The organism is Lysinibacillus sp. NPDC093712 (assembly GCF_050280025.1).
Taxonomy (GTDB): Bacteria; Bacillota; Bacilli; order Bacillales_A; family Planococcaceae; genus Lysinibacillus.
Map to the genome: position 1 here is coordinate 509,223 of NZ_JBNNUU010000003.1, position 57,671 is coordinate 566,893.

General features: G+C 36.0%; 58 protein-coding genes and 1 pseudogene (2 of these 59 cut by a window edge). 15 read left to right on the plus strand and 44 right to left on the minus strand.

Annotation, left to right across the window (positions count from 1 at the left end):
* Positions 1 to 135: the beginning of an acyl-CoA dehydrogenase family protein gene (locus ACQKNX_RS15045; protein WP_427429571.1), read on the minus strand. It extends 921 nt beyond the left edge of the window; the window shows 135 of its 1,056 coding nt (coding positions 1–135); it begins with the start codon at positions 133 to 135; its stop codon lies off the left edge, out of view.
* 18 nt (positions 136 to 153) lie between these two features.
* Complete coding sequence (locus ACQKNX_RS15050) at positions 154 to 672, minus strand: DUF4242 domain-containing protein (RefSeq protein WP_427429572.1); 519 nt, start codon at positions 670 to 672, stop codon at positions 154 to 156.
* A 125-nt stretch (positions 673 to 797) separates the two neighbouring features.
* Between ACQKNX_RS15050 and ACQKNX_RS15055 the strand changes: the two genes are divergently transcribed.
* Positions 798 to 1,238, plus strand: coding sequence for a winged helix-turn-helix transcriptional regulator (locus ACQKNX_RS15055; protein WP_427429573.1), 441 nt, complete (start codon positions 798 to 800; stop codon positions 1,236 to 1,238).
* A gap of 29 nt (positions 1,239 to 1,267) precedes the next feature.
* Here ACQKNX_RS15055 and ACQKNX_RS15060 read toward each other — a convergent pair whose 3' ends face one another.
* From ACQKNX_RS15060 to ACQKNX_RS15140, 17 genes are all read right to left on the minus strand, one after another.
* Positions 1,268 to 2,023 carry an ABC transporter permease gene (locus ACQKNX_RS15060; protein WP_427429574.1) on the minus strand — a complete coding sequence of 252 codons (756 nt, stop codon included), beginning with the start codon at positions 2,021 to 2,023 and terminating at the stop codon, positions 1,268 to 1,270.
* Between the two features lie 14 nt (positions 2,024 to 2,037).
* Positions 2,038 to 2,991 (minus strand): ABC transporter substrate-binding protein, encoded by a 954-nt coding sequence (locus ACQKNX_RS15065; RefSeq protein ID WP_427429575.1) that lies wholly within the window; start codon positions 2,989 to 2,991, stop codon positions 2,038 to 2,040.
* Positions 2,992 to 3,006: 15 nt separating this feature from the next.
* Positions 3,007 to 3,777, minus strand: coding sequence for an ABC transporter ATP-binding protein (locus ACQKNX_RS15070; RefSeq protein ID WP_427429576.1), 771 nt, complete (start codon positions 3,775 to 3,777; stop codon positions 3,007 to 3,009).
* Positions 3,778 to 4,022: 245 nt separating this feature from the next.
* Positions 4,023 to 4,598 carry an RloB family protein gene (locus ACQKNX_RS15075; RefSeq protein WP_401009717.1) on the minus strand — a complete coding sequence of 192 codons (576 nt, stop codon included), beginning with the start codon at positions 4,596 to 4,598 and terminating at the stop codon, positions 4,023 to 4,025.
* A 226-nt stretch (positions 4,599 to 4,824) separates the two neighbouring features.
* Positions 4,825 to 5,121, minus strand: coding sequence for a putative quinol monooxygenase (locus ACQKNX_RS15080; protein WP_340826206.1), 297 nt, complete (start codon positions 5,119 to 5,121; stop codon positions 4,825 to 4,827).
* 77 nt (positions 5,122 to 5,198) lie between these two features.
* Positions 5,199 to 5,627: a MarR family winged helix-turn-helix transcriptional regulator gene (locus ACQKNX_RS15085; RefSeq protein WP_427429577.1), complete on the minus strand. Its 429-nt coding sequence runs from the start codon at positions 5,625 to 5,627 to the stop codon at positions 5,199 to 5,201.
* A gap of 235 nt (positions 5,628 to 5,862) precedes the next feature.
* A complete protein-coding gene (locus tag ACQKNX_RS15090; RefSeq protein ID WP_427429578.1) occupies positions 5,863 to 6,789 on the minus strand; it encodes an NAD-dependent epimerase/dehydratase family protein in 927 nt (308 codons plus the stop codon).
* Between the two features lie 282 nt (positions 6,790 to 7,071).
* Positions 7,072 to 7,599 carry a YceI family protein gene (locus ACQKNX_RS15095; protein ID WP_427429579.1) on the minus strand — a complete coding sequence of 176 codons (528 nt, stop codon included), beginning with the start codon at positions 7,597 to 7,599 and terminating at the stop codon, positions 7,072 to 7,074.
* 436 nt (positions 7,600 to 8,035) lie between these two features.
* The gene (srtB, locus tag ACQKNX_RS15100) at positions 8,036 to 8,812 is read right to left on the minus strand and encodes a class B sortase (RefSeq protein ID WP_427429580.1); all 777 of its coding nucleotides are present in this window, start codon (positions 8,810 to 8,812) and stop codon (positions 8,036 to 8,038) included.
* A 12-nt stretch (positions 8,813 to 8,824) separates the two neighbouring features.
* Complete coding sequence (locus tag ACQKNX_RS15105) at positions 8,825 to 9,595, minus strand: ABC transporter ATP-binding protein (protein WP_427429581.1); 771 nt, start codon at positions 9,593 to 9,595, stop codon at positions 8,825 to 8,827.
* A gap of 5 nt (positions 9,596 to 9,600) precedes the next feature.
* Positions 9,601 to 10,566 carry a FecCD family ABC transporter permease gene (locus tag ACQKNX_RS15110; RefSeq protein ID WP_427429582.1) on the minus strand — a complete coding sequence of 322 codons (966 nt, stop codon included), beginning with the start codon at positions 10,564 to 10,566 and terminating at the stop codon, positions 9,601 to 9,603.
* Between the two features lie 224 nt (positions 10,567 to 10,790).
* Positions 10,791 to 11,708, minus strand: a complete 918-nt coding sequence (gene isdE / locus ACQKNX_RS15115) for a heme ABC transporter substrate-binding protein IsdE (RefSeq protein ID WP_427429583.1) — start codon at positions 11,706 to 11,708, stop codon at positions 10,791 to 10,793.
* 20 nt (positions 11,709 to 11,728) lie between these two features.
* Entirely contained in the window at positions 11,729 to 12,982 is a 1,254-nt protein-coding gene (locus ACQKNX_RS15120) for an NEAT domain-containing protein (protein ID WP_427429584.1), read from the minus strand.
* Between the two features lie 84 nt (positions 12,983 to 13,066).
* Positions 13,067 to 14,581, minus strand: coding sequence for an NEAT domain-containing protein (locus tag ACQKNX_RS15125; RefSeq protein WP_427429585.1), 1,515 nt, complete (start codon positions 14,579 to 14,581; stop codon positions 13,067 to 13,069).
* Positions 14,581 to 15,183: a heme uptake protein IsdC gene (gene isdC, locus ACQKNX_RS15130; RefSeq protein ID WP_427429586.1), complete on the minus strand. Its 603-nt coding sequence runs from the start codon at positions 15,181 to 15,183 to the stop codon at positions 14,581 to 14,583. The genes ACQKNX_RS15125 and isdC overlap by 1 nt, the downstream gene beginning before the upstream one ends.
* A gap of 273 nt (positions 15,184 to 15,456) precedes the next feature.
* Positions 15,457 to 16,029, minus strand: coding sequence for a manganese efflux pump (locus ACQKNX_RS15135; RefSeq protein ID WP_427429587.1), 573 nt, complete (start codon positions 16,027 to 16,029; stop codon positions 15,457 to 15,459).
* Positions 16,030 to 16,509: 480 nt separating this feature from the next.
* Positions 16,510 to 17,490 (minus strand): ABC transporter substrate-binding protein, encoded by a 981-nt coding sequence (locus tag ACQKNX_RS15140; RefSeq protein WP_427429588.1) that lies wholly within the window; start codon positions 17,488 to 17,490, stop codon positions 16,510 to 16,512.
* Positions 17,491 to 17,646: 156 nt separating this feature from the next.
* Here ACQKNX_RS15140 and ACQKNX_RS15145 point away from each other — a divergent pair, with 156 nt between their 5' ends.
* Genes ACQKNX_RS15145 through ACQKNX_RS15155 form a run of 3 tightly spaced genes read left to right on the plus strand, consistent with a single transcriptional unit; the run spans position 17,647 to position 20,512 of the window.
* Positions 17,647 to 18,648 (plus strand): FecCD family ABC transporter permease, encoded by a 1,002-nt coding sequence (locus ACQKNX_RS15145; RefSeq protein WP_427429589.1) that lies wholly within the window; start codon positions 17,647 to 17,649, stop codon positions 18,646 to 18,648.
* Positions 18,648 to 19,703 (plus strand): FecCD family ABC transporter permease, encoded by a 1,056-nt coding sequence (locus ACQKNX_RS15150; RefSeq protein ID WP_427429590.1) that lies wholly within the window; start codon positions 18,648 to 18,650, stop codon positions 19,701 to 19,703. The genes ACQKNX_RS15145 and ACQKNX_RS15150 overlap by 1 nt, the downstream gene beginning before the upstream one ends.
* Positions 19,704 to 19,717: 14 nt before the next feature.
* The gene (locus ACQKNX_RS15155) at positions 19,718 to 20,512 is read left to right on the plus strand and encodes an ABC transporter ATP-binding protein (protein ID WP_427429591.1); all 795 of its coding nucleotides are present in this window, start codon (positions 19,718 to 19,720) and stop codon (positions 20,510 to 20,512) included.
* A 353-nt stretch (positions 20,513 to 20,865) separates the two neighbouring features.
* Here ACQKNX_RS15155 and cntE read toward each other — a convergent pair whose 3' ends face one another.
* The 6 genes from cntE to nikA are packed head-to-tail and all read right to left on the minus strand — an operon-like array spanning position 20,866 to position 27,170.
* On the minus strand, positions 20,866 to 22,083 hold the full coding sequence (gene cntE, locus ACQKNX_RS15160; RefSeq protein ID WP_427429592.1) for a staphylopine family metallophore export MFS transporter CntE: 1,218 nt from the start codon (positions 22,081 to 22,083) through the stop codon (positions 20,866 to 20,868).
* A complete protein-coding gene (locus ACQKNX_RS15165) occupies positions 22,076 to 22,927 on the minus strand; it encodes an ATP-binding cassette domain-containing protein (protein ID WP_427429593.1) in 852 nt (283 codons plus the stop codon). Before ACQKNX_RS15165 ends, cntE begins: the two co-directional genes overlap by 8 nt.
* Positions 22,927 to 23,748 (minus strand): ABC transporter ATP-binding protein, encoded by an 822-nt coding sequence (locus tag ACQKNX_RS15170; RefSeq protein WP_427429594.1) that lies wholly within the window; start codon positions 23,746 to 23,748, stop codon positions 22,927 to 22,929. The genes ACQKNX_RS15165 and ACQKNX_RS15170 overlap by 1 nt, the downstream gene beginning before the upstream one ends.
* A gap of 10 nt (positions 23,749 to 23,758) precedes the next feature.
* Entirely contained in the window at positions 23,759 to 24,595 is an 837-nt protein-coding gene (gene nikC, locus ACQKNX_RS15175; RefSeq protein WP_427429595.1) for a nickel transporter permease, read from the minus strand.
* Complete coding sequence (locus ACQKNX_RS15180) at positions 24,592 to 25,536, minus strand: ABC transporter permease (protein WP_427429596.1); 945 nt, start codon at positions 25,534 to 25,536, stop codon at positions 24,592 to 24,594. The genes nikC and ACQKNX_RS15180 overlap by 4 nt, the downstream gene beginning before the upstream one ends.
* 17 nt (positions 25,537 to 25,553) lie before the next feature.
* On the minus strand, positions 25,554 to 27,170 hold the full coding sequence (nikA, locus tag ACQKNX_RS15185) for a nickel ABC transporter substrate-binding protein (protein ID WP_427429673.1): 1,617 nt from the start codon (positions 27,168 to 27,170) through the stop codon (positions 25,554 to 25,556).
* A gap of 163 nt (positions 27,171 to 27,333) precedes the next feature.
* Between nikA and ACQKNX_RS15190 the strand changes: the two genes are divergently transcribed.
* The gene (locus tag ACQKNX_RS15190) at positions 27,334 to 29,034 is read left to right on the plus strand and encodes a helix-turn-helix domain-containing protein (protein WP_427429597.1); all 1,701 of its coding nucleotides are present in this window, start codon (positions 27,334 to 27,336) and stop codon (positions 29,032 to 29,034) included.
* A 377-nt stretch (positions 29,035 to 29,411) separates the two neighbouring features.
* Here ACQKNX_RS15190 and ACQKNX_RS15195 read toward each other — a convergent pair whose 3' ends face one another.
* The 5 genes from ACQKNX_RS15195 to ACQKNX_RS15215 form a co-directional block, all read right to left on the minus strand.
* Complete coding sequence (locus ACQKNX_RS15195) at positions 29,412 to 30,164, minus strand: ABC transporter ATP-binding protein (RefSeq protein WP_427429598.1); 753 nt, start codon at positions 30,162 to 30,164, stop codon at positions 29,412 to 29,414.
* Entirely contained in the window at positions 30,161 to 31,225 is a 1,065-nt protein-coding gene (locus ACQKNX_RS15200) for an iron chelate uptake ABC transporter family permease subunit (RefSeq protein WP_427429599.1), read from the minus strand. The genes ACQKNX_RS15195 and ACQKNX_RS15200 overlap by 4 nt, the downstream gene beginning before the upstream one ends.
* Entirely contained in the window at positions 31,222 to 32,238 is a 1,017-nt protein-coding gene (locus ACQKNX_RS15205) for an ABC transporter permease (RefSeq protein ID WP_427429674.1), read from the minus strand. The genes ACQKNX_RS15200 and ACQKNX_RS15205 overlap by 4 nt, the downstream gene beginning before the upstream one ends.
* 19 nt (positions 32,239 to 32,257) lie before the next feature.
* Positions 32,258 to 33,298 (minus strand): siderophore ABC transporter substrate-binding protein, encoded by a 1,041-nt coding sequence (locus ACQKNX_RS15210; RefSeq protein WP_427429600.1) that lies wholly within the window; start codon positions 33,296 to 33,298, stop codon positions 32,258 to 32,260.
* A 350-nt stretch (positions 33,299 to 33,648) separates the two neighbouring features.
* Positions 33,649 to 34,326 carry a response regulator transcription factor gene (locus tag ACQKNX_RS15215; protein ID WP_427429601.1) on the minus strand — a complete coding sequence of 226 codons (678 nt, stop codon included), beginning with the start codon at positions 34,324 to 34,326 and terminating at the stop codon, positions 33,649 to 33,651.
* A gap of 1,005 nt (positions 34,327 to 35,331) precedes the next feature.
* Here ACQKNX_RS15215 and ACQKNX_RS15220 point away from each other — a divergent pair.
* Positions 35,332 to 35,550 carry a DUF3951 domain-containing protein gene (locus ACQKNX_RS15220; RefSeq protein ID WP_427429602.1) on the plus strand — a complete coding sequence of 73 codons (219 nt, stop codon included), beginning with the start codon at positions 35,332 to 35,334 and terminating at the stop codon, positions 35,548 to 35,550.
* A gap of 309 nt (positions 35,551 to 35,859) precedes the next feature.
* On the opposite strand, the gene ACQKNX_RS15225 is transcribed toward ACQKNX_RS15220, so the two are convergent.
* Positions 35,860 to 37,062, minus strand: coding sequence for a macrolide family glycosyltransferase (locus ACQKNX_RS15225; RefSeq protein ID WP_427429603.1), 1,203 nt, complete (start codon positions 37,060 to 37,062; stop codon positions 35,860 to 35,862).
* A gap of 640 nt (positions 37,063 to 37,702) precedes the next feature.
* Between ACQKNX_RS15225 and ACQKNX_RS15230 the strand changes: the two genes are divergently transcribed.
* Complete coding sequence (locus tag ACQKNX_RS15230; protein ID WP_427429604.1) at positions 37,703 to 39,661, plus strand: ATP-binding cassette domain-containing protein; 1,959 nt, start codon at positions 37,703 to 37,705, stop codon at positions 39,659 to 39,661.
* Positions 39,662 to 39,764: 103 nt separating this feature from the next.
* A complete protein-coding gene (locus ACQKNX_RS15235; protein ID WP_427429605.1) occupies positions 39,765 to 40,337 on the plus strand; it encodes a TetR/AcrR family transcriptional regulator in 573 nt (190 codons plus the stop codon).
* Positions 40,338 to 40,576: 239 nt separating this feature from the next.
* On the opposite strand, the gene ACQKNX_RS15240 is transcribed toward ACQKNX_RS15235, so the two are convergent.
* From ACQKNX_RS15240 to ACQKNX_RS15270, 7 genes and pseudogenes are all read right to left on the minus strand, one after another.
* Positions 40,577 to 40,957, minus strand: coding sequence for a hypothetical protein (locus ACQKNX_RS15240; RefSeq protein WP_427429606.1), 381 nt, complete (start codon positions 40,955 to 40,957; stop codon positions 40,577 to 40,579).
* 186 nt (positions 40,958 to 41,143) lie between these two features.
* The gene (locus ACQKNX_RS15245) at positions 41,144 to 41,959 is read right to left on the minus strand and encodes a thermonuclease family protein (protein ID WP_427429607.1); all 816 of its coding nucleotides are present in this window, start codon (positions 41,957 to 41,959) and stop codon (positions 41,144 to 41,146) included.
* 450 nt (positions 41,960 to 42,409) lie between these two features.
* Complete coding sequence (locus tag ACQKNX_RS15250) at positions 42,410 to 43,840, minus strand: DHA2 family efflux MFS transporter permease subunit (protein WP_427429608.1); 1,431 nt, start codon at positions 43,838 to 43,840, stop codon at positions 42,410 to 42,412.
* Positions 43,841 to 43,962: 122 nt separating this feature from the next.
* A pseudogene (locus ACQKNX_RS15255) lies at positions 43,963 to 44,085 on the minus strand (iron chelate uptake ABC transporter family permease subunit); the annotation flags it as partial.
* 91 nt (positions 44,086 to 44,176) lie between these two features.
* Entirely contained in the window at positions 44,177 to 45,493 is a 1,317-nt protein-coding gene (locus ACQKNX_RS15260) for an NtaA/DmoA family FMN-dependent monooxygenase (protein ID WP_427429609.1), read from the minus strand.
* 308 nt (positions 45,494 to 45,801) lie between these two features.
* Positions 45,802 to 46,632 carry a helix-turn-helix domain-containing protein gene (locus tag ACQKNX_RS15265; protein ID WP_427429610.1) on the minus strand — a complete coding sequence of 277 codons (831 nt, stop codon included), beginning with the start codon at positions 46,630 to 46,632 and terminating at the stop codon, positions 45,802 to 45,804.
* Positions 46,633 to 47,445: 813 nt separating this feature from the next.
* Positions 47,446 to 48,093 (minus strand): TetR/AcrR family transcriptional regulator, encoded by a 648-nt coding sequence (locus tag ACQKNX_RS15270; RefSeq protein ID WP_427429611.1) that lies wholly within the window; start codon positions 48,091 to 48,093, stop codon positions 47,446 to 47,448.
* 132 nt (positions 48,094 to 48,225) lie between these two features.
* Here ACQKNX_RS15270 and ACQKNX_RS15275 point away from each other — a divergent pair, with 132 nt between their 5' ends.
* From ACQKNX_RS15275 to ACQKNX_RS15290, 4 genes are all read left to right on the plus strand, one after another.
* Positions 48,226 to 49,242 (plus strand): ABC transporter substrate-binding protein, encoded by a 1,017-nt coding sequence (locus ACQKNX_RS15275; protein WP_427429612.1) that lies wholly within the window; start codon positions 48,226 to 48,228, stop codon positions 49,240 to 49,242.
* The gene (locus ACQKNX_RS15280) at positions 49,229 to 50,293 is read left to right on the plus strand and encodes a FecCD family ABC transporter permease (RefSeq protein WP_427429613.1); all 1,065 of its coding nucleotides are present in this window, start codon (positions 49,229 to 49,231) and stop codon (positions 50,291 to 50,293) included. The genes ACQKNX_RS15275 and ACQKNX_RS15280 overlap by 14 nt, the downstream gene beginning before the upstream one ends.
* Position 50,294: 1 nt before the next feature.
* Positions 50,295 to 51,068, plus strand: a complete 774-nt coding sequence (locus tag ACQKNX_RS15285; protein WP_427429614.1) for an ABC transporter ATP-binding protein — start codon at positions 50,295 to 50,297, stop codon at positions 51,066 to 51,068.
* Between the two features lie 65 nt (positions 51,069 to 51,133).
* On the plus strand, positions 51,134 to 52,558 hold the full coding sequence (locus ACQKNX_RS15290; protein WP_427429615.1) for an MFS transporter: 1,425 nt from the start codon (positions 51,134 to 51,136) through the stop codon (positions 52,556 to 52,558).
* A gap of 158 nt (positions 52,559 to 52,716) precedes the next feature.
* On the opposite strand, the gene ACQKNX_RS15295 is transcribed toward ACQKNX_RS15290, so the two are convergent.
* Positions 52,717 to 53,298: a phosphatidylglycerophosphatase A family protein gene (locus ACQKNX_RS15295; protein WP_340826254.1), complete on the minus strand. Its 582-nt coding sequence runs from the start codon at positions 53,296 to 53,298 to the stop codon at positions 52,717 to 52,719.
* Between the two features lie 112 nt (positions 53,299 to 53,410).
* On the opposite strand from ACQKNX_RS15295, the gene ACQKNX_RS15300 reads away from it, so the two are divergent.
* The 3 genes from ACQKNX_RS15300 (at position 53,411) to ACQKNX_RS15310 (ending at position 55,161) form a co-directional block, all read left to right on the plus strand.
* Positions 53,411 to 54,130 (plus strand): alpha/beta hydrolase, encoded by a 720-nt coding sequence (locus ACQKNX_RS15300; protein WP_427429616.1) that lies wholly within the window; start codon positions 53,411 to 53,413, stop codon positions 54,128 to 54,130.
* Positions 54,131 to 54,213: 83 nt separating this feature from the next.
* Entirely contained in the window at positions 54,214 to 54,729 is a 516-nt protein-coding gene (locus tag ACQKNX_RS15305) for a YjcG family protein (RefSeq protein ID WP_427429617.1), read from the plus strand.
* A gap of 3 nt (positions 54,730 to 54,732) precedes the next feature.
* On the plus strand, positions 54,733 to 55,161 hold the full coding sequence (locus ACQKNX_RS15310; RefSeq protein ID WP_427429618.1) for a GNAT family N-acetyltransferase: 429 nt from the start codon (positions 54,733 to 54,735) through the stop codon (positions 55,159 to 55,161).
* Positions 55,162 to 55,278: 117 nt separating this feature from the next.
* Here ACQKNX_RS15310 and ACQKNX_RS15315 read toward each other — a convergent pair whose 3' ends face one another.
* The 5 genes from ACQKNX_RS15315 to spoVAC form a co-directional block, all read right to left on the minus strand.
* Complete coding sequence (locus ACQKNX_RS15315) at positions 55,279 to 55,527, minus strand: stage VI sporulation protein F (protein WP_340826260.1); 249 nt, start codon at positions 55,525 to 55,527, stop codon at positions 55,279 to 55,281.
* 190 nt (positions 55,528 to 55,717) lie between these two features.
* Positions 55,718 to 55,879 carry a YjcZ family sporulation protein gene (locus ACQKNX_RS15320; protein WP_401009779.1) on the minus strand — a complete coding sequence of 54 codons (162 nt, stop codon included), beginning with the start codon at positions 55,877 to 55,879 and terminating at the stop codon, positions 55,718 to 55,720.
* A gap of 64 nt (positions 55,880 to 55,943) precedes the next feature.
* On the minus strand, positions 55,944 to 56,309 hold the full coding sequence (gene spoVAE / locus ACQKNX_RS15325) for a stage V sporulation protein AE (protein WP_427429619.1): 366 nt from the start codon (positions 56,307 to 56,309) through the stop codon (positions 55,944 to 55,946).
* Positions 56,310 to 56,318: 9 nt separating this feature from the next.
* Positions 56,319 to 57,314, minus strand: coding sequence for a stage V sporulation protein AD (locus ACQKNX_RS15330; protein WP_427429620.1), 996 nt, complete (start codon positions 57,312 to 57,314; stop codon positions 56,319 to 56,321).
* Positions 57,308 to 57,671: the 3' portion of a stage V sporulation protein AC gene (spoVAC, locus tag ACQKNX_RS15335; protein ID WP_340826265.1), read on the minus strand. The gene runs 92 nt beyond the window's last position; 364 of the gene's 456 nt are visible here — the last part of the coding sequence; the start codon falls outside the window, past its right edge; the stop codon is at positions 57,308 to 57,310. Before spoVAC ends, ACQKNX_RS15330 begins: the two co-directional genes overlap by 7 nt.

Genomic DNA, 57,671 nt, shown 5'->3' on the forward strand with positions numbered 1-57,671 from the left:
TGAAGCAAAAAACCCAGCCTTACCGAGCTCCACTAAAAATTCCTCCGCATAATAAGCTTCCTCATCAATTTTTTTTACGAACGGTTTCAATTTTTCTTCTATTAACGTTTGTAAAGCTACTGCATCTACTGCCATGGTTTTCACTCCTATCCTTTACTTATCCGCTAATTCAGTTAAAGACGTAATTGGTGTTTGCACTGCCTCACGAGCACGTTTTACAGCTGCTTCGTCTGGTGCGTCATAGAAGCACAGGCACTTTGTCATATCTTCACATACATAGGTGCGAGAAAAATGTACTTCTGGTACTTCTTCATAGTGAACTGAGTTTTTCTTTTTACGTGCTAAATATTGATCCATTGTAATTTCAGCTGGAATTTCCCACTCTACTAAATAGTTCACAACTTCTTGCTTTGTTTTAACTTCATCCAGCTCTTTCCCAACTAGGCGTACTTCTTTTACTAAATCTGTTTGAATGTTTTGAGCTGCTAGTGCAGTTGTTGCTTGAGATTCTTCATTTGCCTCCACGATAAAGTACGCACGACTAAAATCCTTTGCTACTTGTACTTCGATAACATTTACATCCTGCTCTTGTCCTACACGCTCCACTAATGCTGCAAATTGCTCTTTGTTCGTTACTTCACTAACTGTTGATTCTACTAAAAATAAACTCATAGTAAATACCTCCGAATAGTTTGTTTTATCTTTATGTGAGTTATTTTATTATACTTACTTAATAAAAACAACTGAATTTACTAAAAATTATGATTTGTGCTACACTACTGCATGGAGGGAACACTATGAAAACACGATATGACTTACCATGCAATATTGCACAAACATTGAACATTATCGGTGATCGTTGGACATTGCTCATCTTACATGAACTATTAATCGGTCAATCGAACTTTAATGACATTAAATTAAATTTGCCAGGTCTTTCAGCAAATTTATTGTCTGCACGATTAAAATCTTTAGAAGAAGCAGGTTTAGTTGCTTCCACACTTTATTCTGTACATCCACCGCGTTATGCCTATTCATTAACTCAATCAGGAAAGGCATTAGAATCTGTATTTAATGCAATGATTTTATGGGGCAGCGAATATTTGGACCCTTGCTATAAAGAAATTGTTGATGCGCAATCAGGTGACCGAGTAGAAATTGGTTACTATTCAAAAAACACCGGTGAGCGTAGCGAAACGATTCAAATACGTGCCATTCAAAACGGAGCTAACCAATAATTTATTGGGCTAGCTCTTTTTTGCCCACTCTAAGCTCCTTGTCCGCCCCAAATTTTCGCCACCCAGCCTTCAAAATAACGAATGACCTTGTCCAGCAACAAACCGAGTACGCCAATAACAATAATGGCCGCCATAACTAAATCTAAACTAAGTGAATTTCTAGCATCGACTATTAAAAAGCCTAATCCTGATTGCGCCCCCACCATTTCTCCAGCAACTAAGAATATCCAGGCACTTCCTAATGCCATATGCAACCCGTTTGCAATCATAGGAAAAGCAGCTGGAAAAACAATTTTACGCAATAGGTTAAACTGCGACATTTCAAAGTTGGCTGCAATTCGTAAATAAGTAGCATCAACTTTTTTCACTGCAGTCACTGTGGATAATAACACTGGGAAAAAGGCTGCAATAAATATAATGACGATGGCTGGCATATTGCCAATGCCAAACCATAGTACGATAAAAGGTGACCAGGCAATCGGTGATACAGGACGTAGAATTTGTACAATCGGATCTAGCACAGCCCATACTTTCACCAATCTGCCCACAACTAATCCGACAATTACAGCGACAACAACTGCTAACAAATAACCGCTAAAAAAGCGAAACAAACTAATTTGTATATGCTCGAATATAGAGCCATCTTTGATGATACCCAATAATGCTATAAAAACAGCTAATGGTGGAGGAAATAATGCTGCATCATGATCACCAATAATCGTTACTACTTGCCAAAATCCTATTAATAACACGAATCCAAGTAAAATTGGTCCTATTTTTTTCATACATATGCACCCTACTATTCTTCCAATAATGTCGTATCAACAAATTCCTCATATGATGGTGGGTTCTCTGACAAGCCCATCTCTATTAATGAATCTCTTAAAATGGCATACGCACCCGCTTCAATTTTCAAGTTATGATACGAAATCCAATTTAACGATAAATCTAAAACATCCTTATCAACTTTAATATATTTAGCAACAACATCATGTGCATGATCTCCCTCTGCATTCATGAGCTCACCAGCAGCGGCATAATCTTTGACGAATTGTTTTGCAATATTTTTATTTTTTTCGATAAAATCATGACGAAGGACTAGTCCACAGTCAATTGAATCCGGCCAAATTTCCTCTGATTGGAATAACACTTTACCCTTTTTAAGTGCCACAGAAATAGCACCAAATGGTTCTGCTACTACATATCCTGCAATGCGACCTTCGGCAAGCGCAGCTGGCATTTCTGCTGGTGGTAGCTCTACAACATTTACGTCTTCATAATTTAAGCCCGCGTTTTGTAACATGCGATATAGCAAAATATTGTGTGTAGAATATTTATTTGGAATCGCAAAGCTTTGCCCTTTCAAATCCTCCACATTTTCTATCGTAGGGGCTGCAACTAAAACATTGCCATCTCGATGTCCTAAAGCTACTGCCTTTAAGTCAATTCCTTGTTCTTTTGCCTTCATCGCTAATTGAATAAGCACTGATGCACCATCAATTTTCCCAGTATTTAAAGCATCCATTAGTTCGGGCCATGAACCAAATTTCACAAGCTCAATGGCATAACCTTCGTATTCTTTATCTGTTTGCATGTAAAGTGGTGCAGCATGCGTAATTGGTAAATACCCAATTTTCACTACCTTTTTATTGCCTTCAGTTTGTGATACTGACTCTTTTTCATCCGTTCCACATGCCGCAAGTGTCAGCAATAGTATCAACGCTAGTAAAAATATGCCTACCTTCTTGTTCATCGTTTTACCCCCATTTTAAATGTTGTATTCAATCGTATCTTGCGGATGCGTAAACTGAAATTCATTGAAAATAATCTCACGAAAATGCTGGAATTCCGAATCTGAACGATCGCGTGGTTTCGTACTACGAATATGTAATTCACGATGGACGCGTCCGGGATTTGGACTCATAATAAAAATGCGATCAGCTAAATAAATAGCCTCGTCTATATCATGGGTCACCAATAAAATAGTTGTATGCTCCTTTTTTTGAATAGCAAGTAGCTCGTCCTGTAAGTAATAACGTGTAAAGGTATCAAGTGCTGCAAATGGTTCGTCCATTAAAATTACCTCTGGACGAATCGCTAATGCGCGTGCAATGGCAACACGCTGTTGCATACCGCCCGATAATTCACTAGGTAATGCGCTTAATCGATTTTCTAAGCCAACAAGCTTTAAATAATAATGCGCACGTTGCTGTCGTTCACTCTTCGTTAAAGTCTCTCCCTCTAATGCGAGCTCTACATTTTTTTGCACAGAACGCCAAGGAAGTAATCCATAATTTTGCATGAGCATAATACAACGTTTACTTGCGCTATTAACAACTTGGTTTTCTAATAATACCTGTCCACTAGATGGCTGCTCAAAACCACCAACTAAATTTAACAATGTACTTTTGCCACAACCACTCTTTCCTAATATGGCAATAATCTCTCCCTTTTGAATATCCAATGAAATTTCATGAAGCACTGTCTGCTCAGAAAATGCTTTACTTACCTGTTGAATAGAAATTAGCGGTGCTGTCATAATGCAATTGTCACCTCACACTTTAATCTTATAATTTTACTAGGTTTAATATGTTTTAAGTTATTTTATTATACTCAGTTTAAAATTTCAACCTAATTTCAAGAAATATATTTGTATTCCGACAATTCGCACAAAAAAACAGGTTTTCTATTTTTAAATAAAAAACCTGCAAACTATTCATCGCCTGTACTTAAATAATGCTTCACCTTTCTCATTACGTTAGCTCAACAAGACATCCGCCAGATTTAAAATATGTATTGAATCATGTCATGTATATTGCAATAAGGATTATCACGATTTTCTGTCGTTCGTAAGGACATCATTTCCGCGCAATTTTTAATGGCTACCTCATGTAGTAGTGCAATCGGAGCAATAATAGACTCATCTGCCTTATGACGGAAATATCGTGTTACCCCTAAATGCTCCTCCATCTTGTTGTTTAAAACAGCACGTGGATATTTTTCAGATACATCTACTTCTTCAAAATGTAGTAATAGCCATAATTCAAATGCCTCATTCGAGTAGGCGATGTGAATATTTTTTTCCTCACAGAACACATTTACTTCATCTAGCTGTTTATCTGTTAAATCATCCTTATCAAAAACAATCCATACTTCATCAAAATATTGGTAGCTGGAATCACGGAAGGCGTGTTGTGCTAGCTTGATTGCAGAGCGCTTAACGTTTTTTATTTTGACGCTCACTGTTTTCGAGCGTTTTAAAATACGCAATTGCTCAAAGTAAATGCGCTCCGTTTCTCCCTCACAATAAATTAATATTGTTTTACGTATTGTCCGATTGCCATGTTGATGTACGCTCACTGGTCAAATACCTCCACTTCACGTAAATATTGATTGGATAAGTATTCATTTATAACTGGTATTGCAATGAGTACACTAGAAAAAATCGCCTTTCTTTTATTGTATGCAGCTACTATGACTCATGCTAAATGCAACATTTGTACGTGCCTATAAAATCCAATTGATGAAAATGAACATAAATAAACACCCCAAGAATAAATCCTTGTGGTGTTTGCTTTTTTACAAATTATGCTTTTAGAGGTTCTCCACTAAATACTTTAAGATCCATTGGTGCAGCCATAAAAGTTAGTGCTTTTTGAGTAAAAGCAGTAAAATGCTCACTCGTATTATGGATTGCAGTTGCTTCTACGTCTTTCCAAATTTCAACCATTGTATAATGGCAATCATGTTCAGTAGACTTCATCAAATCGTAGCTAATGTTCCCCTCTTCAGCTCTTGTTGCTGAAAGAAGAATCTTTGCTTCTTCCAAGAATGCTTGCTCTTGCTCCGGTTTTACTTGTAAGTGTGCGTGAATAATAATCATAGTTACCCATCCTTTTAATTAAATTCATTTATTGAACTAAATGCTTCATTTTCAAATCAGTATATTGGTCAAAAAATTCAATAATCGATAATGTTGTTTTGCATGCGATTTAGCATGACAGATAAGGATTCTAATTCTTCTTGATTAAAATCATGAAGCATTTGGTTAACGAAACGAACCTTTTCTTTTTTGTAACCGACAATTTGTTTACGACCTTCATCAGTCAGTCGAACAAATATTACACGATTATCGGTGGGGTTTCGTCGTCTTGTCACCATACCGCTTGCCTCAAGTTGTTTTAAATGACGAGTAATGGCACCACTGTCTATATTAACTGCTTTTTGAAGGGTAGATTGATTAATTTCTTCTGTTTCATAAAGCTGGTGTAGCAATTCATAGCGTGATGTGCTAATGCCTGTACATCGTTCAAATTTAGGGCTAATTTGATTATTAAGCCCTTTAAGAAGCTGTAAAATTTGTTCATGATTTGAAAGTGAACATCGCATCAATAACCCTCCTAATAATTTGTGTGGTCAACTTTATAGAAGTGTCAACTAATCATTGAGTGCTCAATCATTGACCCGTCAATTAATATAATACAAAATTATCGATCAAGCAACCAAATGATAAAATCTAAATCAGGAAATCAAAAAAGGTCTGTGCTCGAAAAAATCGAACGCAGACCCAATAAACCGATTAGTAGACTTCATCTTCAGAACAGCTCTTCTGTGTTTACCATCATTAAATTTCTACAATCTTCTCTTTTTTTAGTGCTTGAATAGTTCGCTCGATGCCCTCTGCAAATGAATTCTTTGGCTTCCATCCAATCGCATTGGCAAGCTTTTCATTATTTAAAAATGAATGCTCAATATCCCCTTCTCTTGCAGGGGCATATTGAATCTCTAGTGGATGATTTAAATGTTGTAATAATAATATAACTTGGTGCAGTGACCATGCTTCATTTGTTGAAACATTGTATATACCTTGAAGTCTAGCTTCTACTCCAGCATAAATGGCATCTGCAATATCATCTACGTAGATGAAATCACGCGTCTGTTCACCGTCCCCATAAATAGTAAAAGGTCTACCTTCAAGACTACTTTTCAACATACTAGGGATGACAGCGGCCTCCCCTTGCATACGTTGTCTCGGACCGAAAACATTCGCAAAACGGTAAATTAGCGTCGGCAAATGATAATCACGTTGCCACTTTTCACAATATGTTTCACCAATGCTTTTATTTAGCCCATACATTGAAACAGGCTCACTAACATCCGTTTCCTCAAGCGGTGGATAGTGGCTATTACCATACACCGCTGCTGAGGAGGCGAAAACAAAATGTTTCACCTTGTATTTTGATGAATAAAAGAGCATTTGACTTAGCCCAACAATATTTGTCAATATATCCTTCATTGGCTCCTGTATCGAAAGCTGAACACTCGTTTGCGCCGCACAATGAATTACTACATCAAAAGCAACTTCTTTAAAGAAATGCTCACAAACCTCATCTTCAACATTTAATAAGTAAGATTTATGCTCAAAATCAATGTTTCGTAGATGTCCTGTACTTAAATTATCAATTATATAAATATTGGCGCCTTCCTCGAAAAATCGCCTCGCCACTGCACTGCCAATAAACCCATAGCCACCTGTCACTAATACATTCATCCCATCGCCCCCAAAAACAATATGATGTTTTATATGCATTAATTGCTAAAAATATGCAAGGAACTTACTATTGGATTATTTTAACAGACTATTAACGAAAGGTAAAAGTGAAGTAAACTTTCTATTTTTAATTAAATGATAAAAAAATCCACACAAACTTTCAAGCAAGCGGACGAGTGAATCGCAAGCGATAACTAGCGACCCAACTCAAACGTTGCCACGAAAGCCGAGCGGATTTTAACAAAAATATTATTTATTTTTTTATAACACTGGATAACAATATTAAGCAGGGTTTACTTCTAGTTCAACTGAAATTTTAATATCTTTACCTACAAGTACTCCACCAGTTTCTAAAGCTGCATTCCAAGTTAAACCGAAGTCTTCACGGTTAATTGTCGTTTCTGCCTCGAAACCATATACTTCCTGACCCCAAGGGTTAGTACCTTTACCGTTAAATTCAGTATTAAATATAACTGATTTCGTAACATCTTTAATTGTTAAATCACCAGTTAAAGCATATTCATCGCCTGATTTTTTGGTAATGCTAGTTGATTTAAAAGTAATATTTGGGTAATTTTCTGTATCAAAGAAATCACCTGCTTTTAAGTGATTATCGCGATCTTCGCTACGTGTGTTAATGCTTGCTGCATCAATTGTAATGCTAATGTTTGCTGTTGTTAAATCTGCAAGATCTGCTGCTTCAATATCAGCTGAATAAGAATCAAATACACCTTTTACTTTTGATACCATCATGTGTTTTACTTGAAAGTTAATTGCTGAGTGTCCTAAATCGATATTCCATTTTGCCATTTTAAATTCCTCCAATTTGAATTGTTTTATATCTCGAATTCGAGATATATGTTAAAATATGAAGTAACTACACTAATTATGTTACCCAAAAATAAATGGACTAAACATATGTAGTTACTTCGAGAACTTCTTTTATAATTTTCCGTTACTAAAAGTAATCAATTACTTTATGTAACTTACTATATATTAATAATTAATTTACGTCAAGTAATTTATTTTAAATTATTTCTCGACTTAACTCCTACTAATTTCTATAATTATTTATCATCACGGGCAAAGCTACAGCGGACGTTTTCCAAAGGTTTTCCGGCGATATATCGACTCTTATCGGCGATAGGCGGATTCTTATCGGCGATAGGCGGATTCTTATCGGCGATAGGCGGATTCTTATCGGCGATAGGCGGATTCTTATCGGCGATTCACAAGCTTCTATCTGTTATCGCTTTACTAATTTCCCTTGTACAACAAATCGATGGTCATCACTTATTACGGAATCTTTGCACGTAGAAAGTGTAATAATTTTATCATCTGGTCCTACATCTACATTCATATCAATTGTAGAACGCTTTTGAACTTCTCCTATAAACTGAATAAATTCCTCATCCGTTTTAAATTCTGTTTCAATATAATAAAAATCAATAGTTGTTTCATAAGCTGCAAATACTTCAACATCGTACCCTTCATATAATGTATCCAAATAAATTGTACGATGTGCATTGGCATAATCCTGCTTCAAGTAATTTTTCAAACTACCAAACATCGTCCCATCTTTCATGGCATGACCGTACAAAATGGTATTCCGACTTATATCGAGCGCATCATTACGATAATCCATAAAAACACTGCCTGCACGACTTTCCCGATCTTTATAATTATGGTTCAAATAAAATTCATTATTATCCGCATGTAAAATTGGATTGTTGAGCTTTGTATTATCTACAGAAATCCAGCCAACAATGCGATCATTTACAGCTAGTAAATCATCAAATTGAGGCCTTATCGTATATTTTGATTTTATTTCAGCATTCGACATTCCATCATCAACTACTTCTTTTGGAATCGTTGCCAATGTTTCAGCATATATCGTTTGTACTTCTTTTAATGATTTTGATGACTCATAATACGTGTAGACGTACTTTACAAGCGCAAAGCCAGCATATAAAAATATAGCCAAATATAAAACTGTTAATAGATTAGTTTTCCATTTTTTCATCTCTTCACCAACTTAAATACCAAGAGGCACCATATAAAGACCGAGCTGTTCATCTTCATTGAAGATTGCTTCAACACCATATACTTCTTTAATAACTTCCTTTGTGATGACGTCACGCGGCGCGCCCTCAGCTATTATTTGTCCTGCTTTCATCAAAATAATATGATCACTGTAACGAATGGCTTGGTTAATATCATGGAGTACCATAACAATTGTTAAGCCATGTTCTTCATTCAAGGATTTTACAAGCTCCAATAACTCCATTTGATAATAAATATCTAAATACGTAGTCGGCTCGTCTAAGCATAAAATTTCAGATTGCTGTGCTAATGCCATCGCTATCCAGACTCGTTGTCGTTCCCCGCCTGATAGCGCTTCTAAATCATTTTTTCGCTTTTCTAATAAGTTTGTACATGCTAATGCCCAATTGATCGCTTTTTCATCTTCCTCATGATTACGTTTTAACATTGTATTATGCGGAAGACGCCCAAAACTTACTAACTTTTCAATCGTTAAATCTTTTGGAACTTCATTTTGTTGATAAACAATTGCTAGCTTTTTAGCAAACTCTTTTTGCTTATAATGAACTAAGTCTTTGTTTTCCAAAGAAACATTACCGGATTTCGGCATATTATTTCGAGACATCACACTCAGCAATGTTGATTTCCCACAGCCATTCGGACCAATTATCGTTGTGATTTTGCCCTTTCGTATTCTCGTAGAGACACCATCTAAATGATTACGTGTATTATCATGGGAGACGATAATGTCGTGCATTTCCATTTTCTTCACTCTTTTCGTAAAAGGAATATTAAGAACGGACCACCGATGATTGCCATAATAGTTGAAGCAGGGATTTCAATTGGTGCAACAACCGTTCGACCAATTGTATCTGCCACTAAAATTAATAAGGCTCCTGCTAATGCCGTAAACGGTATTAGTACTCGATGATCGTGTCCAACTAGACGTCGGGCAATATGTGGGACTAATAAGCCGACAAATGAAATAACGCCAGCTACAACAACTGACACGGCTGATAATAATACAGCAACAGCTGCAATAATTAAACGAGCACGTGCTACGTTAAAGCCAAGACTCTTTGCCGTTTTATCTTGTAGAACGAGAAGATTACACCAGCTATATAACGCAAATGCTGCAACCAAGCCTATCGTTCCATACGTTGCAATGGTGGAAACATCTTTCCATGTACGCATCGTTAAATTTGATCCGACGACACTTGAAGCAGATGTATTTAATGAGCCTCCTAAACTTAAAAATGCTTCCGTTAGACCAGTAAACATCGCATTAATCGCAATCCCTACTAAAATTAATTTTAGGGGACTCAATCCAGATTTCCATGACAAGGCAAACACTAGCGCACAAGCAAATGCCCCACCTATAAACGCCAATATCGGTGTCATGAAAAATAATGCTGGAAAAAATGAAATAATAAATAATTGTACAAATGCTGCACCTGATGAAATACCAATCACACCCGCGTCTGCTAGCGGATTACGCATTACTGATTGCAATAATACGCCTGAAACAGAAAGCGCAGCCCCAGCAAATAATGCGACTAGAATACGAGGAAATCGCAAATCACGTATTGCCTCCATCTGGCTATTCCCTTCTTCAAACAACGCCCCTATAAATTCAAAAAAGCCCATTTTAATACTACCAGTCGTTGCTGAGTAAACCATCGAAACAAGCAACAACAATATTACCATTGCAAAACTTATTATTTTTTTAGTCATATCGGATTCCTTTTTCTAATCAAATTCCGCACAATATTTTTGCACAAAGTATGCGCATCCATTGTTGCGATTGCTTCGATTTTACTTCATTTAAAGATTCGCTCACTACGGTTGCTTTGGAACGAAAAGTAATATGTAATATCCTTTGTGCTACAAGAAATATAAGAAAAGCGCTCTATGGCAAGGTTTATCCTGCAATACGAGCGACAATTTCAACTTACTTATTAGCGATAAAAAATTTCCATCAACTGTCCTAAAGCCTGTGGCGCTTGTAAGGAAGCTGTAGTACCAAATAATTCTTCTTCCAAATCATACACTTTACCATTGTTCACTGCGTCAAAGTGCTTCCAAATATCATTTGTTTTAAATTCTTCATCAAACATTTTGACAACCTCAACTGGCATGCCGTGTGATAGACGTAAAATAATATCAGGATTGCTATTATGCAAGTACTCCGTATTTGATGATAAGTACTCTGCTTCTTGCCCCTCCATCACATTAATTCCTCCAGCACGTTTGACAAGGTCCCCTGCGTAAGAATTTTCAGTTGCTACTAAGTAACTGCCTGGAATACCAAGTAAAATTAAAACACGAGGTCCTTCTTGATTAGCAGCAACAGTTTGTATGGCATCAATGTTTTTCTGTAGCCCCGTCAATAATTCTTCTGCTTGAGCATTACGATCATAACGCTCACCTAACATTTTAATTTCAGCTATCATCGCATCAATACTTTGGAAATTTAAAAAATTCACAGGTATTTTTAATTGTTCGAATTTATCTTCTAAATCGTATTGTAATGTTGACACTGATAATACATCCGTAGGAGTTAATGACTTAACAATTTCCATATCAGGCTCCATTGCATTCCCTATTGTAGGTAAACCTTCAAAGCGTTTCGCTAACTCTTTTTCAGTTTCCGGTACTGCGATAGCATCAAGCTCTAGCTTATCTAAAATATCAGCTATAACAACTGTACCTGCAATAATTCGATTTTCACTTGGTGTATTTGCTGTTACTGAAACTTCCTCTTTTTTAGTAGATGCTTCATTCTTTGCTTGATCGCTCCCACCGCTACAACCAGCAATTAATAATACTGTCATAAGCGCTATCAATGCCAGCCAATTTTTTTGTTTTTTGCACATATAGTCACCTCCTAGTTATTTCAGTTATTTTTAGCATTTCTAAAGCGACGAACGAGTAACCAGCCCGATAAAACACAAATCAGCACTAACAATACAATTTTCACTTTATCTAACTGAGCAAGTTGCTGATCTATATTCGTTTTGTTTTCTGCCTGCTCAATGTTTGGTTGCTTTTCCTCTTCAGTTACAGTAGCTTCTTCATCTTCTACTACTTCTTCAGCATTTGCATCAAGTGTACGGTCAAAAGCTAACTGTTCTTCCACTAATGCTGTAAAAGGAGGCTGAACTGTTGGCAATGAAAGCATGTTGGATTTTGTTATAGATTCCTCTGTTTTTTTCTCTAATGGCTTCTCTATTTTGTCACTATTGACGATAGGAGGCTTCACGTTTATGTCTTGCTTAGGAGGCTCCGTTTCTATAGGCTTTTCTAAAATATTCGCCACTTGTTGTTCATTAAATTGTAAATCAACAAAATATTGATGATGATAAGCAATCTCCGGAATATCTACCTGTACCCACATGCGCAGTGGTTTTTCTAAATCAACTACTTCAAATTCAACAATTCTCTCATTTTCCACAACGGATACAAGCTTTGGTTCTACCTGTTGCCCTCGTTGATTTACTGTTAACCCCGTTACCCAAGCAGATTTTAAAATGGTCATCTGAGCATAGTATTTGCCATCTTTTTTTATCATCTTGGCCACTGGATTGACATATGTATTCATAATTGATTGCTCTTTTTTTCCATCAACGTACAATATGTAATCAATCGACCATTCTTTTTCGGGTGTAGTTTCTTCTATTATAGTACCTTGTTCATTTTCTTCGATGGGTGCTTTTAATATGATGCGAAGTTCCTGTGCAAATTGAAAACTATCCTCTTCTGACTCAGAAGCCAAAAGACCTTTTATCATAATAGGCTCTTTTAAATCTTTTACATCAAACTGAACTAAATTTTCAGTCCACTTCACAATAGGAGAAAACGTTTTGTCCGTCTGTTCAATATGTACCTCTTGTAAAATATATGGATAATTGACTGTCATAGACAACGTATATTTGCCATTCTTTACATTGAGTGTTGCTTCTTCATTGAAAAATCGGTTTTGTTCTATTCCATCAAGGGATGAAAAACTTAGTTCAACTTGATAGCTCCCATTTCCTAATGAACTATCTACTTTAGCTTGTGCATGTAACGGCAATTGAGGGATAAACACCAAGATAATAGCGCTAATAAGAGCTAATAAAAAGACTCCTTTTCTATTGTATGTTTTCATCAAATACCCCCAATATCTATAGAAGCAACAGTAACTTCCTTCCTCATCAAAGTGAGAAAGGAAGTTGCTGTTTACTAATTATTGTTATTCTTCAAATTCATAGAAAAATTTTAAAGAGTTATTTAAAATTTTCGCCATTTGCCCACGTGTTAATGGTTTGTTTGCATTGATGTATGTTTTACCATCTTTAGCAACAGAACCTGTCATAATGCCTTCTTTGTTAAGTAATGAGAATGCTTCTTTCGCTTCATCATTCGCAATTGTTGCTACATCAGCATAAGGTAATGAAATTTCAACATTTAAGTCGCCTTCAGTAACAGCTTGGATTGCACGGTAAATCATTAATGCACCTTGTTGACGTGTTAAAATGCCATATGGATTGAATTTTTCACGTGATTCTACGATGCCATATTCAGCAAGAGCGTTAATTGCTTTTTCTGCTTCGATGCCTTTAATATCTTGGAAGCCAGCAACTTCAGTAGGTTCTAACTCTAAAGTACGTGCAACCATTAATGCAAATTGAGCACGTGTTAAATTGTTATTTGGATTGAATTTATCTTGCGCAACAATAATGTCATAAGCAAGTAAGTTTAAGATTGCTTCTTTATTTTCGTTGTTATCGATATCTTTAAATGGATTTTCAACTGTTGTTTCTTCAGTATCTGTAACTGGTTTGCTTAAATCTACATTAAAGCTAAATTGAACAGTATGAACTGAATCATATTTAACTCCTGCTGCAGGCTCATCTACGATAATATGAATCTCTGCATTTGTTAGTGCTTTTAAATCTTTCACTTCAAAAGTATAAATACGTTCATTTGTTTCTTTATCTTCTTCTTCTAAAACAGCGTCTTTACCGTCTACTTTAAATGATTGAACATATTGACCTTTAGGGAATACCATACCTACAACGTAACCGCCATCTACTTTACTAACAGCTATAGCAGGACTAATATAATTTTTCATCATTGATTCTTCTTTAGTACCATCTTTATAAACTGTTACAGTACCTTCATATACAGCTTCATCAGTAACAACTGTTTCCTCTTTTTCAGGTTGTTCTTCTTTTACTTCCTCAGTCGGTTCTGCTACTTCATCTGTAGCAACTGGTTGGAATTCAAAGTCATACCATGTATCCATGTTGTTAGGTTGGGGAACAACTACATGTACTTTTGCCGCAGTTTTCACCTTTGGATCTACTGGGAATGACACGATGCTTGAACCATCTTGTTGCTTTTCAATTGTCGCATCGACATATTTATCGCCTTGTTTTACTTGGAAATCAGGTATCATTGCAGCAACTTGAGCTGTAATCGGTAATTTCACAGTATATGTACCATCTTTTTCAACAAGGAAACCTGTTCCTGTAAACCATTTATCCATGTATCCTGCTTGTTCTGTACCAGGTTTAAACGTTTGGAACTTTACAACTGTCCCTTCTTTTGTTTCAGCTGTAGCTTCCACTTTTACGTCTGTAGATATAGTTGTCGTTGTTGTATCAGCCACCTTTGCTGATGCAAATGTTGGAACTGAAAGTGACGCTGCTAATAATGAAGCGAGTACGATTTTTGTTGCGCGAGATTGACGTTTTTTAGTCATTATTGACCCTCCATTTTTGTTTTGTATTTAGTTCTATAAAGTAAAAATGCTGATCCTGCAAATGCAACTAATAACAAATAAGGCATCGCATCGCTTGTTTGTGGATTAGACACTTGACTTTCAGATGCTGTTGACGTTTTCGTATTATTTGTTGCTGTTGTTGCTGTTACTGCTGAACTTCCTGATACTGCTTCATCAAATACTAGTGAAACGCTATATTCATGGTGATAATTAATATCATCGATATCAATTTTCATAGATGTTACAACTGGTTTTGATAAGTCTTTTACAGTGAATTGTACAACACGTGTATCAGCTGCTTTATCTTCGCTAACAACTGCTGCTCCCCCTGGCGGTTGGAATTTAGTAATCCAAGCACTATTCTTTAATGTAATTTGCACAGTTGCTGTACCATCTTTTACTGTCACCTTAGCTGGCTTTACGAAATAATCATTCGCAATAGACGCAGAGCTGCTATCCGGTTTATTGACCTGATATTTTACAGAATATGTGCCGTCAGCCATTTGAGCAGATGCATGTGGTAACGCTAAATTAAAAATAACCATACTGACTAGCATGACCAACATCATTATTTTCTTCATGTGTTGCACGCCTCCTCCAATAATTATGGAAAATTTTTATTTATTTTCCATTAAACATTATAATTGAAACGAATAATATTCTCAATATTTCCATGAAAGCAATATTATGAAAATGAAAACGAAAATAATTCTCAATTACACTATATAACCAAAGAATAATCTCTGATACCGTAGTATGTCAACTAGCAATCCAAAAACGTCCTCAATATGTCAAAATTTCCTCAATAAAAAAAGAATATTACTGTTAAACATCAGTAATATCCCTCAATTTTATTATTTAGCAAAAACTTCAAACACCCCAATTATGATTAGTAACCATCCTGAAATTGCTGTGGAGTACAAGCCAATATATGTTTTTGAAAGAAGGGCACCAAAATGAATTCCCACTCCCACAGTTATAAAGGAAAAGGTTCCAATCGAGATAACCGTCCATATAGCTGAAATACCGTTCGCCCCAATTGCGATTCCGCCTGCTAAACAGTTCGCCGATAAAACAAATCCAAGTGTCATTGCCTCTCTGATTGAAATAATGTGATTTTTATCTTCATCAAACACTTCAGGATTTTTCACAATGCCATTTTTGGAAAGGCGATTAGAGAATAACGTATATACCCCAATAGCACACAGCAAAAGACTTCCTAAAAGATTGGCAGTGTGTGGAGAAATATACTCTACTACTGTACTACCAGCCGTCACTGCCACGTAAGTGACAATCATTGAAATGATAGCAATGACTGCGTTCGATAGGATAGGAATTTTCACTCGCTTAACACCATAGGCGAGACCAATCCCCAAATTATCTAGATTGGCGGCTATACCAATAAGAATGATGGTTATCCAATGCATGATTTCCCTCCTGTCCATAATGCCTGGGCATAATTGCATCTGGCTTTTTTCAAGCCTGCTCGAAAAGATCCTCTCAAAATTTGTGACATCCGCCGGGGCCGTTAAGTGCATTTATGGCATTCATTCCTCACTTCTAGAAGTGAAGGACTTCTGCAGAAGCAAGTTAAATCATTTACCCATTTTCTATCATATGAGAAGTAAATTTTGTTCAAATGGGCGTTTATCTACGAATGCAATGTAGGCTGAAAAGGATGGGACATTGCCTGTGTTGGCTTGCTTTTTTCTTCGGTAGCTCTTGGTTTTTCCGCGATTCGAGTGCTTTTTCCTGCGGTAGCACCCAGTTTTTCCGCTTTTTGAGCTTTATTCCGCAAAACAAAAAACCACCTACTGTATGAAATGATTTTCAACAGTAGATGGTTCTTTATTTAAAAGCGCTATACAATCAATAATAAATTGAATAGCGCTAAAAATAGTTAATTATTATTTAACAAAATATTCTTCAACTTGATCTAACATAATATTGGCAGCTAATATGCCTCCTGCAGTATTCCAAATGACATCATCCACTTTGTGTGCATTGCCTTTTTGGACAGCCGTTAGGTTTTTCCAAAGTGGATCTTGTGTCCACTCTTGTTCTGTTGCTAATGCTGAATCATCACCTGATGGCATGTATGTGAAGTAAAAAATAACATCCCCATCCATTTGAGGAATTGCTTCTTTTCCTAAATCAATAGCCAATTTCCCTAATTTTGCATTATCTTTAAATAAGTCTGCTTGAGCTGGAACACGTTTAAATCCTAAGTCATCAAAAATAACACCTGAGAATGAATCTGTGTAATAGATGCGAGATTTATCTGCCATAAAACGTACGAACGAAATTTCTTTATTCGTTTGATCACCAAGTTCTTTTTTAAGAGCTTGTAGTTTATCTTCGTAAGCTGTTAATACTTCTTCACCTTTTGTTTCTTGATTTACTGCTTTTGCATATAACTTAAAATTCTCTTTCCAGTCACCACGTAATGTTTCTGAAAAAATTGTTGGAGCAATTTTGCTAAGTTTCGCATAATCTTTTTCTTGTCTAAGTTTATTACCAATAATTAAATCAGGCTTTAAAGAAGCAATTTTTTCAATATTAACTTCATGTTCAATACCAACTACTTCTACACCGTCCATTTGATCTTTAATATGGTCATACCATGGATCACCTGACCAAGATTGAACAGCACCTACTGGTTTAATTCCTAAAGCTAAAAGTGCTTCTGTTCCTTCATTTGTTAATACAACAATACGCTTTGGCGTGTCTTTTACCTCAGTTGTCCCCATTGCATGTTCAATGCTGTACGCATGGCTTTCTTTTGAACTTTCTTCCTTCTCGTTATCTTTAGAATTGCCACACGCTGCAAGAACAAAAATAGCCATAACAGCTAGCAAAACCATTAACTTATGAAATGTTTTTTGCATCTTTTTTTCCTCCAATGTATATGATAGAATGTTCGTTGAGAATGATTATCATTTTTATTAAGAACGAAATCAATGATATGGTAAGAATTTATTACTGTCAATAGATTTTAACAAAATGCAAGTACATTCTATTAAAAGAAAGAGTATGAAATTTATATGATTTTTAATAATAATTCTTCAAAGTCCATAGCATTAATAGTAGGAACGCTACTCTTACTTATTTGTATGGGAATAAGTATTGTATACGGCTATGCAAGTACCTCCATTCAAATGACTATTGAATCTTTTACCCAGTTTAATAATTCTAATGAGCATATTATTATTCAAAATGTTCGTATTCCTAGAGCTTTAATTGCTACATGTGTGGGGGCTTCCTTAGCTATAACAGGGGTACTTATGCAGACATTAACGAAAAATCCATTAGCATCACCAGGAATTTTAGGAATCAATACTGGAGCTGGCTTTGCAGTCGTATTTGCAATGATTTTCTTCCATATTTCGAGTTTACAATCCTTAGCATGGGTAGCATTTTTAGGTGCTGCCATAGCCGCTCTATCTGTTTATGGCATTAGTTCATCTGGACGAGACGCCGTAACGCCTGTCAAAATAACTTTAGCTGGTGCCGCAATCAGTGCACTCTTCGCATCTTTTACACAAGGTTTACTCGCAACAAACGAAGCAGAACTTGAGCAAGTACTGTTTTGGTTAGCTGGATCTGTACAAGGGAGAAAGCTGGAAATTCTATTATCCGTGCTACCATATTTAGTTATTGGATGGATTGCTGCAATGTTCATCTCTTCTAAAATGAATATTCTTGCTCTTGGTGATGATATAGCAAGAGGCCTAGGGTTACCACTTGGATTGATGAAATTAACGGTTGGCATTATTGTCATTTTTTTAGCAGGTAGTTCAGTTGCAATAGCAGGTCCTATAGGTTTTGTTGGAATTGTAGTACCCCATTTTGCGCGAAAGTTTGTTGGTACTGATCATCGTTGGCTCATTCCAATGGCTGCTATATTAGGTGGGATTCTTTTACTGTTAGCAGACGTGACAGCACGATATATTATTATGCCTCAAGAAGTGCCAGTTGGCGTAATGACAGCCATGATTGGAACACCATTCTTTATTTACCTTGCGCGTAAAGGTGGAAAAAAATAATGAAACAATTAAAAACAGTACGTTTACTACAAAATAAAATATCCTTTTTACTAGATGTAGATGCTTCTAAAAAGCTAACTTTTATTAGCATCACAGCACTATTTGTTTTTTTCTTCAGTGCATCATTTGGTGATTCATTTGTAAATCCTTTAAAAGTTATGCAGACCATAATCGGACAAGGTTCTGATTTCGATCAATTAATTATTATTGACTTCCGACTACCGAGAATTTTTATTGCGGCATTTGCAGGTATGGCTTTAGCTGTGGCAGGTGCAATTTTACAGGGACTTATTAAAAATCCTCTAGCTTCACCTGATATAATCGGTATTTCTGCTGGTGGTGGAGCAGCGGTCGTAGGGTTTTTAGCTATTTTCAGTGACTCCAATCATTCATTAACAGTTAGTATTGAATGGCTACCTCTTGCAGGATTTATTGGAGCTACTGTCGTTGCATTTATTGTTTATGTATTTGCTTGGAAAGATGGTGTGACTGCAACCCGTCTCGTATTAATTGGTATCGGGGTTTCTGCTTTTATGCAGGCTATTACAACGATGTTGATGGTTATCGGTCCTATTTATCAAGCTAGTGAAGCCAATAAGTGGATTACAGGTAGCGTCAAAAGTGCCGATTGGAATCAAGTTCAAATTATTGTTCCGATAATTATACTCCTCCTACTTCTAACAGTCTTTATTACTCGACAGTTAAATGTCCAAGAATTGGGTGATGATACTGCTGCAAGTTTAGGTCAAACTGTACAAAAAACTCGTTTTTTCTTATTACTTTTGAGTTCAAGTCTTGTTGCTAGCGCCATTTCATTTGCAGGAGCTATTGGCTTTGTCGGCTTAATGGCTCCACATATCGCAAGACGCATTGTTGGCCCATCATTCGGTATATTACTTCCAACATCCGCTGCTATTGGTGCTTTATTAGTAATGATTGCAGATATTATTGGACGCACTGCATTTAGTCCTTTAGAAGTGCCAGCAGGAGTGTTTACAGCTGCTATTGGAGCCCCTTATTTCATATATTTATTATTGAGAAACCCAAGAAAATAAAGGAGTCAAACTGCATGACTGAAACTTTAGAAACTAAATCACTTACACTAAATTATGGTGATTCAAATATTATTGAAAATCTAAATTTATCTATTCCTATGAATGAAATTACTGTTCTGATTGGTGCCAATGGTTGTGGAAAATCTACACTTTTACGCTCAATTGCTCGATTATTAAAGCCTAAGCAAGGTTCTGTATTATTAGACGGACAAGATCTTTTTAAATTATCCACGAAACAAGTAGCTAAAAAGCTTTCTATACTTCCTCAATCACCAGTAGCACCAGAAGGATTAACAGTATTACAACTTGTTAAACAGGGTCGTTACCCTCATCAAAGCTGGCGAAAACAATGGACCGAGAAAGATGAAGAAATTGTATTAAATGCCTTAAAGGCGACGGGCGTTGATCATTTACGGGATAAACCAGTTGATGAACTTTCAGGTGGTCAACGTCAACGTGCTTGGATTGCCATGACGCTTGCACAGGATACAGATATTATTCTGTTAGATGAACCTACAACTTACTTAGATTTAACACATCAAATTGAAATTTTAGATTTACTCTTCGAATTAAATAAACAAAATAGAACGATCATTATGGTTCTACATGATATTAATTTGGCATGTCGATATGCCGACCATATTATTACGGTGCGTGACCGTGGGGTTTATCAAGAAGGAAAACCTGAAGAAATCATGACAACTTCTTTAGTAAAACATGTTTTCGAATTAGATTGTCAGATGACAAATGATCCTATTTACGGTACGCCTTTATGTATCCCCTTCGGTAAAGGAAGGATTATCTCCTGAGGTAGTATCAATTAATGCCAAAAAATAACCATTAATATGATTTGATCCAAAAAAAGTTTGACATATTTAGTTAGACTGCTTCTAATATCTGAGTTCGGTATTCCACTGAGCTCAGATATTTTTTATTTTGCCTTCATTCGTTTGTCGAGTAATCAATATTTCTTGTTCAAACTGTTCACTACTTGCAGACTCCTGTAGTTTTAGTAATTTTCACTTTAAAATGACAAAGGATTTAAACCATGTAGAATAACTTGTACTGGATTTCCCGAGAGCTTTAGTACGATGATGTTCTCTAGTACAATTCGAATTTTTTCTTCGAATGTAAATTTGATGTCAAAAAATATCTATACCCTTTAACTACTTAGCCACTTGCCACAACGTGCAGTCAACACGCCAACTACCAACAACATAACTGCACATAAAGCGAAAACAAAAGAATAGCCTATCCAATCAGCAATAACTCCCATACCTATACTACCTATAACAACACCAAAATCAGACATTGAAATAAAAAGACCCATCCAAATTTTTCGTGTATCCGGTCCTAATGTTATGCTCAAGTATGCTCCTAATATCGGGTAAAGGCTGGCCATACCTAGCCCAACTGCTGCAGCCCCAAGATACAAACTAATGGAATATCCAAAGAAAGGAGCAATCGCTGTCATAGTTAAACCTAACGACATGGAAAAGAGGAGTAAGGATAGTGGTTTTGCATGCCACTTACCATCAGAGGGTAGTTTGTTCCGAAATATAAAACGAGCCATGACCATAATTCCAGACTGAATCGCAAAATACATACCTGCATGTCCAATCTCAATTTGCTTAACATATAGTGTTAAAAAGGCTGTTACTGCGCCGAACCCTGCGGATGCTGTAAACATAACCATACTACTGGCAATAAAGCTACGGTTTACGATAGTATGTAGAACCTTTTTATACCACGCTTCAGTTTGTATTTTTGAGATTTCTTGCCTCACCATATTAACTTCATCCTTAGAATAAACAAGTGGATATCCTGCTAGAAGTGTTAAAAATCCCAAAATACCTAAACTTAAGATAAACCATGCAAAACCTCCATATTCCCATATGTATAATGCAAAAATTGGCCAAACTACAGTAGGTAACATTCCAAACAAGGAATACAGCGATAAGCCCTGGACACGCTCCCGTTCAGGTAGTTCATTCAATACTATCTGTTGAACAGCTAAAGAAAAAAAGGCACTCACCGCTCCCTGTAAACCTCTTATAATAAGGAAATCTTCACTGATAGACCATGAATAAAGTAAGAGTACTCCTAAATGTGAAAAAAGAATAATACGGATAACTTTTCGGCTACCAAGAAAATCCACGACAACTCCTACCCAAGGTCTTAGTAACATACTGACAAACAAATATGCTCCAATCATCAGCCCAATCTCGCTATTGTCCATCCCTTTATTCTGAGTATGCAAAGGCAAGACAATCTGAATAATCGCATTAGCGCTATAAAATAGAAATGTTAAGCCGTAGATACGCAACAGCAATGGAGAAGTAGCTTCAGAGCGAAATATTTTATTATTATCGCTAATCATAGACCAGTTCCAATCGTTGCATCTCTGTAATGTTAGTACGATCTGTACGAATAACACCCTGCCCTGGAATACCAACAAGTGCTGCTTTCAGTAACTGCTGTGTCACTAGGTCACTTGATTGCTGAAGTTGAATACGGTCAGAATAAATCCCATGTATTTTGCCTTTATCTAACACAATATACTGATCAGCCAAAGCAAATGCCGCCTTCAGATTATGTGTAATGAATAAATACGACATACCAAATTGATCCTTCAGTTGACGCAATAAACGGATGATATTGACTTGGTTAACAACATCCAAGCTACTGACAGATTCGTCTAATACAATTATTTTAGGTTTAACCGAAATAGCTCTAGCAATGCAAATTCTCTGTAATTGTCCTCCACTAAATTGCCAAGGGAATTTATTCATATCAGAAGCAGATAAGCCAACTTGTTCTAGTAATTCTTCAATCATTCGCTGTTTTTCTTTATGACTAATACTTAGAAAATTGTCAATTGGTTCTCCTATAATTTGACCAGCTGTCATTTTGGAGTTTACTGATGAATAGCAATCTTGAAACACAGCTTGTATTTCTCTGCGTATCTTACTCTTTTTAGCTTGATTATCATTATACAAATCAATTCCTTCAACTCGCACAGTTCCTGAATGAGGTGTCCTCAACCCTAAAGCTATGTGACCAATTGTACTTTTTCCTGCACCACTACTTCCAAGCATTGCAAGACAGTGTCCTTGCTCTAGTGAAAATGATACATCTTGAAGGGTTTGGCGCATGCTACTTTCCTTTTTCTTATCTAATTTTGAATAGCTGTAACCAACTGCCGAAAATTCTAATAAAGCCACTACATTACCTCCCATTCTTGATCCAAACGATTGTGCAATAATTTGGCTGTATAAGGATGTTGGGGACTATTAAATAAAGTAAAAACATCAGTATGCTCTATTAATTCTCCACTACACATGACCATCACCTCATCAGCTATTTCTGCCAATACATCTAAATCGTGTGTAATGAATAAAATAGCTGTTCCTTGTGAGCGTAATTTTTCCAATTCCTCAAGTACACGGAATTGATTTTCTGTATCAAGAGCAGTTGTAGGCTCATCAGCAATAACAATTGATGGAGAGAGGCACATCGTCAATGCTATGAGTACTCTTTGTAGCATTCCACCACTTAATTCGAATGGATACTTTTGCAAAAGTAACTTAGGATTATACAAATTTACTTGTTCCAATGTATGACATGCCAATTCTATCGCCTCACGTTTATTAAGTGGTAGATGGGTACGAATTGTTTCTATAAACTGATTACCAATAGTTCTCACAGAAATTAATGCGTTCATTGGATTTTGTACAACATAACCAATTTCCTTTCCCCTAATTTGACGCATTTCATGTTCAGGTAGCCCAATCAGTTCACGATTTTTCAAGCGAATACTACCTCCATTTCTAATCTCTGAAGGCAATAACTGCAAGATAGAACGACATGTCATAGTTTTACCACTGCCGCTCTCTCCCGCCAGCCCAATTACCTTTCCAGGTTGTAGCTCGAAAGTAATTGGATGTAACAACCTTTTCTGGTCACCCTTATTGTCAAAGATATCGGCATAGACTTTATTCACAGATAGCACGGGTTCAAACTGCCCTAGACTTTTCTTATCCAATTTCGGTTTCTCACTCTCTTTCCTTCATTTTTTTAACGCCAAGTATTTTGGACAGCCATTCGCCAAATATATTAAAAGCGCTTACTACTATGAGAATACATAACCCTGGATATAACATTAGTTCTGGATGGCTCCGAATATACCCCCTACCTTCATTAATCATTGCACCCCATTCAGCTGTAGGTGGTTGAATGCCCAATCCTAAAAACGATAAAGCTGAAATATCCATAATAGCCCACCCCATTTCAAGTGTACCGATAACTGCAATTTGGGGTAATATATGTGGCATAATATGCTTTCGTAAAATAGTTATTCTACTTGAGCCACAAATTTGTGCTGCAACTAAAAAAGGTGCTTCTCGCATCTGTAACACCATTCCGCGAGACATCCGAGCGTAATACACCCATTGTACAAGTAATAGTGCAATTACAACCTGATAGATACCTGGTCCAAGCATACCTACAATCCCTAGAACTAACACAAGATTTGGGAATGCCATCATCCCATCGCAAAAACGCATAATTAACCAGTCAACTCTTCCACCGATATATCCCGATAAAGTACCTATCAATGTACCTATCATTACCGAAGTAAAAAAGACCCCGAAAACCAAACCAACTGATATGCGTAATCCATAAATAAGTCGAGATAAAATATCTCTACCTAAATGGTCTGTCCCCAACCAATGGTCTGCCGAGGATGACTGCAATTTTTTTGCTATATTGACGGCATTTGGATCGTGTGGCATAATCCCTGGAGCAAAAATAGCACCCAAAGCACATATCATTAAAATGGATATGCTGAACCATATTGTCCATTTGTTAATTAGATCAGCCTTCATATTCATTCTCTCACCTTCTCTCGCAGCCTTAGTTGAGGATCAGCAGCCATATGGAGCAGATCAGTCAGCAGGCTTGTACATAAATACAAGAAAGCTGCGAAGAAAACATACCCTTGTATAACGGGAAGGTCTCGGTTAAAAATAGACTCTACAAAAAACCTTCCAAGTCCAGGCCATGAAAATACTCTTTCTACTATGATAGTTCCAGTAATTAATCGCCCTAAATTCATACCAAGCCCCGTAATAATAGGAAGAACAGCTAAACGCACGACATGGCGTAACATGATACTTCTCGGGCGCAAACCGCGAGTATGCCCATAATCAACATAAGCCTGTTTCAACTGTTCCAATATATTTTCTCTAAATAGTCGTGCATAAGTAGCAATTATTGCCACTGCAAGAGTTAAAGACGGCAACACTAATTGTGCTAAAGTACCTTTCCCTTCTACAGGAAGTAAATCCAGTCTAATTGCAAATATATATATAAGTAAGTATCCAAGCAAAAATTGAGGCAGGGAAGCACCTATGTAAGATAATATTCGTACCATACGGTCTACCCATCCCCCTGCATACACTGCAGATAAATAGCCCAGTAGTAATATTCCAATTAATGCGAGTAACATGCTACTAAATGCCAATTGTAGTGTGGATGGTAGTCGCTTTAAAATCTCCTCTCCCACAGGTTTTGAAGAAAGATATGAATCGCCAAAATCTAGCTTTAGCATATTTTTAACTACTCTAACATATTGGACTATAAATGGACGATCAAGCCCCATCTCTATACGTTTTTCTGTAAGCGCCTCTTCGCTAGGCTTTATATTGGCTGCCGAAAAATATGCCTCTGCCGGATCAACCGGCGAAAGGCGTATGAGCATAAATGTCATAAGTGTAGCAAACAAAACAAGTGGAACTAAGGCTGTTACTCTTTTTAGTATGTAACTTGCCATTGTTTAATCATCCTCCTTTATTTCATATGAATTTCATTAAACGGATGATCCCAACGACTCTCAGGGAAAGTCCCACTCTCTATACGCTCACCATATACCATATATTGGCGAATATAAGATAATGGAATGATAACAGACTGTTCTTGAACTTGTTGTAAAATAGAATCATATAATGAATATCGTTCCTTCTCATTTACTGAACCTAATACTTGGCGAATATCAGCATCCAGCTTGTCCTTATCTTTAATATTCGTGTGTGCTTCAGCAACACCGAAAGTCGGTTCTGCTACTGCATTAACCAATGTATGTGGATCATATGGCACACCTGAGTTAAACCAGAAATTCAAATCATAGTCGCCTGCTCGGAAGCGCTTAGTCTGCTCTGTTAATTCCAAAGCTGTCAAGTTCAATTTGACGCCTATTGCAGCCCATTCAGCCTGCAAAGTCTCTCCCATAGCTTTCTGAATTCGGTCCGTAGTATCGTACATTAGTGTGATTTCTAGTTTTTCTCCATTTTTCTCACGTATATTACCGTTTGATGGCAGTACCCACCCTGCATCTTCTAAATTTTGAATAGCTTGTTCTGTATTGTAAGACACAGGAGAATAGGTTTGTTCCACGTAAGGATAATCAGGTGACAGTACCTGATTGGCTACTGGTTCTACCCCAGATGTGATTCCTTCCACTAATGCTTCTTTATCAAATCCTTGGTGTAATGCTATTCGTACACGTATGTCTGCTAGCTTTTCATTTTGTGTATTAAGTATCAAACTACGTGTACCTAACGAACCAGATAAATCGGTCTTAAATTTGCCATTGTCACGCATCTCGGTAAAGGCATCAAGGCTGATAGACCCTTCTCCGAAAATCAAATCCAAATCACCCTTCTCAAAAGCAAGAACTCGTGTTTCAGCATCAGGCATAATTCGAACAGTGACTTTATCTAATTCTGGTTGTTCACCCCAATAGTTAGGGTTTTTTTCATATACACTATATTCATCCTGTTTATACTCCTTTAAAATCCATGGACCAGTACCAATTGGCTCTTTAATACTTTCTAATGTATTGTCCCCTTCTGGAAAGCTAGCATCTGCTAAAAAACGGAATGGACGAACCGTTGTTAAATCTTGCAATACAGGATAGTAAGACTGTGAAAATACAAGTTTTACTGTAAATTCGTCAACAACTTCTGCATGATCTAATAGTTTTGCTGTCCCCAACCAACTATGTGTTTCCTTATTTTTTAAAATAGCATCTATATTACGTTTCACATTGGTAGCATTAAAAGGAGAACCATCAGAATAGTTTACATCTTCGCGTAAATGAAACGTGTATGTTTTTCCATCCTCACTAATTTCCCAGCTTTTGGCCAAGTGCGGTTCAATTTTTCCTCCCTCTCCGTATTTCACGAGTGGTTCATAAATCATTGATTGTGAGAACAACTGAGAAGGATAGTAAGCATGAGGATTGGAAGGTCCCAAATCTCGCATCCACGAAACAGTAATCGCCTTTTCATGTGTTTGTTCACTTTTCTCACCTTGTTGACTCTCTTCTTCTTTAAGTGAACAAGCGCTTATAAGTGTCAATACCATAATAAGCATAATGCCTAATAATCTTTTTGAAATAGTGTTCATATTCACAACAAACTCCTTGTTTTTTATTGATAATGAAAATCATCTTCATTTATACTAGGTGATTTGATATAATCGCACAATAGAAGGATTTCTGATTTTTCATAGTACAAAAATCAGAAACTTCTAATTCACACCATGCACAATAAAGAGGAGATGTTATATCATGCTTACTTCTTTTCAAGACCAACAACCTGTTCAAAAACATCATACTGAACTTTATCTATATATACCTGCTAGCATTTACTTTATGGAAAAACGTCTTAGTAAAAGTGTTGTTGCTAAACAGCCAGGAACTCATCGCATTATTTTTTTCAAAGAGAATGATGGCACGCTTCATTTACGCAAACATTTCGTAAGAGCCTATAGCAATGATGTCTTTCTTCTGTCACCTGAAGCACAATGCAGTATCCAATTCTCTAATTCCTCCCTCAATTATCCAGCAGGAAATTTTAGTGAGAACACTCCCCTCTCTGCTCCCGTCATAGTCCTTGATTTTTATGCATATAGAATTGGAGATTTAGAACCAACAACTGAAATCACTCACTTACTACCATACGAAACTCGTATATCAATTGCGGACGAATCAAAGTTCCTACATCTATTAGAAAAGTTACATGATTGCCTAAATCATTCTACAGCTAACTTGGAGTCCGAGAAGCTGAAACAGCAAATTCATATGCAAGAGCTGATTCTTTTATTAATAGAAAATAGAGAGCGAGAACAGACAGTATCTGATACTTATCAAGCAATCAAACATACAATTGCATATATCGAGCAAAACTATAGACAGAATATAACAGTTCAACAGTTATATCGGATTGCAGGAGTAGCAAAATGGCAATACAGTGCATTATTCCAGTCCTTAACTGGCAAAAAACCATTAGATTATTTATTGAATATTCGAATGATACAGGCAAAAAAACTATTGCTACAAACTAATGACACTTTGGCACAAATTGCTGAAGCAGTAGGATTTAAAGATGAGAGCTATTTTGTCCGTAAGTTCAAACAAGAGACAGGTATGACACCTAGACAATATGTGGTAATCACCCCTCGTAATTTCTCGGATTCAGAGAACGAAACTCTGCCATACAAACGTGTCGCAGCTATTGGTTATTCGCTTGGAGACCTTTTATCACTTGGCATACAACCAATTGGTGCCGATACTGAAATAATTGGAAAGCGAGTAATATATAGAGAAGCATTAGAAGGGATCCAAGATATAGGATTACTTGGAGAACCAGCAAAGATACGTAAGTTGCAACCTGATCTTATTGTTCATAGTGGTTTCCGCCAGGACTGGATCGATGAACTTGCACTTATTGCCCCAACTGTTCTAATTGATAGATATGAATCGGTATATGATCGATTTTTAAAGATTGCTGATGTGTTTAATAAAAGAGAATTAGCACAAAATTGGATTGAATTTCATCAAGTAGCTTCACGTCAAATGTGGATGGAACTTGCAGACCAACTTCCTAGTAAACAATCAGCTACCGTTTTTTCAATGGTTGAAGGTAGTTTATATGTAATGGGAATGAAGGGATTCGCTGTAACAATCTATCACCCTAACGGCTATAAACCCTCTTCCCAAGTTAAGAATTTGATTGATGCAGGAATACCTTTTCAGTTAGTCGCTTTAGAACATGCCCATTCTTATAGAGCTGGTACTTTCTTCATGTTAACTGATGACCATCCTTTATCACGCCTAAATTACGATAAACTTTTTGAAGAAGAATATTGGCGAAATTCAAGAAAAAGCCAGATATATTTCTCGAAAAATAAATGGAATTTTGATGATCCTTTAACGATGGATAAACTACTTATTGAACTTCCAATATTGATTCGTCAAGGACGTCACTAAATAGTAGATATAATTTACTAAAAATAAAATTAAATAGACAAAAGGACAGATAACACTATCTAAAAGTAGATTTATCAATGAAAGTAATAAAAATACTTTAAATTACTTGATATGCACAAATCTATTTAATCTTTATTTAGTACAGTATTACGATTCAAATATCATCTCCGCTCTCATTAAAATATGGTGTTCATTAAAATAAAATTAGAGCTGTAAAAAGAGACAAAGTCGCCCAAGAAATTAATAAGGGCAACTTTGTCTTTTTTCTTATTTATAAAATAATCTATCACCCTCTTGTAGTAGATAGACAAAAAAAGCTGCCGCCTATAAAATACAGACAGCAGCTTCAACTATTATAATCTTTGCAAGTATTGAAACTAATAAACAGCGATTGGCCCATAAGGACCTTCAATAATTTCTATTTTTGTTTCAAAAATATCAGTCAAAATTTTTGAGTCCATAACCTCTTCTACTGTTCCAAAAGCGGCAATTTGTCCATCTTTCATAGCACAAATACTATCAGAATATTTGGCTGCAAAATTTATATCATGCATAACAGTCAAAATTGTTCTTCCAAATTCATTAGCAGCTCGTCTTAAATGCTCCATCATTTGAACAGAACGAGCAACATCAAGGTTGTTCAGAGGCTCGTCCAAAAGTACATATTCAGTCTCTTGGCATAAAACCATCGCTACATATGCCCTTTGTCTTTGACCACCAGAAAGCTCATCTAAATATCTATTCTCTAAATCCGTTAGGTCTAAAAAATCGATATATTTAGATATAATAACCTCATCCTCTTTAGTCAATCTTCCCTTTGAATAAGGAAAGCGTCCAAACCCAACTAGTTGTCTAATAGTAAGCCTCGTTACAAAATGATTTTCTTGTCGTAATATAGTCAAAATTTTTGCTAAGTCTTTTGATTTGGTTTCAGAAATATCCATATTTGCCACTTGGATTTGACCTTCCTCCATATCTAAGAGTCTTCCAATCATTAAAAGTGTCGTAGACTTTCCAGCACCATTTGGTCCAATTAAAGAAGTAAATCCTGCTTTTGGTATTTCAATATCCAAAGGTCCTATTTTTACCTTATCAGTATAGAACTTTTTAACATTATCAATTTTTATCATAAAGCCCTCTTCCTTAAAACTACAGTTAAAAATATTATTCCACCAAATAATTCAATAATAACTGAAACTACACCTTGCGCATGGAATACATGATACATCAAAAAGTATGCACTCGTTATTATCAAAAATCCTATAGCAAGAGCCATTGGAAAAATATATCGATGATCATAAGTTGATGCCGCCTGATAACTCAAAGTTGCTACTAAAAAGCCATAGAAAGTAAGCGGTCCAATCAATGCTGTTGAAATTGACATCAAAATAGCAACTAATACAAGCGTATAAATTACACTAAATTGATATTTAACTCCAAATGAAGTAGAAACATCTTTTCCTAGTGACAATATATTTAGATTTTTAGAATGAGCAAGTAGTAATATTGCTACAATTATTACCATAGGAATTACAATAGGAAAATATGCAGAGTCTGCATTATTAACAGAACCAAACAATCTTGCTTGTAAAATATCAAATTCAGAAGGCGCAAGTAGTCTTCTCATGAAAGTTGACACAGAATTTAGCCCAGTACCAATAATAATCCCGACTAAAAGCATAAGTTGCAAATTCCCATATTTACCGGAAAGTAACCATCCGTAAAGTATTAAACTCATCACAACCATAACAACAACTTGAAATAAAAATGATCCGATTCCCGTAAAATTTATCAATGCACTAGCACCAAAGAAAAATATTGTACTCGTTTGAATTGCTGAGTAAAGGGATTCGAAACCTAAAAGTGACGGCGTTATTATCCTATTATTCGTAATCGATTGGAAAGCAACAGTGGACAAGCTCTGACAAACTGCAGCAATAATCATTGCAACAAGCGCTACAATCCTTCTCATAACAACTGGGATAAAAGAAGGCGAATCTATCGGAACTGGATTGTTATAAACTAAAAGTCCATAAGAAGAAAGGATGCCCAAAGCAATCAACGTTATTAGCAAAATCCAATAACGCCTTTCTTCCTTCTTAGAACGAAAAGCCCTAGCTGATCTTTTTTCATTATGAAGGCTAGAATCGATATCGACATTTTCTTTATTTCTATAATCCAATGTGTTCATCGTAGCCTCCTAGGTTTTCTTTGTCTCAATAAAATAGTAATAAACACGACTGACCCCACTGTTCCAAGTATTAATGAAACAGGTACTTCAAATGGCATTATTATTGTTCGGGAAATTATGTCACAGGCAGTTATTGTCCCCATTCCTATCACACATACCCAAGGCAAATTACTCCTAAGATCATCACCTCTAAACATTGAAACAATGTTCGGGACAATTAAACCCAAGAAAGGTAAATTACCAATAACAGCTGCAACAATTCCAACTGCAAAAGAAATAAGGGCAGTTCCAAAAAGAACAATCCTATTGTAATTAACGCCGAGGCTTGTTGCTATATCTTCACCTAATCCAGCTAAAGTCAATCGATTAGCAAAAATAAAAATAAGCAAAGTAACGATTACAATTAGCCATAAATATTCATATCTTCCCACCTGAACGGACGCAAAAGAACCAACAAACCAAGTTTCAATACTTTGCGTCATTTGAAAAAGAAGTCCCATAAAAGTGGATACTGCTGAAATGACCGCTCCAAGCATTAATCCAATAATTGGAACAATTAAAGACGAGCGAAGTTTAACTCTTCTTAAAAATAAAAAGAAAATCATCGTTCCTATAAAAGAAAAAATGATTGCCCCAGTCATTCTTAGAACTAAAGTCGGGGCAGGAAATAATAAATAAACAAGAAGCAGCCCTAAACCTGACCATTCAATTGTCCCTGTTGTAGTAGGTTCAACAAAACGATTCTGTGTAATCAGTTGCATTACGAGCCCTGCCATTGACATTGCAGCTCCAGTTAGCATTAATGCAGCAGTTCTTGGAACACGAGTTATGAAAAACATCTCCATTCCATCCTCTTGTCCACGTATATCATAAACTCCAGTAAACAGTGATATAATGCCTAAAATAATAACAACGATAATCGCTAATATAAAAGGTTTTGTCCATATCTTATTGTAGTTATAAAACTGGGGTTGAGAAAAATTCTCAACCCTAGAAATTATATTTTTTGGCACCATTCCAAACTCCTTTGCACTACTTAGCTAAAGTATTTGCAAGATTTTCAAATAACTCTATATAAGTCTGAATTGATTCATTTGTATAAGTATCTGCTGGTGCATAAATAATTCGGTCTTTAGAAACAGCAGTTGTGTTTTGAAGAGCAGGTGAGTTTGCAAGAACATCCTTAGCAGGAACTGAATCACCCGCATCAGATGTTGCAGCATCACGATCTAATACGAAGAGCCAATCAGGATTGCTTTGTGCAATAGCTTCAACAGAAACTTCGTCACCTTTATGATCTGAAGTAGAATCGGCAACTTCTAATGCTGGAGCCCAACCAAAAATTTCATACATTGGTCCCCAAACACGTCCAGAATGAGGAGCTGAAAAACCAATATCCCCACCAGCAACGATAACACTCATAACTTTATCCGTTCCGTTATAAGCAGATTTAGCATTTTCGATCACTTTATCAAAATCAGCTACCAATTGTTTAGCTTCTTCATTTTTATCAAAAATTTGCCCTAAAGCAACTGTAGAATTTTTAAGTCCATTTACTAAGTTTTCCCCAGGCGTTGCAGCTTCCTCAGAAACATCAACATTAAGATCAATAACAGCTGCATTCGGCACTAATTTTTTAATATCTTCGTAATAGCCAGCAAATCTTTGCCCGATAATTACAAGTTCAGGGTTTGCAGCTGCTATAATTTCAAGATTTGGTTCGCGGTGATTTCCAACATTTTGAACTGAATCGTCCTTTACATATGGTGAATCTGCAGGCATAACATCCTTTGGAACAGCTACTAATTCAATATCCCAATCAGCTAACGTTTCAAAAGTTCTATTATCCAAAGCTACTACATTCTTTGGGTTTACCGGAACAGTAACAGTTCCATGGGCATCAGTGATTTCGACCGTCGTAGGTTTAGCAACCTCTTCACTTCCATTATCTTCATTAGCCTTTGACTCTTGATTAGTTTCATCAGTTTTATTACTTGAATCTGAGCAAGCTACTAACATTAAAGTCAAAACTGCTAAAATACCAACTAATTTTAAAAACATAGATTTTTTCATACATATACTCCTTATAATAATTTATTTTGAAAATGATGAAGTCTATAGATTGAATTGCATCGTAATTACTATCCACCTCAATTGCTATTGATAATCATTTTCATTTGAACGTTCTGTGGTATAGTATAGTCATTAATTATGTGAAAATCTTGTGAAGGCTGTATGTTAATATATTAAGTTGCTTTTTTAGCATCAAGTAAAGATTGGATACAAAATATAATATGTAATTTTTACATCTCTAAGCCAATAAACGGAATTTTCATTATATTTTACAGAACAAAAAAACGAGTAAAAACTGGTTGAAACTGTTTTTACTCGTTTTTCACGATTGACCTATTATCTTCATTTTATTATTCAATCATTGAATAGCCCCTACCATGTAATGTTTGAATATATCTATCTTTCTTCTCACACTTTAGCTTTTTTCTTAAATACCCAATGTATAAATCCACTACATTTGGACTGACTGCTGCGTCATATCCCCATACCTGATTCAAAAGCATTTCTCGGCTCAAAATTTTATTTTTATTCTTGATTAAAAATAGAAGGAGGTCATACTCACGCTGAGTAAGAGGGAGTATTTCGCCACTTTTTGTCACAATATTGTGGGATGCATCAAGGAAGAGGTCTTTAAACCGAAAAAATTTATTCTCATTTGGTTGGATAACGTCCCCTCTCCTTAAAATAACTTTTATCCTTGCTACTAATTCTTCTTTTACAAATGGTTTTCTTATATAATCATCTGCCCCTGCTTGTAATCCTTCTATGCAATCCTTGCTAGATACATTGTCGGTCACGATGATTATCGGTGTCGTTTTAACAGCCCGTATTTGTCTGCAAATTTCCGGTCCAGATATACTTAACGAATCCCAATCCAATACGATAATATCCCAATCTTGCTCATATACTATATTTAAACCTTTGTTTTCATTGTGAAGTGTTAAAATGAAATAGCCTTCTTGCTTTAGGCCACTTACGATCTTTTTTGCTAAAGATCTTTCATTCTTAATTACCAACACCTGCTTCACCTATCGTTCACCTCTACTTCATTACATAAAATAATTTATCACAAAAAGAATATAGTATTTATATTCTTAAATTTCTAAAAAACTATTATAACAACTTATTAGGATAGATTTAGGTGAATTTACACTAAATAAGTATAAAATGGTAAATACGACTGATACTTTCAACTAATTGCCTTAGCTATTCTAACATTAAAAAGCCTTTACATTGATCTTTTTGAATAATATTACGAAATTCCTCTACTGATATCTAGATTTTTGGTACAAAGTCTATTTGATACATATCTCATCTAGCGGTTCAATTACTTTTAAAACTTAAAGGATTCTTTCTTTAATTCAAATCCATAACAGTGTAATTGCCCTTTTTATAGCTCCTCAACATGGTCCTTATTCAAAAATAAAAATCGTCAAGAAAGCTAACTTTCGATGCCTTTTATTCAATTTATGAAGGACGGGGCAACTCTTGCTAAGAACGTACAGAACGTAAAATGCAACAAAATACGCGTTTGCGAGGGTTGCGGCTTACGTGTGTGCCCAAAGAAAGCGCCGCCTGTAGCGGAAATCAACGGCAAATAGGTTAAGCATCTTTTTCCCGCGAAAGCTTTTCCCATGAAAAAGCCACCCACTTCTGTATCTGACACTCTCACACCTGTTAAATACTTTTTGAAAAAGTATTGTTCAGCATACTCGTTTGCAAAATGAATGTAGAGCCATCATAAAATTTTGTGCTTGAGGATGCAAAACTAACAGAGGGTGACGATTTATTAACGTTTATATAAGATTGCTTCATCATAACGAAGCGTTAATTTAAAAAAATATCAAAGTAACTGTATTCTCAGTGTATGAATCGTTTTTCCAAGTAGCACTTGCTATATCTTATGTAAATGCACTAAAAAACAGAAAAACTGACAAAAAAGCAATGATTTTCTTCATATTATATACATCCCCTTCTATTTTTTGAATATTTCAGAGATGTTAGTACTAGTATTAACAAAGGAGGTTTTGAAAATGGATCCTTTGAATATCGTTGTTGTTGTAATTGGAATAATCTTCATTGGATTAATAATTTTTGGGGTATACAATATTGTTGTAAGAAAAAAGAAAATCACCAATATGTATACACCATTTGACGATTTTACTAGAGGAACTGACAATACTAACAGAAATAGAGATTTACAAGAAAAGACAAAATATATAGAACCTTACGATAAAGATGAATCTAAATAATTCGCGTAGAACATCAACACAATCCCCTATATTTACTGATATTATAAAATAATCTAAATATTAAACAAATATGTATTTAGTAATATTCTGTGTTTTAAGTCTTTAGCGGTATTTATCTATACCATAAACGGTTTTTTGTTCCGATGGTTAAATTCATAAATCTAGAGGAGAGAAGTAGGATATTGATGGAACGCTACTCCTTTTTGTTAGGGATCAAAGACTTCAATATCACAAACAAACCGTAAAAACCAACCTCTTTTACGTACTACATACAAAAGTGGTTGGTTTTTATGATTGAGTAACCGAATTTTAATTATTGTTCACAGTTAATTTGAACTCAAAAATCTCGTCTGCTGCTTTTTTATATCCCCCAGCTTCTCTAAAGCTATCCCCTATTTTTGTTGCGTTCTGCTTGTACGTCACATCCGACAATAAGCAGTTGGCCGCATCTTTAATTTCATCAGCTGTGACGCTCTCAAGGTCAAGAGTCAAGCCGGCACCCAGCTCTTCAACTCGTTTGGCTACCAAAGGCTGGTCTCCTGAAACAGGCAATACGACTAGCGGCGTGTTAAAGTAAAGACCTTCGCTAGAGCTGTTCATCCCACCATGTGTAAAGAAGACATCAACATGTTCTAACAATTGCACTTGTGGTACATAATCTCGGATGATAAAGTTTTCTGGAACAGGGTGTAAATTCTCTATTTTTACTTTCTTACCAACAGATAATACAACTGTGGCGTTTACGTCTTTTAGTGCTTCAAAACAGAGCTGATAAAACGCTGCCTGTTCATTCACAACTGTTCCCATTGAAATAAATATAACAGGTAGTCCTTTCAACTTCTCAAACGGGAAATCTGGTTGATCTGCACGTACTACTAAAGATGGACCTACAAATTTAAAAGTATCGTTATACATCTCCGACTCCGGTTGATAGTAACGGGATGTGTATATAAGCGTCATATCTCCAGGATAATATGACAAATCCAGTATGGTCTTCACATGGTCCAACTTAATGTGATAAGTACGTTTTAAGTCTTCAATAACGGATTCAAATGCCCCGCTTGAATCAAGAGGCATGTGTTTGGTTTCTGCAAATTTCATCTTTAAAACAGTTTCAAACGCAAATGTTGTACAACTTGCTATCTTGGGAATATCGAGTATCTCTCCAATGATTCCTCCCGCTATGCACATTTGATCATATACAATATAGTCGTAAGACTCCTCTTTTGTTTCAGCAATAATTTTATCTACTAGTAACATATTATTTTTAATAAAGGATTTAAACATTTTTCCCATTTGTGTTTTTTCTGAGGAAGCATTTTTGACAGGCATGTCACTTAGAAAATCCTTATACGTACGAACAGTAGCTCCTGTGGCTTCAAGTCGTTCCCTGAATGGTTCTGTACAATAGTACGTTACAATTTCCCCTCTTTGTATTAGTTCTCTTACAAGCCCTATCGTAGGATTAATGTGTCCTTCTGCTGGCAAATTAATAAATAAAACATTTGACATAAAATTCACTCCTTTTAGTTTGTACAACATTAAGATCATTCTTGCCATCGATGACTGTTATCTTTTGCTACATAAAGACAAAGGGTAATGTAAATATAATTTTAAATTACCAAACGGACAACTGTCCGCTTTTTGAGAATAACAAAAAGAACATGTACTGTCAAATGAATAATTGTTAGTAACTGATCTGTCTGCAAGGTGTTTTTATTGACATATATAAAACCAAAACCATTATCCTCGCAATTTCAAGTTATTGATTTCCTAAAAACTAATTTTGCTTAAAATACTCACTCATTTCCCTATCCACATTCAAATCTTGCCAACGTCCCTATAGACGATTCTGATAGTAGCAATGGAGAGTTTCATTCTCCCTGCTGATATTTTAAATTAAGAACTACCAAACTTATACTTTCACTTCATATTTGCAAATACTGATCTTATTTAGCATTCTCGTAAATGTCTCAATTGGATAGTGGCAAGATTCATTCGGAAATATGTTGACATATAAAATTTGTTTTGTTACGATCAATTCCGGACAACTGTCCGTTTAAGAGTTATATGTATGCCATTTCTAGTTAAGCACTGAAATGTATTCAGAAAGAAAGCACACTCACAAATTATATAATCGGAGGTCACATTAATGAGTTATATCCAAGTGTCTAACATTAAAAAGTTCTATCAATTAGGTGGTAAAGATAAAATCCAAGTATTGCATGATGTTAGTGTAGGATTTGAAAAAGGAGAATTTGTATCTATTCTAGGTGAGTCGGGGAGTGGCAAATCTACGCTAATGAACATAATTGGTGGTATGGACCGTGACTTTGAAGGAAATATCATTGTTGACGGAAAAAGTATGCACGATATGAAAGAAAAAGAAGTAGATGATTATCGAAAATTAAAAATTGGTTTTATCTTTCAGAGCTTCAATTTAATCAGCCATCTATCCGTTTTGGATAACGTTCTTATGACAATGCAGATGACGAACTTGAGTAGTTCCGAAAGAATCGCAAAAGCAACAGAGTTATTAACAGATCTTGGATTGGAAAATCATTTACATAAGAAACCCAATCAATTATCAGGAGGGCAAAAACAAAGGGTTGCCATCGCAAGGGCATTGACTAACGATCCTGATATTATTCTTGCTGATGAACCAACCGGTGCTTTAGATAAGAAAAATAGTGAACAAATCATGCAGTTATTAAATAGCATTGCTGCCAAAGGAAAGCTGGTTATTACCGTAACCCATTCACAAAAAGTAGCTAATTTTGGAACACGTATTATCACAATGGATGATGGAAAAATTACTAAAGATGATTCAATAAAAAAGGCATACGCCCCCAATAACGATAGAACAGAAACAAAAACAAAAAACCTTCCCTTCATCGCAGCCATTAAAATGGCTATTAAAAATGTACAATTGAATTTAAAACGAAATTTGCTCGTATCATTTGGAGGAGCAATCGGAATTTTGAGTGTCATCCTTATGTTAGGACTCGGTAGTGGTGTAACAAACTATATCAACAAAGAAATCAACTCCAACCTAAATCCAGATCTGATTCAGATTACAAAAGCGACAGAAAATGAAGATGGGAAAACCGGTTCCAAACAAGGAATGTTGCCAAATCCTGTACAGGAAACACCACCAATCAATCAAACTGATCTAAACAAAGTAAAAAATATAGAACATGTGAAGCGTGTAGACAAAGTATTTACGCTGACAATGGGGAGCTCCTTAAATTATAATGATAAGTCTATTGATATTGTTCAATTTCAAACTATGAATGATACTGTAAAAGCAAGTGATCTTACTAGCGGTTCTTTACCCCAGGAAAGTGAAATTGTATTATCAGATACGGCAGCTAAAAAAATAGAGGATTCTACAAAAGACTTAGTGGGTAAAAAAGTTGATTTTTATGTAAAAACAACAGATGAAAATCATCGACCAATAATCCTTACAAAACAAGTAACTGTTTCTGGAGTAGTAAAGGGTACAATGAATCAAGATGTAGCATATGCAACGTATGAAACGCTTACGCAAATGTATAATAGTCAGAACATGGATTTAAAAGCCACCCAATTGAATGTCACAATCGATGATCAAAAACATGTGGATGACGTACAAGCTAAATTAGAGGCTGCCGGTTTTACTGGAACAGGTGTTGGTAGCATTCTGAATCAAGTGACAAAATATTTAAACATCGCTACGTTCGTTCTTGCAGGGATAGCAGGGATTTCTTTACTTGTATCTGCAATAATGATCATTGTGGTATTGTACATCAGCGTTGTAGAGAGAACGAAAGAAATTGGCATCCTACGTGCCATCGGAGCAAGAAGAAAAGATATTAAACGTATTTTCTTTGCAGAAGCAGCCGTCCTCGGTTTATCAAGTGGTATAATCGGTGTAGTAATTGCGGCCATTATTGGTTTGGTAGGAAACAATGTAATGGAAAAAGTGTTTGAAGCAAAACTGATTAATGTAAGTGTAGGTTATATGCTATTAGGAATTGGCATTAGTGTATGTATTAGTATTGTAGCAGCGTTATTCCCATCTTCGAAAGCAGCGAAATTAGATCCTATGGAATCTTTGCGTTATGAGTAGAAACAAGGAGTAACGAATCTTTCATGTGAAGCTCCATTCTTATACAATTATAATGCTAGGTACATATATGCCTAGCATTCTTGCATGTAAAGGAGGACATTGCGTGTCTAGAGAACGAAAAAAAAATGAATTGACACAAGACATTATTGAAACGGCAAAACGGCTATTTACAACTCATGGAATCGAAGGGGTAAGTATGCATATGATTGCGCAGGAACTCAATATCGGACAAGGAACGTTGTATCGAAGATTTTCCAATAAAGGGGATCTGTGCTTTACCATTCTAGGTACAGATTTTGAGAACCTGCATCAGAAAGTATCTCACTATTTAAAGGATAACAAACATCTATCTCGATACGAAAAAGGAACATTTGTCGTAACAGAACTGATTACCATGAATGAAAAACACAATGATTGGTTCGAAGTCATACTCTCTCAAAGCGACTTTAGATCTATTCATCAGGGAGAATTGGACAAGACACCACGCCCATTTCTCGTTTTACAAAAGATGATTGCACCATTATTTGAAACAACAGATATGCCTGTTGATCCATTCTTTTTAAACATGGTTACAGCATGGTGCCTGAATCCCCTATTGATACGGACTTTTAAAGAAAAGGGGTATTCAACGGAACAGATTGTAGAACAATTTGGGCAACTCTTTTTTCGTGATTAGTTGTAGTTCAGACGTAATGAATGAAATTTCACTCTTTTAATGAGGTAATAGCGGTGTGGAAGTGCCCTCTTAAAGCAATGCATTGATTTTTCCACCTATAATATATGTAGTGTAATGGAGAAGAAAAGTAGGTAGACTCGAACAGCCAAAAGTTTATAAGGGACAGAGGGCGTTATCAAGAGAAAAAATTATTTCTCATTAGATTCACTCCGATAGGAAAACATTAAAGCCGAAACTCCTTAACGTGGGAAAATCAGCTTTTTGTCTTTCAAAAAATATTTTAGCGTGGGTTTTATGTCATATGGTTGGCAGTACTCCAGTAAGAACTTTGTGACGTGAAGGGTGTTGGCACATTCACCGTAATCGTTGCCATATCGGACGTACTGCCGTAAGTTGCTGTTACCTGTACAGTAACCTGGTGCGATTGCTGTTAATTCATTTTCTTGGACCTTGGCGATTGTAGGGTCGCTAACTGTAAAGATTGTACTTGCCGTTTGGTCTTGATTTTTTCCATTCGAAAGATTTTCTACTAGTCGGAAGTTTTGCGTGCCTCCTACGGCTAATTGTCCTGTTTTCCGTGATAGAACAATGCTTGTTGTTGTGACAGGCGGCGCATTCACCGTAATCTTCGTCTAATATATTATCTTTATTTATTATCCATGATCAATCTTCTACAAAAGGTACAAACGCCATCCAACCTTAAAATTCACATTAAATGGATTAAGTTAATGATCTATTAGTAGTTGCTTAATCAACAAGAAAGACCGAAATCCTTTCATTATATAAGAAAGGATTTTGGAATTAATTTATTGTTTAGCTGGAAGAAATCCAGCATTCTTTGCCTCTTTTTCAGTACAAAACATTTCTTCCGCTACAGTATTGTCATAATCACGTTGACCAGGCATGTGGTATATTTTATTTCCTTTAGAATTAATATTTCCTTTAATTACACAACTCTCATTATTAGCCTTAGCAGAATCGCCATTATCTGTTTCAGCCTCATCTTTATTATCTTTTGTTGCAGCATAATACGCATCTTTATCATAACCACGATTTGTTACATAGTCTTCAACTGACCATATACCAATAGCTGACTGTTGTGCAGTTTTTTGAATCGATTTAAACCAATCTACGTGCTTCGTGTTTGGATCATATATATAAGCAACACGCGCTAATCCATTTTTCAATAACTGCTCCTGAACGCTAATACCTTCTTTGGTATAAATATAGGCAAGTAACCTTTTATATTTATCACGATAAGAAACATCAAATTCTAAATAGACTGTATCTTGACCAGCTAATAATTGCTTAGTAAATTCTTTAGCTTCTGGTCCGTACGGTTGCTCTCCTAATGTCTCATGATTAGTTTCAGGGGTATCAACAAGTAAAAAACGAACTTTTTCAGAGCTGCCGTTATATTTTATTCTTATTGTATCGCCGTCAATTACACTTTCTAGCTCATATTCTTCAAACTTACTTACATCATGCTTCTCAGCATTTTCTATCGTTGCTGATATGAGACCTTCTATATTTTCATTCTCAATAGTACTCGTACTAGTCTCTTCTGTGCATGCACTCAGAACCAATGTAGAAATGAATAAAGCAAAAATAATTTTCTTCAATTGTACACTCTACTTTCTAATTTATATCCCTTTATAAAACGAAAAATCCTCAGTTAAATTGAGACTGAAGATCTTAAATTTATTTGAAAATCAAATATAATACAAAAGCTAAAATAATTGTACCACTTGTAATTAGTGTCTTAATATCTTTATCACTCATTTTCCGTACCTCACTTCCAGCATTCATTAATATCTTATTTAATTCTATTATCAATACACTAATACCACAATAAATTTGATTTTATTTTCTACTAAGAATTTTCAATAATAATTTATTTATTACCATCATATAAAAAGATCTCCAGTCTCAAAAAAACTGAAGATCTTAATACCTTTATAATTAAACAATATTTAAACATCACAGCTTAATATATCATTATTTTTATCTTCGAAATACCACTATTTTTGTTTTGAGCAGTGAAATGAGAGTTTTAAATTATTCCGTAAGCCCTATTTAACGCGAGAAGATTTGATGAAAAAGGAAATAACTAAACCAATCATAGCTATAATTAGAGTGAATCTAAAGGAGTCCTGTACTCCCGCTGTTAATGAAGCTCCAATTGAAGAGGGGTCTGATAGATCAGTCATATTGTTCATATTTCTTTTCTGAGAAGCGGACATAATCGTAATCGCAACTGCAGTGCCAATTGCTCCCGACATTTGCTGTAATGTATTCATTAAAGCAGTCCCATCTGGGTAAAGATTTTTAGGTAATTGATTTAGTCCATTTGTCTGAGCAGGCATCAAAACCATTGATACACCTATAAATAGAATGGAATGCATCACAATCACCATACTAACCGACGTTTCAATGGTTACGTTTGACATGATATATAACATGATAGGCATGATTGCAAATCCAGGTATAACAAGTCCTCTTGGTCCGAATTTGTCAAAGATACGACCTGTGATTGGGGACATTAATCCATTCAGCACACCACCTGGCAACAAAACAAGCCCCGCAGTGAATGCAGTCAATGCTAGTCCCGTTTGCAAATATAATGGCAACAAAATCATTGTGGACATTATTACCATGAAGCAAATAAATACGGACAATAAACCTAGAGTAAACATTGGATATTTTAATACACGTAAATCAAGCATCGGTTTATCCATTTTTAATTGTCGCAAAGAAAACAAGGTAAGTGCAGTAAGACCCATTATAATCATCGTAATTACAATCGTGCTCCCCCAGCCATTCTCACCCGCGCTGCTAAAACCATAGACAATCCCGCCAAAACCAATCGAAGATAGAATAATAGATAATATATCAATTTTGGGTTTAGTTATGGTTGATACATTCTGCATGTACACTATACCCGATACCAACGCAAGAATTAAAAACGGTAGACAAACCCAGAAAATCCAATGCCAAGTCAGTTTTTCAAGGATTAGTCCTGAGATTGAGGGTCCAACTGCAGGTGCAAACATAATGACTAACCCTATTAGTCCCATTGTTGCACCACGTTTATTGATGGGAAAAATCAATAAGATCGAATTAAACATCAGAGGCAGCAATAATCCAGTACCTATAGCCTGAATCACTCGGGAAAACATTAATATTCCAAAGCTTGGTGCAAGAGCTGCGACTAGTGTCCCAATAATTGAAAAAATCAATGACACAATAAATATTTGACGTGTACTAAACCATTGAAGTAAGAGACCCGAGACAGGAACTAATATTCCCAAGGTCAATAAATAACCTGTTGTCAGCCATTGAACCTTGGAAGAACTAATAGAAAATACTTGTATTAAATCTCCGAGAGCCATGTTTAAAGCCGTTTCACTGAACAATCCAATGAAACCAGCAATTAAGAAAGAAATCAATATTGGAGTAGTTTTTATCACTTTTGTTTGCTGTGTTTCTACTGTTAATGACATGAATAATCCACCTAAAATTTTATTTTGTTATAAGTTTGTCGTTAGTCTGAGCAGATTAATTTCAATTGAATTTCTTCTCCACTTTTTTTTTGTACAAAGAGTGGTTTCCGTCTCTCTATATTCTACTTTCTTTTTTTAAACATCAGATATAAGAAATAAGGAACACCGATAATGGAAATCACGATTCCGGCAGGCAGTTCAGCTGGAGCAAAGATCGTCTTTCCGATAAAATCCCCGACTAATAAGCCAAAATAATTACGGATGATGCTATCAAACAAACTAATATAAACTTTTTATTCAATTTTCTCCTAAACCCCTTTTAAAAGTACCCCTATATTAATGATCAGTAATATTAATCCCTAAATGCTCCCGCAAAGTGACACCCGTATATTCACTTCTGAACAAGCCTCTTTCAACCAACTGCGGCATCAGCTTTTCAAAAAATATTTTCAAAGATTTTTCTGAACCACCCGGAATAGCTATAAATCCGTCAATAGCTCCAGCCTCAAATCGCTCAATTATATCATTCAATACATCTTCAACCGTTCCAACGGAAACCCAGTGAGCAGACCCGACAACCTCCGGCCTTGCCAATACCTCTTCCACTGTAGGCTGATGATTTGTAATATACCGGCGCAACAGCTCAGCATGTGTTCGGCTGCGGACTGGCTGATTCGGGTTGGGAAGCATATCGGAAGTTACATGACGATCCAAAGCAAAGCTGCTCAAGTCAAGACCCAGTACTGATTTAAGCGATGCATGTCTACGCTCAATAGTCAAATGTGCGTGTGCCGCCTTATGTAATTCATGGGCTTCCTCACGAGTTTCGGCCAAGAAAAAATATAAACCTGGCAAAACTCTTATTGTGTCCGGATCGCGCCCATGCTCCATAGTTCTTCTTTTCAGATCATTTCGCAATTCTACTCCCGACTCAAGGTCTGGCATCGCAGCAAAAATAGCATCTGCTATTGAAGATGCAAAATTTCGTCCTGTATCCGACGCACCTGCTTGAAATAAAGGAATTGGTCCCGATTTATGAGCAGGCAAAGTAAGTGGTCCCTTAACACTAAAAAACTCACCTGAATGATTAATTGGAGAAACCTTATCCTTATCGGAAAATATACCTGTCTCACGGTCAATAACAATGGCTTCTTTTGGAAAACTTTCCCACAGTTTGCGTACGACCTCAGTAAATTCAATTGCTTTCGCATATCTTTCTTTGGAAGAAGGCATAGGTGACTCACCGAAATTTTCGGCACCTTCAATAGAAGTGACAATATTCCAGCCAGCACGTCCATTGCTCAGCCAATGCAAAGTCTGAAGCTGTCTAGCAACAACATACGGTGGATTAAAAGTCGTAGAAATAGTCGTTACTAGGCCGATCCGCTCAGTTTCACGAGCAATCGCTGCAAATATCATAGTAGGGTCAGGGCTACCAAAATTAGCAGAATCGCCAAGCATCTGTGGACTAACATACAGATAATCCGCCCTGAAAAGAAAATCGAGCTTTGACTTCTCCGCCATCTTTGCCAAATCAATGTAAGGGTTAATTGAATCCATTTTTTCCACACCGCTGTCTGGGCGCCGCCAGTCGCCTCCTTTCAACCAAGTAGATAAGACTAAGCCAATACATAATTGTCTATTTGTCGTCAATATTACCAACCCTTCCTATATAGTAAAAATAGTTTTGCTCCCATGAAATACTCTGATCAGATGTTGTTTCTAGAAGATTAATAATTAATAATGATTCTCATTATCAACCATAGTGTAGCAAGGTCTGCAACAAATGCAAATACACAAATCACCAATACTATATGTATTATTATCTAATCTAGTTTTGCTGAAAGATAATTTAGCTACTTGTAGGATAGGGCTCCGGAAGGAAATAATAAGACAAAAGAGGAAAAAGCCTACACTCTAGGTTCATCACCAGTTGCAGGCGTAAAACATAAATCAGTCACTCAATTTATATGATTATTTAATTTATGTGTGTATGCGGAAGGAGACACACCAAATTTCTTTTTAAACACTCTACTGAAATAAAGTGGATTGGCATATCCGACACTGATAGCAATATCATTTATGGCAAAATTACCAACTTTAAGTAAGTCACTTGCTCTTTCCATACGATAATTGATAAGATAGTCGATTGGACGAAGCCCAGTATATTTGTGAAAGAAATATGAGAAGCGCTTGGTATTCATTGCATGTAGCTCCGCCAATTCATCGAGTGTTAACGGATTCATATAATGCCTGTGTATGTATGCAATAGCCTCCTCTATTACCCTTTCACTTGGAGAACTGCCAATCTCTCGATGCTTGCAACCCACCAAAACTTGATGCATGACACTTAAAAATAATTCTTTGACACGAAGCTTCCCAATACCACTAAGAGTATTGGCATTCTGGTGCAGCATAATAAGCAATTCTAGTACTCTCGGATTTGCTCCCGCCTCCAGTTTGAAATGGGAGTCGCATTCATGAACGCTATATACTTCGTCTAACTTGTCAAATCTATAAAACAGTAAATAGTACTCGTACTCAGATTGACCTATAACTTGCGCGTCCATTTGCATGCCTGGAGCCACATGAATTACTGAGCCTGGATGTAATTCATAGACAGTGCCATTCACACGCGTTCTAGCCTCTCCACGAATTACAAAAAGAAATCCATGCCGGACGGTTCTAAATTCACTTAATATGCTTTTCGGCTGGATGACTAAACGGTGGACACCTTCTATATCATAAAAACCTCTAGCAAATATCTCGGCTAATTTATCTAAGTCTATCATGATAATACACCTGCTCCCTATCCAAACATTGTACATCTATTCTACTTTCACTGACGATATTCCAACCAGCACGACCATTGCTCAGCCAATGCAAAGACTGAAGCGTTAAAGTAAAAATGGTTTTGCACCCGTGAAATACTCTAATCAGATATTGCTACTAGTAGGATATTAATTAATAATGATTCTCATTATTAATTATAGTGTAACAAGGTCTGCAACAAATACAATACAAATACACAAATCACAATTGCTATAAGCATTATTATCTAATCCAGGTTTGCTGAATGATGATTTAGTCGACATGTAGGATAAGATTCGGTAAAACCAGTAGGAAAGAAACATGCACTCTACGAGACTCATCACAAGCAATGGTAGGCGCAATACATAAATCCGAACTCAATATGTATCACTGGCGTTACATTAACATAAATTCAATTTCGCAAATTACCTCATTCATTGATTTTATTGTGCATAAAAAAGCCCATTTTATAGGATTAAGTCAGATGTTAATTCATCCAAATCCACTAGTAAAGGAAGCAGTTCATGGACAAGATTACACTAGGCTCTCGGTCATGCCATTTCCCATGTAGATGGGTACTTGCTTGGTAAATTGCTTGTTTTTAAAAGATTAAAAGAACTAGGGTCGTTTTTCAGATTGTTGGCACTCAACCCTATTATCGAAAGGCTTTGTTCCTCCATTGGGTGTTTTTATGCAAATACTTCGCTCACAAAATTAATTTGACAGGTTGTCAGTCAATATTTATAATGAAAACATCTTAATTGATATTGATTATCAATCAAGATGTTTTTCACTCAATAATTAAATTTAGTTTTCACAGTTTCTCTTAAAAGAGCTAAATCAAACTTTCCATTAGGAACGCCAAATAAATGTTCAAATGTGGATTGAATCGCTTCAATCCTTACGATACGTTCTTGTGAATTCCATTTGAATAGTGATGAATCAACCCAATGATGGATTGTTGAAAGGAAAAATTCCGCTACTAGTGTTGGATTATCAATATGAAAGATCCCCTCTTCATTACCTTGAATATTAAGATCAGTAACAATTGGTGTGAATTGGCAAATTGTTTGTACATGTAATATTTGACGAAGGATAGCATTACTATCGTGTTGTAAATACTTAAAAATTTCAACATGCCCTGTTGGATCATCAAGCTCGTATACAAAAATCCAAGCTATTTTTTCATAAGCAGTAAGTGTTTCGTCATAAATTACTTCGATAAAATGCTCTTTTATCACTTTTAGCTGTCTATCAATCAATGCATTTGCCAAGGCTTCTTTTGATTTGAAGTAGTAATACAGTGTGCCCTGTGCTACTCCCAACGTTTTAGTAATATCAGTCGTTGAAGTTTTTTCATAACCTTTTTGGCTAAAAAGAGATTCTGCGGTATCTAATATTTCATTTCGCCGTTCTGATGCATTTTTTGTTACTCTAACCATCGCTTGTACTACCCCCTTTTTTAATTTAAGCATTTGACTAATAACTAGTCAAATTATGAAAAAGAAATGAATTTATTTTATATTTAATTATACTGAGTGATTGTCAGTCAAAAAACTATTAGGAGGATTCAAATGTTAAAAAAATCTCTATGTCTATTATTATTTTCATTCATTTTAGTTACTACCGGTTGCACACAATCAGAGGAAAGATCATCTGCAGAAGTGACGAACATCAGCAATAGTGGAAAGTATCCAATGTCATTTGATGTTCATACATATGAAGGGAAAAAAGTCACTCAGACAATTAACCACGCTCCCGAGAAAGTAATGATTATCGGATCAGCAGTAGCAGAATTAATGGTTAAATTTGGCCAACAAAATAAAGTCGTTGGATTTGCCTATAATGATCAAGCCCATTCAAATTTTACGGAAGAGATTGAGAAAATGCATTTAGTTAGTGAAATGTGGCCTTCAAAAGAAGCTATTATAGCGCTACAACCTGACTTGATTTATTCTATCGCCTCTGCATTTCGAGAGGAATTGATTGGGAGCATCCCTTCTTGGAGCAATCGTGGGATTCCTGTTGTTTCTTCTACAAACTTTACAATTGGACGTAGTATCGATATTTATTTTGATGAAATCAAAACATTCGGGAAAGTATTCGATATCGAAAATCAAACTAATATATACTTGGAAGAGCAACAAGCTCGTATTGATAAAATTACTGCAAAGGCTGAAAATATTAAAGATCACCCTAATGTTCTATTAGTTAGTGGAGCACGTGGAAAGTATTTCTATTACTCACCTAAATGGGCAATTATTGATGAAATGATTGAAGGTGCTGGAGCAAAATATATAGAACTATCAAAAGAAGACTATATCGAACTTTCAACAGAGGCGATTATAGCAGCAAACCCAGATAAAATTATTATCACAGAATTTCAACAACCCGACCAAGAAAAAACGAAAAATAACTTGATTAATGATAAAAAACTGCAAAATATAAAAGCAATCCAAAATAAAGACGTTATGGTTGTTGAATATACTGGGGCTATCAATGGTGGTATTGAACTTGCTGACTTATATGAACAGGTGGCTGAATTCATTCATCCTGATGTTTTTGTTGGAGTAGTAAATGATGGTGAATAGTAAACGCTCTTTCTCTGCGCTTCTTTTATTATTGATAGGACTAGTTTTCGTCTCAATGATTGTTTCCGCTTCTATAGGACAAGTAAGCATTCCATTTCTCGATTCTTGTAAAATTCTTTTGTATCAGTTTACAGGAATCAATATGGGTCATGTTGATACAGTTATTTCTAATATGACATTCGAAATCGTTTGGCAAATTCGCACTCCAAGAATTTTACTAGCATTAATTGTAGGTGCCGGTTTAGCTCTTTGTGGAAGTGTAATGCAAGCATCGATACAAAACCCACTTGCAGATCCTTATATTCTCGGCATCTCTTCAGGTGCTTCACTAGGTGCAACATTTTCGATTATTCTAGGACATCGCTTTAGCGGTTTCTTTGGCGAATTTGACTTAATTGTATGGGCATTTTTAGGTGCTTTAATTGCAACATTTCTAGTATTACTGCTATCAAGTGTCGGAGAAAAAATGTCGGTCATTAAACTCATTCTAGCAGGTACCGTGGTCAATGCCTTATTCACAGCTCTATCAAATTTATTCATCTATTTTGCCAAAGACGCTGAAGGCGTCCGTTCTGTTTCATTTTGGACGATGGGAAGTTTAGCTTCTGCTGATTGGAACGACTTACCGTTGATTGCTGTAATCGTTACGATTGTAGGTATATTCTTTTTATCACAATGGCGGGTTATGAACGCAATGCTTATGGGGGACGATGCTGCAATGTCATTAGGCATTAACTTAAATATTTATAGAAGAGTCTATTTAGTCATTACTGCTATTTTGACAGGTGTTATTGTATCGATATGTGGAATTATTGGATTTGTCGGTCTCATTATTCCTCATATAGTGCGAATCTTTACAGGTTCTAATCATCGTTATTTAGTACCCACTGTCATTTTAGTCGGCGCTATCTTCTTAACTTGGACAGACTTACTAGCAAGAACAATTATTCCAAATAGCGAATTACCGATTGGGATCGTGACATCATTATTAGGAGCTCCAGTTTTTATGCACATGTTAATAAAAAAAAAATATGGTTTTGGAGGTAATTAGTATGGAATTAACAGTACAAAATGTGTCCTTCTCGGTATCTGATGTTGACATTATAAAAGATGTTTCGTTAAGGGTGCAAGAAGGACAATTTGTCGGCATTATCGGACCAAATGGTTGTGGAAAATCAACGTTATTAAAAAACATTTATAAAGTAACAAAGCCGACAACAGGCATGATTTTCTTAGATGATTTAGATATAGTGAAAGCCTCCCCTAAAGTAATTGCAAGAAGAATGGGCGTTGTTGGGCAATTTAACAATACAAATTTTGACTTTACTGTACGTGACATGGTGTTGATGGGAAGAACTCCACATAAAAAGATAATGGAATCTGACACAAACCAAGATTATGATCTTGTAGATAATGTGTTACGAAAGGTGAACTTGGAACATCATGCTTCAAAGCATTTCTCATATCTTTCTGGTGGTGAAAAACAACGTGTTATTCTTGCACGTGCTTTAGCGCAAGAGCCCCAGTTTTTAATTTTAGATGAGCCTACAAATCATTTGGACATTAAATATCAAATTCAAATCTTATCCTTAGTACAATCATTAAAAATTGGCACACTTGCTGCATTACATGATCTCTCTATAGCTGCCATGTATTGTGAGTACCTCTATGTACTAAAAAATGGGCGTATCTATACACACGGCAAGCCAGAAGAACTATTAACTCCTGAATTAGTAAAAAAAGTATATGACGTTGACTGTCATATTAATCACAACGAACATACTAAAAACTTAGTCATAGCGTATCATCCAACTATAATTATTTAATAAAGCTTTATCTAATTGACTGACAACCACTCAATTATTAAACAACAATAAAAGGGGCCAAATCTATGAGTACTCTACAATCCAATAATTCGAGCACACATTATGCATATAGATGGTTGGCCTTAGCGATTATCTTACTTCCAACACTGCTAATCTCTTTAAATACTTATATGATTCAAATTGCCTTGCCGAACATTCAAAATGACTTACACGCAAGTTTTTCGCGAGCGCAATTAATATTTTCTGGATATTCGATTGGACTTGCAACAGCTCTAATAATTGGCGGTAAACTTGGAGATATCTACGGAAGAAAAAAATTATTATGGATTGGTGTATTCTTTTTTACGCTTACCTCGTTCATCGGAGGAATTCTATCGGATCCATTACTTCTAATCGGCGTCCGAATTGTTCAAGGTTTTGCAGCAGCTTTTATACAACCGCAAATTTTATCGATTATTCAAGAAATCTTCCCTTCGAAGGAGAAAAATTTAGCCTTTGGCTTGTATGGTGCTGTCATTGGGATTGCTTTTACCTTTGGCTTAATATTAGGGGGATTACTAGTCAGTTTGAATCTATTTAATGGAGGATGGCGAATTGTTTTTTTCTTCAATGTCCCATTTGGCATTCTTGTGCTATTACTACTTCCTATAATACCTGAATCCACCGTTGTGAAAAACAATAATATTGATTGGATGGGCGCCATTTTATTGATGTTTAGTATATTATTTTTCATCTATCCGTTATCAGAAGGTCAAACATCTGGGTGGCAGCCTTGGTTTTTCGGTTGCATTATTCTGTCATGCGTTATGCTTGCTTCGTTTATTTTTGTTGAAAAATCAAAACAAAAAAAGCATCAAACACCACTTGTGGATCTATCTTTGTTCAAGCACCGTTCTTTTGTTATTGGAATTGGTTCAGTACTGTCAATTTATTTAAGTATGTTCTCGTTCTTCTTTATCCTTAGCTATTTTATACAATTTGGCTTGCAGTATGATACGAAAGAGACAAGCTTGATCTTTTTACCAATTGGTATTGGATTCTTTTTCACATCGATTCTATCATCAAAAATAGTTCATTTATTCGGCTTAATTGTCTTAAAAATTGGTGCACTAACAATGAGTATTTGTATTTTTATACTTATAGGCATCCTTGCTTTCGAGCCGTATAATTTATTTACAATTTATACTTTAATACTTTTATTCGTTTACGGCCTGGGGCTAGGGCTTGCCACAACACCTTTAGCGAATGCCATTCTGAGTAAAATACCGAAGAATCAGGTCGGTGTTGCCTCTGGGGTGTTTACAACATTCATGTATTTAGCCAATTCCTTAGCAGTTGCAGGTATTAGCATAGTATTCACTACAGCTTTGAATACGACCTTAGAAAAAGACTCTTTTGTACATGCGTTTTCTACGAGCTTATTTGGAATCGGTCTGCTATCTGTTATGTCTTTTGTAATTCTTTCTATTTATCATAAAAGCAAAATTTAAAATGAGTCCGGTACAATACCGAACTCGTTTTACTCAAGCTGTCTAATAAAATAACCATGTCTAATTTTTAAGGATCACTTCAACTTCTTGATGCCTTTTGTCAACACTATGAAGTCCCCTCAATACAAATTGAGGGGCACTTTATTGAAGCAACGCTATTAAATTTCATTATGAGGCTTTGGTTTTGGACCAAGCTCTTCTGGCTCAATATCTGCAAATGTTTCGCCTTCTTCTTCTAAGTCACGCATACGGTGAGCAATACGTGAGGCTGCAGAAGCTGCAATACTGCCCACTAAATCATCTAAAAATGTATTAACATGATGTCCTGGCTCAGTGTCGAGTTTTTTTATGATACCGATTTTTTGTTTATCTAAATGTCCAAATGTTGTTACAGCTATACTTCCATATGTAAACACAGACCCCAGCGCAATTGTTTCATCTACTCCGAATAATCCTTCATCGGATTCAATAATTTGTTGAAGAGGTGATGATAATAGCCCTTTTTCAGCTAATTCATCTAGCTCTATTCCAACTAATACTGCATGCTGGACTTCACGTTTACGCAATACACGTTCAACCGAATGAATACAATGCTCTAATGTTAGCCCTACATTGTAGGATTTTTGCATTTCATAAACAATTTCAGCAATGTCCTCTAACTCTACACCACGACGAATTAGTGCAGCTTGAGCTGCTTTCGCCACTTCTTCTGAATGTACACGAATACTTTTATCATGCATAACTAACCCTCATTTCAGATTTTTTGCTAGTATAACGCTAGCCCAACCTATTATACCTTTACTTACGTAATATGGTACAATTTTGTCACAAACACATGAAGGAGTGTCATCATTGGATAAGGGAACTGTACAAGATTTAAAATTCTATAGTGAAGCATTGCAGGAGGAATTAGAGCTATATATTTATGTCCCTGCTAATTATTCTCCACTATACAAATATAATATTTTAATCGCATCAGACGGTAAGGACTATTTCCAAATAGGAGGTATTACAAAACTAGCCGATGAACTTATCGATGACTATGAAATCGAGAATTTAATCATTGCATTTGTTCCATATAAAGATATTAAAGATCGCCGTCATAAATATATTCCGAGTGGTGAACAACACGAAGCCTATATGCGCTTTTTAGCACACGAACTTGTTCCTTATTTGGATGCTGAATATGCAACGTACCAAATGGGTATGAGTCGCGCTGTCATCGGTGATTCTATGGCTGCAACCGCTTCCTTAATGGCTGCTTTAAAGTATCCAAGCATTTTTGGAAAAGTTATTTTGCAATCACCTTATGTTGACGAAGATGTACTGAAAGCTGTTGAACACTTCAAAGATCCAGGGGCAATTTCTATTTATCATATCGTTGGAAAAAACGAAGATAAAGTTGTGACAATGGATAAAACTATAAAAGATTTCTTAACACCAAATCGTCAGTTGCATAATCTTATGTTAAGCAAAGGCTTTTCTACATTTTATGAAGAGTTCGATGGAAATCATACATGGAAATATTGGAAACCTGATTTAAGACGTGCATTAATTGAAAATTTCAATTAATGTTGGGCGATTCAAATTACGTATTTTTAATTTTCTGTTATACTTAGATAGAAAAATTGTTTATTTACGGGAGGTAATGGACTATGAAGTACGGAATTGTGGCTTTTCCATCAAAAAAATTGCAAGATTTAGCGAACACGTATCGCAAACGTTACGATCCGCATTATGCAAAGATTACACCGCATATAACGTTAAAGGACAGCTTTGAAGCAACGGAAGAGGATATTCAATCCATCGTGAAGCAATTAGATGACATTGCTGCCAATCATGCACCTTTAAGCATTCACGCATTACGCATTAGTTCGTTTTTCCCAACAACAAATGCGATTTATTTCCGCATCGAACCAACTGAACAATTACAAGCATTCCATCGCGTGATTGAAGAAAAAATTCCTTTTGGGGATTCTAAACATGTTTTTGTCCCACACATTACAATTGCACAAAAAATGACTGATTCAGAGCATGATGATATTTTTGGCCAACTCCGCATGACAGGGGTTGATGAAAAAGATAGTATTGATCGTATTCATCTTTTATATCAATTGGAAGATGGGTCATGGACAACATATGAAACATTCCGATTGACTGGAGCTGAATAATTTTTGTATAACGTTAAGATAGTTGAAACAGAGAAAGAACATGACGATGCATTTGCTGTTCGAAAAAAGGTTTTTGTAGAGGAACAAGGTGTTCCACTTCATTTAGAATGTGATGCGCAGGATGAAACTGCAACACATTTCATTATGTATGAGGGCGATGTACCTGTTGGTGCTGCTCGTCTTCGTAACATTGAAGAGCATACTGCAAAAATTGAACGCGTATGTATTTTGCAAAGTCAGCGTGGCAAAAAACTGGGTGCCTTAATAATGAAGGAAATGGAAAACTACGCGACTTCCATTGACCAGAAGAAATTAAAACTCCATGCGCAAAGCTACGCTGTTCCTTTTTACGAAAAGCTTGGCTATACGGTAACATCTCCAGAATTTATGGATGCCGGTATACCACATCGAGCAATGGAAAAAATGATTTAATTAATAGGTGTTACGATATGCCAAAGCATAATCGTAACACCTTTTTTTGAAAATATTTTTCTATTTTAAGTAGCCATTAAAGCTCTTTAATATATTAAATAACGCTAGCTTTCAGCATTACTTCATCATTTTAGCAAGCTTGTCGAAGTCTAGTGAAGCACCATCTTGAATAATAGACTTTACTATTTTATCTTCAAGCTCTTGTGTGATTTGTCTATTAGACACTTTGCCAACACGACGTACAATTTTTCTTACTTGTTTTTCATTGGTAAAATCAGCATGTTGAATTGCATTTGCTAATGCAAAGATTTCATCCATTGAAACGCCTGTCTTTTGCTCAATCGAATTAAAAAACGAGCGATGCATGTTCCCCCTCCTATCAATTCCACCTCAACATCATTGTCGCTAATGATTTGTAGCCCATACCTTTTGCACAAAACATCTATGACAACTGTTGGAGGCCTTAACCTAAATTAGTAAGTTATTTATATACTCACAGAATTAAAGTTAAAGCCTAAAATATAAAACTTTTTATAAATCACTAATAGCTAGAAAATTAGTTAACGAAAGTAGCACCAACAATAATTAGAAGAATGAATAGGACAACTATTAAGACAAATGTTGAGCCATAGCCACTATTGTTATTACCTCCACAATAATTATTGTTCCAGCTATTCATCCCTGCATAAGGTTGTGCACACCAGCCCTGATATCCCATAAAAGCACCCCTCCCTTCTACAACCTATAATATGTAAAGTTGCAGATTAGAGAGGGGTATTCGTCTAGTCAATATTCCCTTTTGGTTTAAAAATTAATGCTCCTATAAAGCCAAAAACAATAGCAGCGCTGATTCCTGAGCTTGTTACTTCAAACATTCCAGTTAACACGCCCACTAATCCATGTTTTTCTGCTTCCGCCATTGCACCATGTGTTAAGGAGTTACCAAATGATGTAATAGGTACTGTAGCACCTGCACCCGCCATATGAATTAGCGGCTCGTATAAACCCATTCCATCTAAAATGGCCCCAACGACAACTAACGTACTTAATGTATGTGCTGGTGTCAATTTACCAACATCCATTAATAATTGACCGATAACACAAATAATGCCTCCTATAATAAATGCAAAAATAAATGTAATAACCATGCTGTTGCCTCATTTCATTGTAATTTCTATCGCATGTGCCGTACATGGAATTGTTTCTTTTTGTTGGAATGAAAGTGGAGATAGTAGCGCACCTGTCGCTACAAGAAGCACACGTTTATATGTGCCTGCTCGGAGTTCTTGAATAACATAACTAAAAAAAACAGCCGCTGAACAGCCTGCTCCACTTGCCCCAGATTGAAATGCTTCATCTTGACCGTAAAATTCTGCTCCAGCATCGCGTAAAAGTGTTAGTTCTTCATTTTTTATGCCACTCTCCACAAGCATCCCTTTAAGAAGTTTTAAGCCAAGCTTTCCTAAATCACCGGTTAAAATTAAATCATAATGATAAATTTCTTGCTTTCGGTCCTCAAGATGTGACTTAATCGTTTGAAAGGCAGCAGGTGCCATTGCAGCGCCCATATGAAATGGATCATCCATGCCATAATCAATAACCTTTCCAACCGTCGCCGCTTCAATACATGGAGCGTCATCTTGATGTTTACCAATAAGTGCATACCCAGCAGCTGTTACTGTCCACTGCGCCGTTTGAGGTTTTTGTGCACCATAATTGATAGGATAGCGAAATTGGCGCTCAATCGCATTATGCTGACTTGAAGCACCGGCAATTGATAAATTCGCTGCTCCAAGCTCAGTTAAAAGGCTAGCCACAATAACAGCAGAAACAGAGGTAGCGCATGCTGAAAATAATCCGATAAATGGGATGGCTAATTCCCTTGCAGCAAAATTAGTAGGTGTCATTTGATTAACTAAATCGCCACCTAACAAAAAATCGATTTCTCCAGTTGTAATGCCACCTTTTTTCATCACAATTTCACATGCTTCTTCAATCATTTTTCGATGGCCTTGTTCATTTGTTTCCATTTGCCAGCGCTCATCGTCGTAGATTGTATCAAAATATTGTTTAAACGTACTGCGATCTTCTAACGGTCCTGCCACCACACCACCAGCTAACAACGATGGTTTTGATGGAAATATGATTACCATGAAACCACCCCTATCGTCACAAGAATATATTTAATAAGTGCTACAAAAAATGCAGATACTACTCCAAATAACACAACAGATCCAGCTAATTTGAATAAGTTGCCGCCAACACCAAGTACGAGACCTTCAGATTTATGTTCAATTGCAGCCGATATAACGGCGTTACCAAACCCTGTAACTGGCACTGCCGAACCAGCTCCAGCGAATTGACCAATTTTTTTGTATAAACCTAAGCCAGTCAAGATCATTGCGAAAAACACCATTGTTGCTACCGTTGGATTCCCTGCAGTTGCTTCTGTAAAATTAAAGAAAACGATATAAAAAAGAGAAACTGCTTGTCCGATTGTACAAATTAGA

Coding starts and splice junctions, on each gene's coding strand:
- ACQKNX_RS15305 (WP_427429617.1), top strand. CDS start 54,214: ATGAAGTACGGAATTGTGGCTTTTCCATCAAAAAAATTGCAAGATTTA.
- ACQKNX_RS15110 (WP_427429582.1), bottom strand. CDS start 10,566: ATGACTAAAAAAATAATAAGTTTTGCAATGGTAATATTGTTGTTGCTT.
- ACQKNX_RS15250 (WP_427429608.1), bottom strand. CDS start 43,840: ATGTCATTAACAGTAGAAACACAGCAAACAAAAGTGATAAAAACTACT.
- ACQKNX_RS15275 (WP_427429612.1), top strand. CDS start 48,226: ATGTTAAAAAAATCTCTATGTCTATTATTATTTTCATTCATTTTAGTT.
- ACQKNX_RS15195 (WP_427429598.1), bottom strand. CDS start 30,164: ATGATAAAAATTGATAATGTTAAAAAGTTCTATACTGATAAGGTAAAA.
- ACQKNX_RS15190 (WP_427429597.1), top strand. CDS start 27,334: ATGCTTACTTCTTTTCAAGACCAACAACCTGTTCAAAAACATCATACT.
- ACQKNX_RS15080 (WP_340826206.1), bottom strand. CDS start 5,121: ATGATTATTATTCACGCACACTTACAAGTAAAACCGGAGCAAGAGCAA.
- srtB (WP_427429580.1), bottom strand. CDS start 8,812: ATGAAAAAATGGAAAACTAATCTATTAACAGTTTTATATTTGGCTATA.
- ACQKNX_RS15125 (WP_427429585.1), bottom strand. CDS start 14,581: ATGACTAAAAAACGTCAATCTCGCGCAACAAAAATCGTACTCGCTTCA.
- ACQKNX_RS15320 (WP_401009779.1), bottom strand. CDS start 55,879: ATGGGATATCAGGGCTGGTGTGCACAACCTTATGCAGGGATGAATAGC.
- ACQKNX_RS15070 (WP_427429576.1), bottom strand. CDS start 3,777: ATGACAGCACCGCTAATTTCTATTCAACAGGTAAGTAAAGCATTTTCT.
- ACQKNX_RS15230 (WP_427429604.1), top strand. CDS start 37,703: ATGAGTTATATCCAAGTGTCTAACATTAAAAAGTTCTATCAATTAGGT.
- ACQKNX_RS15155 (WP_427429591.1), top strand. CDS start 19,718: ATGACTGAAACTTTAGAAACTAAATCACTTACACTAAATTATGGTGAT.
- ACQKNX_RS15150 (WP_427429590.1), top strand. CDS start 18,648: ATGAAACAATTAAAAACAGTACGTTTACTACAAAATAAAATATCCTTT.
- isdE (WP_427429583.1), bottom strand. CDS start 11,708: ATGTGCAAAAAACAAAAAAATTGGCTGGCATTGATAGCGCTTATGACA.
- ACQKNX_RS15210 (WP_427429600.1), bottom strand. CDS start 33,298: ATGAAAAAATCTATGTTTTTAAAATTAGTTGGTATTTTAGCAGTTTTG.
- ACQKNX_RS15295 (WP_340826254.1), bottom strand. CDS start 53,298: ATGCATGATAAAAGTATTCGTGTACATTCAGAAGAAGTGGCGAAAGCA.
- ACQKNX_RS15065 (WP_427429575.1), bottom strand. CDS start 2,991: ATGAACAAGAAGGTAGGCATATTTTTACTAGCGTTGATACTATTGCTG.
- ACQKNX_RS15220 (WP_427429602.1), top strand. CDS start 35,332: ATGGATCCTTTGAATATCGTTGTTGTTGTAATTGGAATAATCTTCATT.
- ACQKNX_RS15085 (WP_427429577.1), bottom strand. CDS start 5,627: ATGCGATGTTCACTTTCAAATCATGAACAAATTTTACAGCTTCTTAAA.
- ACQKNX_RS15265 (WP_427429610.1), bottom strand. CDS start 46,632: ATGATAGACTTAGATAAATTAGCCGAGATATTTGCTAGAGGTTTTTAT.
- isdC (WP_427429586.1), bottom strand. CDS start 15,183: ATGAAGAAAATAATGATGTTGGTCATGCTAGTCAGTATGGTTATTTTT.
- nikC (WP_427429595.1), bottom strand. CDS start 24,595: ATGAATATGAAGGCTGATCTAATTAACAAATGGACAATATGGTTCAGC.
- ACQKNX_RS15055 (WP_427429573.1), top strand. CDS start 798: ATGAAAACACGATATGACTTACCATGCAATATTGCACAAACATTGAAC.
- ACQKNX_RS15050 (WP_427429572.1), bottom strand. CDS start 672: ATGAGTTTATTTTTAGTAGAATCAACAGTTAGTGAAGTAACGAACAAA.
- ACQKNX_RS15140 (WP_427429588.1), bottom strand. CDS start 17,490: ATGCAAAAAACATTTCATAAGTTAATGGTTTTGCTAGCTGTTATGGCT.
- spoVAE (WP_427429619.1), bottom strand. CDS start 56,309: ATGGTTATTACATTTATTTTTGCATTTATTATAGGAGGCATTATTTGT.
- ACQKNX_RS15330 (WP_427429620.1), bottom strand. CDS start 57,314: ATGGTAATCATATTTCCATCAAAACCATCGTTGTTAGCTGGTGGTGTG.
- cntE (WP_427429592.1), bottom strand. CDS start 22,083: ATGATTAGCGATAATAATAAAATATTTCGCTCTGAAGCTACTTCTCCA.
- ACQKNX_RS15095 (WP_427429579.1), bottom strand. CDS start 7,599: ATGGCAAAATGGAATATCGATTTAGGACACTCAGCAATTAACTTTCAA.
- ACQKNX_RS15315 (WP_340826260.1), bottom strand. CDS start 55,527: ATGCATCGCTCGTTTTTTAATTCGATTGAGCAAAAGACAGGCGTTTCA.
- ACQKNX_RS15120 (WP_427429584.1), bottom strand. CDS start 12,982: ATGAAAACATACAATAGAAAAGGAGTCTTTTTATTAGCTCTTATTAGC.
- ACQKNX_RS15180 (WP_427429596.1), bottom strand. CDS start 25,536: ATGGCAAGTTACATACTAAAAAGAGTAACAGCCTTAGTTCCACTTGTT.
- ACQKNX_RS15060 (WP_427429574.1), bottom strand. CDS start 2,023: ATGAAAAAAATAGGACCAATTTTACTTGGATTCGTGTTATTAATAGGA.
- ACQKNX_RS15285 (WP_427429614.1), top strand. CDS start 50,295: ATGGAATTAACAGTACAAAATGTGTCCTTCTCGGTATCTGATGTTGAC.
- ACQKNX_RS15225 (WP_427429603.1), bottom strand. CDS start 37,062: ATGTCAAATGTTTTATTTATTAATTTGCCAGCAGAAGGACACATTAAT.
- ACQKNX_RS15290 (WP_427429615.1), top strand. CDS start 51,134: ATGAGTACTCTACAATCCAATAATTCGAGCACACATTATGCATATAGA.
- ACQKNX_RS15105 (WP_427429581.1), bottom strand. CDS start 9,595: ATGGAAATGCACGACATTATCGTCTCCCATGATAATACACGTAATCAT.
- ACQKNX_RS15200 (WP_427429599.1), bottom strand. CDS start 31,225: ATGAACACATTGGATTATAGAAATAAAGAAAATGTCGATATCGATTCT.
- ACQKNX_RS15270 (WP_427429611.1), bottom strand. CDS start 48,093: ATGGTTAGAGTAACAAAAAATGCATCAGAACGGCGAAATGAAATATTA.
- ACQKNX_RS15145 (WP_427429589.1), top strand. CDS start 17,647: ATGATTTTTAATAATAATTCTTCAAAGTCCATAGCATTAATAGTAGGA.
- ACQKNX_RS15135 (WP_427429587.1), bottom strand. CDS start 16,029: ATGCATTGGATAACCATCATTCTTATTGGTATAGCCGCCAATCTAGAT.
- ACQKNX_RS15090 (WP_427429578.1), bottom strand. CDS start 6,789: ATGAATGTATTAGTGACAGGTGGCTATGGGTTTATTGGCAGTGCAGTG.
- nikA (WP_427429673.1), bottom strand. CDS start 27,170: ATGAACACTATTTCAAAAAGATTATTAGGCATTATGCTTATTATGGTA.
- ACQKNX_RS15280 (WP_427429613.1), top strand. CDS start 49,229: ATGATGGTGAATAGTAAACGCTCTTTCTCTGCGCTTCTTTTATTATTG.